Raw genomic sequence first — 57,215 nt, 5'->3', positions numbered from 1 at the left:
TGGACCATACCCTCCAACTTAACGAACGCTAGATACAGACAACAGCTGGATAGTCTGCAGAGGTCATCGCCGACCGGTTCGGGCGCCTTCCGCGCGCCGGTCGGGATCCCCTCCGGTTTTCGCCGGCTTTCCCCTCCAGGAGCGTCCATGTACCCCGGTGTCCACGCCGCGCAGTTCCCCGACAAGCCCGCCGTCGTGGTGGCGGGCGGCGAGGTGCTCACGTACGGGCAGCTGGAAGAGCGTTCGGCCCGGCTCGCGCGCTACCTGCACGGCGCGGGCCTGCGCCGTGGTGACCACGTCGCGCTGCTTTCGGGAAATGACCCGAAAGTGTTCGAGGTCTACTGGGCGGCGCTGCGCTCGGGGCTCTACATCACAGCCGTGAACCGGCACCTGTCGCCGGCCGAGGTCGCCTACGTCGTCGACGACTGCGGGGCCGGGGCGCTGATCGTGTCCGCCGGGCTGGCCGAGGTGGCCGAAGCCGTGGTCGCCGACACGCCGAAGGTCTCGATCCGGCTGGCGTACCGGGGGTCCGTGCCCGGGTACGAGTCCTATGAGGACGCTCTGGCGAGCGTCTCGGCCGAGCCGCTGCCCGAGCAGCCGCGGGGCGCGGACATGCTGTACTCGTCAGGCACCACCGGCCGGCCGAAGGGCATCAAGGCGCCGCTGCCCGAGCGTGAGGTCCACGAGCCCGGTGACCTCTACACCGCGATCTTCGTGCCCATGTACGGCTTCTCGGCCGACACCGTGTACCTCTCGCCCGCGCCGATCTACCACGCGGCGCCGCTGCGCTTCGGTGGCGTGGTGCAGGCGGTCGGCGGCACCGTGGTGATGATGGAGCGGTTCGACGCCGAGCAGGCGCTGGCCGCGATCGAGCGGTACGGCGTGACGCACAGCCAGTGGGTACCGACGATGTTCGTGCGCATGCTGAAGCTGCCCGAAGAAACGCGCGCGAAGTACGACCTGTCGAGCCAGCGCGTGGCGATCCACGCCGCCGCGCCGTGCCCGGTCGAGGTCAAGCAGGCCATGATCGACTGGTGGGGCCCGATCCTGCACGAGTACTACTCGTCCACCGAAGGCCCCGGGGCCACCTTCATCGACAGCGAGCAGTGGCTGCGCAAACCCGGTTCGGTCGGCAAGTCGGGGCTCGGGGTCATCCGGATCTGCGGAGACGACGGCGAAGAGCTGCCGGTCGGCGAGATCGGCACTGTCTACTTCGAACGCGAAGTGCTGCCGTTCGCCTACCACAACGACCCGGGCAAGACGGCCGAGGCGCAGCACCGGGCGCACCCCACGTGGACCACGACCGGCGACATCGGTTACGTCGACGAGGACGGGTTCCTGTTCCTCACCGACCGCAAGGCGTTCATGATCATCTCCGGCGGGGTGAACATCTACCCGCAGGAGATCGAGAACGCCCTGACGCTGCACCCGAAGGTGCTCGACGTCGCCGTGGTCGGCGTGCCCGACCCGGAGATGGGCGAGGCGGTGCAGGCGTTCGTCGAGTCCGCCGGCGAGGCCTCGCCCGGCCTCGCTGACGAGCTGCGCGAGTACCTGCGCGAGCGCATCGCGCACTACAAGGTTCCGCGCGGGTTCACGTTCGTGGACCGGCTGCCCCGCACCCCGACCGGGAAGCTCGTCAAGGGCGAGCTCACCCGCTGACCGACCACCATCCACACTGGACTCACCGAGGAGACCGGACATGCAGATCAAGGCCGCGGTGCTGCGTGCCGCCGATGGGCCCTACCGGATCGAGGACGTCGAGCTGCCCGCCCCGGGCCCGGGTCAGGTGCTGGTGCGCATCGTGGGCGCCGGGCTCTGCCACACGGACCTGCTGCCGCGCGCGCCGGGCTTCCTGGCCGCGCCGCCGATCATCACCGGCCACGAGGGCTCGGGGGTCGTCGAGTCCGTGGGCGCCGGCGTCACGAGCCTGGCGCCGGGCGATCACGTGGTGCTGTCGTTCGACTTCTGCGGCCACTGCGCCAACTGCCTCGCCGGGCACCCGTCCTACTGCGAGACGTTCATGCTGCGCAACCTCACCGGCCACGACCCGGACGGTGAGCCGGCCGTGCTCGACGCCGCCGGCGAGGCCGTGGCCGCCCGCTGGTTCGGGCAGTCGTCGTTCGCCACGCACTCGGTGGTCGCCGCGCGCAACGCGGTGAAGGTCGACCCCGAGCTGCCACTGGAGCTGCTCGGCCCGCTCGGCTGCGGCATCCAGACCGGCGCGGCCTCGGTGTTCACCGCGCTGGACGTCCGGCCCGGCACGAGTTTCGTGGTGTTCGGCGCCGGGGGCGTGGGCCTGGCCGCGGTGATGGCCGCGCGGGTGGCCGGGGCCGCGCGGATCGTGGCCGTGGACCTCAACCCGCGCCGGCTGGAGCTGGCGAAGGAGCTCGGTGCCACGCACGCGATCGACGGCGCGGCCGAGAACCTCGCGGAGCAGATCCTCGCGGCGACCGGCGGGGCCCAGTACACGTTGGACACCACGGGCGTGCCCTCGGTGATCACCACCGCGATCGCCGTGCTGAGGCCGACCGGCACGTGCGGCCTGGTCGGGGTGCAGCAGGGCGACCTGGTCATCGACCCGACCGCGCTCGCGGTGGGGCGCAACGTGATGGGCATCCTCGAAGGCGACGCCGTGCCGCAGGTGATGATCCCGCGGCTGATCGAGCTGTGGCGTCAGGGCCGCTTCCCGTTCGACCGGCTGGTGGAGACGTTCCCGTTCGAGGAGATCAACGAAGCCGAGCAGGCGAGTCTCAAGGGCGAAGTCGTGAAGCCCGTGCTGGTTCCCGCCGGCCGGAAGGAGTGAGCACGTGAAGATCGTGGTGGACCGGGCGCGCTGCACCGGGCTGGGCATCTGCGAGTCGTTCGCGCCCGAGGTGTTCGAGGTGGACGACAACGGTGACCTGGTCCTGTCGGCCGAGACCGTGCCCGACGGCCTGGAGTCCGAAGTGGAGCAAGCGGTGACGGGCTGCCCGACCGAGGCGTTGAGGCTGCTGCCGTGACGCGGCTCGTGGTGGTCGGTGCGTCCCTGGCCGGGCTGCGTGCCGTGGAAGGCGCGCGCAAGGCCGGGTTCACCGAGTCCGTCACACTGGTCGGCGCCGAAGAGCACCTGCCCTACGACCGGCCGCCGCTGTCGAAGGCGTTCCTCGACGGCCCGCTCGCCGCGCCGGTGTTCCGCGAGGAGTCCGTGCTGCGCGACGAGCTGGGTGTGGAGCTGGTGCTCGGCACGCGGGCGCACGCTCTCGACGCCGGGCAGCGGGTGGTGCACGCGGGCGACCGCGAGATCCCCTACGACGGCCTGGTGATCGCCACCGGCGCCACCGCCCGGGTGCTGCCCGGCACGAGCCACCTGGCCGGCGTGCACACATTGCGCACCCTCGACGACGCGCTCTCCGTGCGCGCGGCGCTCGACGCGGGCGCGCGCACGGTGGTGATCGGCGCCGGGTTCATCGGCTCGGAGGTCGCGTCGGCCGCCCGCAAACGCGGCCTGCCGGTGACCGTGGTCGAAGCCGCGCCGACGCCGCTGACGCGCGCGATCGGGGCGATGGGCGAACCGTGCTCGGCGCTGCACCGCGCCCACGGCACCGATCTGCGCTGCGGGATCGCGGTGACCGGCGTCGAGGGCACCGGCCGCGTCGAGCGCGTGCGGCTGGCCGACGGCACGGTGCTCGACGCCGACCTGGTCGTGGTCGGCGCCGGTGCGGTCCCGGCCACCGGCTGGCTCGCGGGCAGCGGCCTCACGCTCGACGACGGCGTGGTGTGCGACGAGACGCTCGCCACCGGCCTGCCCGGCGTGTACGCCGCCGGGGACGTCGCCCGCTGGGCCAACCCGCTGTTCGGCCGGGCGATGCGCCTGGAGCACTGGAGCAGCGCGGCGGAACAGGGCGCCGCGGCCGGTGCGGCGGCAGTGGTGCCGGGGGCGGCCAAGCCGTACGAGACGGTGCCGTACTTCTGGTCCGACTGGTACGACACCCGCATCCAGTTCGCGGGTGTGCCCGACGCCGATGAGATCCGGGTGGTGCTCGGCGATCCGGAGGAGGGCCGGTTCGTGGCGCTCTACCGCACCGGCGGGCGCCTCACCGGCGTGCTCGCGGTCAACAAGCACCGGGAGATCATGAAGTTCCGCGCCCTCATCGCGCGCCGCACCGGCTGGTCCGGCGCGCTCGACTTCGCCGCTCGGCGGCGGGAACCCGTGTCCGAAGGAGTGCGCTGATGCACGACCACGAATCCCTCTACCTCGACGGCGCGTGGGTGCGCCCGGCCGGCGGTGCCACGCTGGCCGTGGTCTCACCCGACACCGAGGAACGCATCGGCACGGTGCCGCTGGCCGGCGAGTCCGAAGTGGACGCCGCGGTCGCCGCCGCGGGCCGCGCGCTGCGGGCGCCGGAGTGGGCCGGGCTCAGTCCCGAACGACGCAGTGGCCTGCTGCTCGGGTTCGCCGCCGAGCTGGAGAAGAACGCGGCCGAGCGAGCCGCGCTCACCACGATCCAGAACGGCATGCCGATCACCATCGCCACCGCGGCGGAGGGCGCGGGTCCGGTCGGGATCCTGCAGTACTTCGCGATGCTGGGCGCCCAGCCCGCCGAGGAGCGGCGCACGCGGCCCGACGGGCGCGGGGTCACCGTGGTGCGCAAGGAACCCGTGGGTGTGGTCGCGCTCGTGGTGCCGTGGAACTTCCCGCAGGCGCTCACGATGTTCAAGCTCGCGCCCGCCCTGGCGGCCGGGTGCACCGTGGTGCTCAAGCCCTCGCCCGAGACCACCCTGGACGCGTTGGAGCTCGCGGCCACGGCCGAGCGCGCGGGCCTGCCGCCGGGCGTGCTCAACGTCGTGACCGGTGGCGCGGACATCGGCGCCTACCTCGTGGCGCACCCCGGCGTGCAGAAGGTCGCGTTCACCGGCTCCACCGCCGCGGGCCGGCAGATCGGCGAGGTGTGCGGACGGCTGCTGCGTCCCGTCACGCTGGAGCTGGGCGGCAAGTCCGCGGCGATCGTGCTCGACGACGCCGACCTCGCCACCACCGTGCAGGGCCTGGCCACGAGCAGCCTCCTGAACACGGGCCAAACCTGCTACCTCTCCACCCGCATTCTCGTGCCGCGCGCCCGCCACGACGAGGTGCTCGGGGCGGTCGCCGCGCTGGCCGGGTCGCTCACGATCGGCGACCCGCTCGACCCCGCCACGCACCTCGGCCCGCTCGTGAGCGACCGGCAGCGGCAGAAGGTGGAGCAGTACGTGGCCCTGGGCAAGGAATCCGGTGCCACGTTGGCGGCCGGCGGCGGCCGTCCCGAGCGTGACCGCGGCTGGTACGTGCAGCCGACCGTGTTCGGTGGCGTCGACAACGGCAGCCGGATCGCGCGCGAGGAGATCTTCGGGCCGGTCCTGGCGGTGATCCCGTACGACGGGGTCGACGAAGCCGTCGCGCTCGCCAACGACTCCGACTACGGCCTCGGCGGCACCATCTGGACCACCGACGTCGAGAAGGGCCTCGATGTGGCTCGACGCGTTGAGAGCGGCAGCGTCGGCGTGAACTTCTACGACCTCGACGTGAACGCGCCGTTCGGCGGCGTGAAGGCCAGCGGCCTCGGCCGCGAGCTGGGCCCCGAGGGCCTGGCCGCCTACCAGCAGCTGAAGTCCATCTACCTGGGACAGGAGACCTCCGCATGACCGCCATCGTGAGCCCGAAGCGTGAGTACGACGAGATCGACCTGTCGTCGCGGGCCTTCTGGGCGACCCGCGCCGCCGACCGCGAACGCAGCTTCGCCGCGTTGCGCCGCGATCGGCCCGTGTCCTGGCACCGGCCGGTGGAGGACGCGCTGATGGAGGACCCCGAGGACCCGGGGTACTGGGCCGTGGTCCGCCACGCCGACATCGTGGACGTGAGCCGGCGCAGCGACGTGTTCGTGTCGGGCCAGGGCGTGATGTTCGAGAACATCCCCGAGGAGATGCTCGAGGCGTCGCAGTCGTTCCTGGCGATGGACGCGCCGCGGCACACGAAGATCCGCAAGCTCGTGAGCGCCGCGTTCACCCCGAAGCAGGTGCGGCGCATCGAGGAGCAGATCAAGGCCAACGCGGCCGACATCGTGCGCGAGCTGGCCGAGGCGGGCAGCGGTGCCGACTTCGTGCGCCAGTGCTCGGGGCAGCTGCCCATCCGCACGTTGTCCGACATGGTCGGCATCCCCGAGTCCCACCGCGAGAGCGTGGCCCACGCCGCCGACGCGTCGGTGTCCTGGGCCGACCCGGTGTACCTCGACGGCCGCGACCCGATCGACATGATCTTCGAGGCCCAGATGACGCTGCACGGCGTGGCGTTCGAGATGGCCGAGCACCGCCGCACGCACCCGGGCGACGACCTGATGACCAACCTCGTGCAGGCCGAAGTGGACGGTGAGCGCCTCACCGACGAGGAGATCGCCGCGTTTTTCGTGCTGCTGTCCGTGGCGGGCAACGACACCACGCGCCAGACGACGAGCCACACCCTGAAAGCGCTCTCCGACTTCCCCGAGCAGCGCGAGTGGCTGATGGCCGACTTCGACGGGCGCATCGGCGGCGCGATCGACGAGTTCGTGCGCTGGGCCTCGCCGGTGATGACGTTCCGCCGCACGGCCGTGGCCGACTTCGAGCTCGGCGGGCAGCGGATCGGCGTCGGGGACAAGGTGGTGATGTTCTACGCGTCCGGCAACTTCGACGCGGAGGTGTTCGACGAGCCGGGCCGCTTCGACCTGAGCCGCAGCCCCAACCCGCACGTGAGCTTCGGCGGCGGTGGCGCGCACTTCTGCCTGGGCAACCAGGTCGCGAAGGCCCAGCTGCGCGCGTTGTTCGGCGAGCTGCTGCGCACGCTGCCGACCATCACCGCCGGCGAACCCGACTACCTGGCCGGCAACTTCGTGCACGCCGTGCGCGCCATGCCCTGCTACTTCTGACCGAACGGAGACCAGCGATGCCCGCGTTCAGCAAGCCCGAAGAGATCTACACCTACATCGGCGGCATCTTCGAAACCGCCTTCGCCGACACCGACCTCGCCGACAAGCTCGCCGGCACGGGCCTGGTGCTCAAGATGGTGTGCACCAATCCCACCTCGGCCCTGCTCATCGACACGCAGAACCGCCGCGTGACCGGCGACGCGTTCGACGCGCCGGCCGACGCGACCATGACGATGGACAGCGAGGTCGCCAACGGTTACTGGCAGGGCAAGGTGAACCTCACGTTCGCCATGGCCCGCGGCAAGGTCAAAGTGGACGGCCCGGTGTCGAAGCTGATCAAGCTTGCGCCGCTGTCGAAGAAGCTCTTCCCCGTGTACGTCGAAAAGCTGCGCGCCGACGGGCGCGAGGACCTGATCGTCGGCTGAGCCGGGAAACGCGAGCACAACGGTGGGTGCGGAAGTCGTCGTCGAGGGCCTGACGAAGTCGTTCGGGCGCCAGACGATCTGGCGGGACGTGACCCTCACCCTGCCCCCGGGTGAGGTGTCCGTCCTGCTGGGTCCTTCGGGAACCGGGAAGTCGGTGTTCCTCAAGTCGCTGATCGGGCTGCTCAAGCCCGACCGCGGCCGGTGCGTGGTCGACGGTGTCGACGTGGTCACGTGCTCGGAGCAGCGGCTGTACGAGGTGCGCAAGCTGTTCGGGGTGCTGTTCCAGGACGGTGCCCTGTTCGGCTCGATGACCTTGTTCGACAACATCGCGTTCCCGCTGCGCGAGCACACGCGCAAGTCGGAGACCGAGATCCGGCGGATCGTGCACGAGAAGCTGGAGCTCACGGGCCTCGCGGGCGCCGATCGCAAGCTGCCCGGCGAGATCTCCGGCGGCATGCGCAAACGCGCCGGGCTGGCCCGCGCGCTCGTGCTCGACCCGGAGATCGTGCTCGTCGACGAACCCGACTCCGGCCTCGACCCGGTGCGCACCACCTACATCTCGCAGCTGTTCCTCGACGTCAACGCCCAGAGCGACGCGACGTTCCTCATCGTCACGCACAACATCAACCTCGCGCGCACCGTGCCCGACAACCTCGGCATGCTCTTCCGCCGCGAACTCGTGGTGTTCGGCCCGCGCGAGGTGCTGCTGACCAGCGACGAGCCCGTGGTGCGGCAGTTCCTGGGCGGCCGCATGGACGGTCCGATCGGCATGAGCGAGGAGAAGGACTCGGCGACGCTGGCCGCCGAACGCGCCAAGTTCGCCGCGGGCCACCACGCGGGCGGCGTCGAAGAGGTCGACGGCATCCCGCCGCAGATGCAGCCCGCGCCCGGGTTGCCCGCGCGGCCGGGGGAGGCGCGGCGCAAGGAACGCGTGCTGCGGCTCCTGCCGACCCTGGCGGAACCGGCGCAGGACGGGATCCTCGCGTCGCTCACGCCCGAGGAGCGCCGGCACCACGACGTGGACCGCGGCCGCCACCGCGTCGAGGAGGTTTCGTGAGCACCGCCTGGAGCTTCCCGGGTTCCCGGGCGTTCGGCCACACCCGCCGGATGTTCGCCCTCGGCCTCGACGTGCTGCGGCTCGCCCCGCGCCGGCCGTTCCAGACGCGTGAGTTCCTCGGCCAGTTCTGGTTCATCGCCGGCGTGTCCATCCTGCCGAGCGCTTTGGTGGCCATTCCGTTCGGCGCGGTGATCGCGTTGCAGCTGGGCTCGCTGACCGAACAGCTGGGCGCGCAGTCGTTCACGGGTGCCGCGGGTGTGCTGGCCACCGTGCAGCAGGCCGCGGATTGCCCTGGCCGGCGAGCTCACTTCTGCCTCGGGCGAGGCTGTCTCAGCCTCGGCGAGTTCCCCCGCGATTGCCCTGGCCGGCGAGCCCGCGTCTGGGTCTGCCTCTTCGGTCGCCGAGCCCGACTCCGGCTCCGCTGCCGAGACCTCCGGGGCATCGAACAAGCCGTCGTCCACCGCCCGCCGCAGGCGGGCGACCATCGGCTTGGCCGCGCTCACCGCCGTCCTCCTGGCCGCAGCCGGCTGGTTCGCCGTGCAGGCCCACCAGACCACCACCTCGGGCCCGGCCACCAACACGGCCTTCTCCGACACCGCCGCCACCTCCGCCCTCACCGGCCAGCTCAGCGCGGCCTGCGAAGCGGTCTTCTCCCTGGACTACCAGGACGTCGCCAGAACCGAACGCGCCGCGAACCAGTACTTGACCGGCAACGCCGTCACCCAATACCGGCAGCTGCTCGCGGCCGTTCAACAGCAGGCCGTGCCCAACCACCTCACGCTCACCAGCCGCGTCCGCACCATCGGCATCAAGGACATCACCGGCAGCACCGCCCACGTCCTCGTCTTCGCCGACCAGACGACCTCCAGCGCCTCCACCCCGGCCACCTCCAGCGGCGGCGCGCAGGTCCGCCTCACCGCCACCGAAACCGACGGCCACGGGCAGATCCGCGACATCACCGTGCTCTGACCGGATCGCACCTTCCGCCGCAGTCCAACCCGACCTTGCGGCACCAAACAAAACCGGGCCACCCGACAATCGGGCGGCCCGGCGCAAAACTCAACTCACCAACCGCGAGAACGCCACTCCGCCAACTTCGGCCGCTCAGCACCCAACGTCGAATCGTCCCCGTGCCCCGGGTAAAACCACGTCTCATCGGGCAGTGAATCGAAGATCCGCGCCGAAACGTCGTCCAGCAGCGACGCGAAATCCTCCGGCGACGAGGTCTTCCCCACCCCACCCGGGAACAACGAGTCACCCGTGAACAGGTGCGGATGCCCCGCCGGGTCCCGGTACAGCAGCGCGATCGACCCCGGCGTGTGTCCCCGCAGGTGGATCACCTCGAGGGTGACCTGCCCCACGCGCAACGTGTCCCCGTGCTCGACCAGGAAATCGGGCGGCACGGGGAGCGGGCCGGCGTCCAGGGGGTGCGCGGCGGTGTTCGAGCCGTTGGCGCCCGCCACGGCGCCCAGGGCCTGCCAGTGGTCCTGGTGCTGGTGCGTCGTCACGACAGTGCGCAGCGCGGGCCGGTCGGGGCCGTGGCCGATGAGGTCGGAGATGCGCTCGGGGTCATTGGCGGCGTCGATCAGCAGCGCCTCGTTCTCGGCGCGGCAGACGAGCAGGTACGCGTTGTTGTCCATCGGCCCCACGGAGAGCTTGGTGATGGTCAGCGCGGCCAGGGTGCGGCGGGCGGCGTCGCCGCCCGGTTCGACGTGCCCGGTGTAGGTGTCGGCGATGTTCACGACCACACGGTAGCCGGGGGGAGGCCGTCTGTCCCACCCCCACACGTAGGCTCGGGCGCGACCAGCCGGGCGACCCCAGGGAACCAGTGCCGAACACCACGACACCGCACCGCAGCACCCGACGGATCAGCTGGGATCTCCTGAGAGTCATCGCGATCGTCTCGGTCGTGCTCGGCCACGTCACGCACCAGGGTGCGCTGCTGCACGGCGAGCTGACCGGTTACCCCTTCCGCGTGCCCGCGCAGTTCGGAGCCGCGGGGTTGATGGTGATCTCCGCCTACTTCGTGTGCGTGAGCGTCCGCAAGCACGACACCGCCCCATGGCTCTGGAGCCGCGTGGCTCGGCTCGTGCCCGCGTACCTGGTCGTGGTGGTCGTCACCTACGTCGTCACGCGGTACGCAGCCATCCGCTTCAGCGGGCTGCCGATGCCGCACGGCGTCGGCGGCTTCCTGTTCGGCGTGCCGCAGGGCCCGCCGACGGACCCGTTCCCCTGGTACATCCCCACCTGGCAGGACCTGCTCACGAACCTCGGGATGATCCAGGCGTGGGACTACTACGGGTTCCACTACCTCGACGGTTCGTGGTGGACGTTGCCGGTCCAGCTGTTCGCGTTCGCCGCCGCCGCGTGGATGTTCCCGCGGCGGTGGCGCACCGATCGGGTGATGAAGTGGCTCGTGTGGGTGTTGATGGTCGCTCCCGCGGTGGTGCGCTTCGGGATCTTCGACCCCGGCGACACGCCGATCCAGGTCGTGAACGTGTTCTTCGGCCTGGGGCTGCAGCGCACGCACCTGTTCGCGATGGGCATCGCGCTGTGGCTCTGGCACCGCGAACGGCTGAAGTCGTGGCACCTGGGGCTGCTCGTCGCGACCTGTATCGTGGTACAGGACCTGCACGTCTTCCCGTTCCACCGGGCGATGGCCCAGGACCCCGCGCGCTGGCCCTCCACGATCGGCTTCGCCGTGCTGCTGCTGGTGATCTGTCTCGCGGCACGCGGTCCCGACTGGCGGTTCCCGGGCCTCGCGCGGGTCGCCCCGGCGATCACCTGGCTCGCCGGGATCTCGTATGGTCTCTACCTGGTGCACCAGGAACTGGGTTACGTCCTGGCGCGCGCCCTGCTGGACATCGGTGTTCCCGGCTGGCTGCGGCTCCCCGCGGTGCTGGCCGCCGCCGTGCTGGCCGGCTGGGCGATCACCGCGTGGGTGGAACGGCCGCTGCACCGGCGCCTGACCGCCCACCGAACCGGCCAGGAACCCGCAAAAGCCCAGGTCGCAGAGCCGGATCCCGTTTCTGTCGGTGGCCCGTCCTAGCATGGACGCGGCCGCCCGTGCAGCACTTCCGGGCCGGCCTCCGAGCCGAAGAGTTGAGTTGAAGGGACGTGGGCGTGGCTGATCGCCTCGTTGTTCGCGGGGCCCGCGAGCACAATCTCCGCGGAGTCGACCTCGATCTGCCCCGCGACAGCCTGATCGTGTTCACGGGACTGTCCGGGTCGGGCAAGTCGAGCCTCGCTTTCGACACCATTTTCGCCGAGGGGCAGCGCCGTTACGTCGAGTCGTTGTCGGCCTACGCGCGGCAGTTCCTCGGGCAGATGGACAAGCCCGACGTCGACTTCATCGAGGGCCTCTCGCCCGCGGTGTCGATCGACCAGAAGTCCACCTCGCGCAACCCGCGCTCCACGGTGGGCACGATCACCGAGGTCTACGACTACCTGCGGCTGCTCTACGCCCGCGCGGGCAAGGCGCACTGCCCCCAGTGCGGTGAGCTGATCAGCAAGCAGACGCCGCAGCAGATCGTCGACCAGGTGCTCGACATGGACGAGGGCACGCGGTTCCAGGTGCTCGCGCCGGTCGTGCGCGGGCGCAAAGGCGAGTACCTCGACCTGTTCCAGAACCTGCAGCAGCAGGGCTACGCGCGCGTGGTCGTCGACGGAAAGGTGCACCCGCTCACCGACCCGCCGAAGCTGAAGAAGCAGGAGAAGCACCAGATCGGTGTGGTCATCGACCGCCTGAGCGTGAAGACGAGCTCGCGCCAGCGCCTCACCGACTCGGTGGAGACGGCGCTGCGGCTGGCCGACGGGCTGGTCGAGCTGGAGTTCGTCGACCTGCCGGACAACGATCCGAACCGCGTGCGCGGGTTCTCCGAGAACCTGGCGTGCCCCAACGGCCACCCGCTGGCGATCGAGGACCTCGAGCCGCGCTCGTTCTCGTTCAACTCGCCCTACGGCGCGTGCCCCGTGTGCACCGGCATCGGCATCCGCAAGGAGGTCGACCCCGAGCTGGTGGTGCCCGACGACGAGCTGTCGCTGGGCGAGGGCGCCATCGCGCCGTGGGCCGGCGGGCAGAGCGCCGACTACTTCATCCGGCTGCTCGAGTCGCTGTCGGAAGCCATCGGGTTCCGCATGGACACGCCGTGGCGCCAGCTGCCGGCGAAGGTCCAGAAGGCGGTGCTGCACGGCGTCGACGAGCAGGTGCACGTGCGCTACCGCAACCGCTACGGCCGGCAGCGCTCGTACTACGCCAACTTCGAGGGCGTGATCCCGTTCCTCGAGCGGCGCCAGGAGCAGACCGAGTCCGAGTACATGCGCGAGCGGTACGAGGGCTACATGCGCGAGGTGCCGTGCCCCACGTGCCAGGGCACGCGGCTCAAGCCCGAGATCCTCGCGGTCACCCTCGAGCACGCCACGCAGGGTGACCGCTCGATCGCCGAGGTTTGCTCCCTGTCGATCGACGAGGCGTCGAAGTTCCTCGACGAGCTGGTGCTCGGGCAGCGCGAGGCGATGATCGCCGGCGCGGTGCTCAAGGAGATCCAGGCGCGCCTGCGCTTCCTGCTCGACGTCGGCCTGACCTACCTTTCGCTCGACCGCGCGTCGGGCACGCTCTCGGGCGGCGAGGCGCAGCGCATCCGGCTGGCCACGCAGATCGGCTCGGGCCTCGTGGGTGTGCTCTACGTGCTCGACGAGCCGTCGATCGGCCTGCACCAGCGCGACAACCACCGCCTGATCGAGACGCTCACGCGGCTGCGCGACCTCGGCAACACGCTGATCGTGGTGGAGCACGACGAGGACACGATCCGCGCGAGCGACTGGGTCGTCGACATCGGCCCGGGCGCGGGCGAGCACGGTGGGCACATCGTCCACAGTGGACCGTACAAGAAGATGCTGAAGAGCAAGGAGTCGCTCACCGGCGCCTACCTGTCGGGCCGGCGCGCGATCGAGGTGCCGGCGATCCGGCGCCCGGTCGACAAGAAGCGGCAGCTCACGGTCGTGGGCGCGCGCGAGCACAACCTGCGCGGCATCGACGTGTCGTTCCCGCTCGGCTGCCTCGTGTCGGTCACGGGCGTGTCCGGCTCGGGCAAGTCCACGCTCGTCAACGACATCCTCGCTCAGGTGCTGGCCAACAAGCTCAACGGCGCGCGCCAGGTGCCGGGCCGCCACACGCGGGTCAACGGGCTGAACGCGGTCGACAAGCTGGTGCGCGTGGACCAGTCGCCGATCGGCCGCACCCCGCGGTCCAACCCGGCCACCTACACCGGCGTGTGGGACCACGTGCGCAAGCTGTTCGCAGCCACCACCGAGGCCAAGGTGCGCGGTTACCAGCAGGGCCGGTTCTCGTTCAACGTCAAGGGCGGCCGCTGCGAGGCGTGCGCCGGCGACGGCACGATCAAGATCGAGATGAACTTCCTGCCCGACGTCTACGTGCCGTGCGAGGTCTGCAAGGGCGCCCGCTACAACCGCGAGACGCTCGAGGTGCACTACAAGGGCAAGACCGTGTCCGACGTGCTGGACATGCCGATCGAGGAGGCGGCCGAGTTCTTCGAGCCGATCAAGGCGATCCACCGGCACCTGCAGACGCTGGTCGACGTCGGCCTCGGCTACGTGCGGCTCGGCCAGCCCGCGCCGACGCTCTCCGGTGGTGAGGCGCAGCGCGTGAAGCTCGCGAGCGAGCTGCAGAAGCGCTCGACCGGCAAGACCGTGTACATCCTCGACGAGCCGACCACGGGCCTGCACTTCGAGGACATCAGCAAGCTGATCGGCGTGATCAACGGGCTGGTGGACAAGGGCAACACGGTGATCGTGATCGAGCACAACCTCGACGTGATCAAGACGTCCGACTGGATCATCGACATGGGTCCCGAGGGTGGTTCCGGCGGCGGCATGGTCGTCGCGGAGGGCACCCCGGAGCACATCGTGTCGGTGCCCGAGAGCTACACGGGCGAGTTCCTGAGCCAGGTCCTCAACCCGGCCTGACCGCCGCGCTCGGCGCGGTGGTCCGATTCAGGGCCACCGCACCGGGGAGGTCAGTCCGTGCCGGTCGTGCGGGTCACGACCGGGGAGAGTGGTCCGTAGTACAGCGCCTGTACGCGCAACGCGGCGTCCACCTCCTCGGGCAGCAACGAGAGCGCGCACTGCGTCGTGTCCCGGGAGGTACCGCAGCGCCGTCCACGGTCCGTCGGCGGCATTCGCGTAGTCGAGCACCCGAGAGCGCGAGGCGAGTTTTCAGCGGCACAGGGCGCAGCGAAGCCTCCGGAATCGGTCCAGGCGGCGGCGCCGGGCCGGCTTGGGAGCCGCCGCCGGTGATCGACAACCCGGGTCCCGGTGACCGGGACGACCCATCCGCCGAGCGTCCGGTGCCGAACTCCGCCGATGAAGTTTCCGAATTCGTGGTGAACCGCACGGCGCCGGCATCCGTGTCAGGAGTGTCGGGGACTCTCACCACGGACCCGGCGACCCGGTGACGACGCGGAAAGGGGGCGATCTCCCGGTGGACACGGCGGCGGTGCTGGGCGTGTGGCGACGACCGGCGTTCACGCCGTGGTTTGCAGTAACGTCCTCGCCTACCCAGAACACCGTCGGGAGGTCGAGGGTGGCGATCGGACGCGGGCGGCCGAAACGGGCCGCCGCCGAGCGGCTCGTGGAGCAGCTCTACGAGGAACACGGCCGGAGCCTGGTGGCGTACGCGACCAGGCTGACGGGCGACCGCACGGCAGCCGAGGACGTGGTGCAGGAAACGCTCGTGCGCGCGTGGAAGCACGCCGACGACCTGACCGGCGACCACCAGGGGTCCGTGCGCGGCTGGCTGCTCACCGTGGTGCGCAACCTCGTCACGGACCGGGCGCGGGCGCGCGCCTCGCGGCCGACGGAGGTCGCCGAGGGGCCCGAGACGCTCGCGGCGCCGGTGGAGCGCGACCACGCCCAGGGAGTGGTCGACTCGATGACGGTGCTGGGTGCCCTCGAAGGGCTGTCGCAAGAGCACCGCGACGTGCTCGTGGAGATCTACTATCGAGGGAGATCGGTGGCGGAGGCGGCCGAACTGCTGGGGGTGGCGCCCGGCACCGTGAAATCCCGCTCGTACTACGCGTTGCGCGCCTTGCGCGCGGCGATGGTGAGCGGCGGAACGGAGGCAGTGAGATGAGCGCGGTCGAACAGGAACACGCGCAGCTCGGCGCCTACGTCCTCGGTGCGCTGGACCCGGCCGAGGTGGCCGAGTTCGAACGCCACCTGGAAACGTGCGCACAGTGCCGCTTCGAGCTCAAGGACTTCGGTGCCCTGCGCGAAGCACTCGACGAGGTGCCGCCCGAGGCCTTCCTCGACGGTCCGCCCGAGGGCGGCGACCTGCTGCTGCAGCGCACGCTGCGCCGCATCCGGGCCGAGGAGGAGCACGCCGAGCCCGCCGAGGAACCGAGCCGCGGCACGGGACAGCGCCGCGGCCTGTGGCTGGTGGCCGCGGCGGCCGTCGCCGTGGTCGCGCTCGGCGGCGGTGTGGTCATCGGCCGCCAGACGGCTCCTGAAGCGGCGCAGCAGGTCGGCGTGCCCGGCACCCGCGACGTGGGCGCCACCAACTCGGCGACGGGCGCGAGCCTCACCGCGTCGGTTATCCCCGCGGCCGGCTGGGTGAAGGTCCACGTGGCCGTGAAGGGCATCCCCGCGGGTGAGAAGTGCAAGCTCGTGGTCACGGACAAGACCGGCGCGAAGTGGGACGCCGGCAGCTGGCTCGTGTCGGAGAAGTGGAGCACGCAGGGCTTCGGCCTCGACGGTTCGGCACTGGTCGCGCCGGGCGACGTCGCGTCGGTCGGCATCGTCACCCTCGACGGCCGGGACCTGGTCTCGGCGCGGGTGTAGGCGGATGGCGGGGGCGGAGTACCAGTTCTCCAGCACCTGGTGGCTCCCGGCCGCCCCGGCCCGCCGGGTCTTCGACGCCGTCGTGGACCTCGAGGCGTACCCGCTCTGGTGGCCCGACGTGCGCTCGGTCAGCCGCGTCGACGACGACACCGCGGAGGTCGTCTGCCGCTCGCGGCTGCCGTACCGGCTGGTGATCGCCATGCACCGGGAGGAACAGGACCTGGCGACGGGCCACCTGCGCGTGGGCCTGAGCGGCGACCTCGAAGGGTTCCTCGCCGGGGCGCTGCACGTCGTCGGCGCGGGCACGCGGCTGGAGATCACGCAGCACGTGCGGGCGCGCAAACCGTTGCTGCGCAAGCTGGACGCGGTGGCCCGGCCGTTCTTCCGCGCGAACCACGCGTGGATGATGAGCCGGGGCCACCGCGGCCTGCTCACCTACCTCGCCTGACCCGCCCCGCACAGCTCGCAGGAAAAATGTGTGTGCCGTGGTCGTGAGCACGGGGGACGCTCACGACCACGGCACACGGGGGTGTTCGCACCCCGGCGGGGGAGGGGTTGGGGTGCGAACGGCTCAATTGCCCGCGGAGGCGCCCACCGGTTCGCCCTTTGCCGCGGGCGGTTCGGCGGCGGGGGCGTCGTCGAGCAGGGTGGCTTCGTCGAACGGTGCGGACCCCGCGAAGACCTGGCGGGACTTGTCGCGGTCGAACTCCTTCATCCACGATCCGATGAGGACGGTCGCCACGGCGTTGCCGGCGAAGTTGGTCAGTGCGCGGGCCTCGGACATGAACCGGTCGATGCCGAGGATGAACCCGACGCCGTCGACCAGCTCCGGGCGGTGCGACTGCAGGCCGCTCGCCAGGGTCGCGATGCCGGCGCCGCTGACGCCCGCCGCGCCCTTCGAGGCGAGGATCATGAACAGCAGTAACCCGATCTGCTCGCCGAGCGCCAGCGGCTGGTCCTGCGCGGTGGCGATGAACAGCGTCGCCATGGTCAGGTAGATCGCCGTGCCGTCGAGGTTGAACGAGTAGCCGGTGGGCACGGTGATGCCGACGACCGGCTTGCTGACCCCGAGGTGCTCCATCTTCGCGATCAGCCGCGGCAGCGCCGATTCCGACGACGAGGTGGACAGGATCAGCAGGAACTCGCGGCCCAGGTACTTGAGCAGCTGGAAGATGTTGATCCGCGCACCCAGCCACAGCACCGCGCCGAGGACGCCGAAGACGAAGATCAGGCAGGTGACGTAGAAGCCGAGCATGATCACCAGCAGGCTGCGCAGCGCGCCCCAGCCCGTGGCGCCGACCACCGCCGCGATCGCGCCGAACGCGCCGACGGGGGCGGCCCACATGATCATCGCCAGGACGCGGAACACCAGGCGCTGCACGTGCTCGATGCCGCGCAGGATCGGCTCGCCGCGCTTGCCGAGCTTCTGCAGCGCGAAGCCGGTCAGCAGCGCGATGAGCAGCGTCTGCAGGGTCTGGCCCTCGGTGAACGCCGAGACGAACGACGTCGGGATGATCCCGAGCACGAAGTCGACGCCGCCCTCGGCGCCCTTGGCCTGTTGCTGCACCTTGGACACGTCGGCCGGGTTGAGGTGCAGACCACTGCCCGGGTGCAGGATGTTGCCGACGATGAGACCGATCGCGAGCGCGAACGTGGACATCACGACGAAGTAGACCAGCGCGGTGATGCCGACCTTGCCGACCTTCGCCGCCTTCGCGACCGAGCCGATGCCCAGCACGATGGTGCAGAAAATGATCGGCGCGATCATCATCTTGATCAGGTTGACGAAACCGGTGCCCAGCGGCGCGAGTTCCTTGCCGACCGACGGCCAGATCAAGCCGATCGCGGCTCCGAGCACCACCGCGACGATCACGGCCAGGTAAAGGTACCGCGTGCGATCGCGCTTGGGCGCGGCCGCTTCGGGGGTCGGTGTGGGCACCGTTGCCTCCATCAGGTGAATGGGTGGAACGCCGGTCACTATGCGGGCAGGATATGACCAGCGTCACCGTTGTGTTCATTGAGTTCGTACGAGATGTCCGGTCCGGTTCGGACGGTGGTACGAGCGGGTCATTGCGCCACCCGGGTGTTGCCGCGAGCCTCGGTGTGCTGGTATGTGCACGTGCCTGCCCCCACCCGGACCCGGTCCAGCCGCTGGAGTCTTGCCCGCCAGCTGCTGGTGCTGCAGCTGGCGGTGCTGCTCGTGCTCGTGGCCGGCGGGATCACGATCGCCTACCTCGACGCCGGCCGCACGACGATCGACCGGGCGCGTGAGCAGTCGCTGGCCGTGGCCCACGCCATCGCCGACGCGCCGAGCGTGCTCGCGGCGGTGTCCACACCGGACCCCACGGCCGTGCTTCAGCCCTACGCGGTACGGGTCCAGACCGACGCCGACGTGGACTTCGTGACGATCATGAACCCGCGGGGGATCCGCTACACCCACCCGAACCCGACGTTGATCGGGCAGCCGTTCCTCGGCCACATCGCCGCGGCCCAGCGGGGCGGTCTGGTGACCGAGACGTACACGGGCTCGCTGGGGCCGTCGGTGCGCGCGGTGGTGCCGGTGTTCGACGCGAACCACCGCGTGGTCGCCCTCGTGGCGGTGGGGATCACGATCGCCGCGATCTCCGCCGAGCTGCGCGACCGCGTATGGCCGCTGGCCGGGGTCGCAGCGGCGGTGCTGCTCGTCGGCGCGTGCGGCGGCTCGCTGGTGAGCGCTCGGCTCAAACGGCAGACGCGCGGGATCGCGCCCGGCGAGCTCAGCAACCTGTTCGAGTACCACGAAGCCGTGCTGCATTCCGTGCGCGAAGGCGTGCTGCTGGTCGGGCGCGACGGGCGCGTCGGCCTCTGCAACGACGGAGCGCGCACCCTGCTGGGCCTCACCGCCGATCCGGTCGGGCTGCCGGTGGCCGAGCTGGGGCTGCCGCCGGAGCTGGTGGCGGCGTTCGTGTCCGCTGAGACCCGCACCGAGGAACTGCACCTCACCGACACGCGCGTGCTGGTGGTCGGGACCACTGCGGTGCGGTCGGGCGGGCGGGCGCAGGGCACCGTGGTGATCCTGCGCGACCACACGGAGCTGCAGGCGCTGACGGGCGAGCTCACGACCGCGCGCAGCCTCTCGGAAGCACTGCGGTCGCAGGCGCACGAGGCGGCGAACCGGCTGCACACCGTCGTTTCCCTGGTCGAGCTCGGCCGGCCCGAGGACGCGGTGGAGTTCGCGACGGCCGAGCTCGTGCTGGCGCAGGAGCTCACGGACCGCGTGATGAGCGCGGTGTCCGAACCGGTGCTCGCCGCGCTGCTGCTCGGCAAGGCCGCCGAGGCCAGCGAACGCGGCGTCGACTTCACGATCACCCCCGACACGGTCATCGAGGACCTCGGTGGCGACATCGCCGGGCGCGACCTCGTGACGATCCTCGGCAACCTCGTCGACAACGGCATCGACGCCGCCGCGCGCGGGGGCAGCGAACGGCCCGGCGTGGTCGTCACCGCGCTGACCGACGACGAGGGGCTGCTGCTGAGGGTCGCCGACAACGGTCCGGGCGTACCGGAGGAAGCTGTGGCGGACATGTTCCGCCGGGGCTGGTCCACCAAGGCGGCCGAGGGCCACGGGCTCGGTCTCGCGCTGGTGGCGCAGGCCGTGCGGCGCTACGGCGGCACCGTGACCGTCGGGCGCGACCGCGGAGCGGTGCTCACCGTCCGGTTGCCGAGGCAGGAGGCGCTGCGGTGATCCGCGTGCTGGTGGTGGAAGACGAGCCCGTGGCCGCCGAGGCCCACCGGCTCTACGTGGAACGCGTGGGCGGCTTCACCGTCGCCGGCGTCGTCCACTCCGGCGGCGACGCCCTGCGCTTCTGCGAACGTGAACCCGTCGACCTCGTCCTGCTCGACTTCTACCTGCCCGACACCCACGGCTTGGCGGTCTGCCGCTCACTGCGCGCGGCCGGCCTGCCCATCGACGTGATCGCCGTGACCTCCGCGCGCGACCTCGCCCTGGTGAAGGCCGCGGTTTCGGTGGGCGTGGTGCAGTACCTGTTGAAGCCGTTCACTTTCGCTTCGCTGCGGGAAAAGCTCGAGCGTTATGCCTCGTTCCACGAGGCGTCCGGCGAGGTCTCGGGCCAGGCCGAGATCGACCGCGCCCTGGCGGCCCTGCGGACCAGCGAGCAGCCCGCCCTGCCGAAGGGGATGAGCGCCGAAACACTGGACGCGATCACCTCCGCTCTGGCCGCCGCCTCCGAGGGTTTGTCGGCCGCCGCGGCGGCAAGCGCGATCGGGGCTTCGCGGGTTACGGCCCGCCGGTACCTGGAGTACTTGGCGGACAACGGGCTGGCCCATCGGGAGCCGCGGTACGGGCAGGTCGGGCGTCCGGAGGTCTGGTACCGGCACGGACCGGCGTAGCTGCGGGTGCGCGGGACCCGATTCTGTCGGCGGGCGGGGTTTAGGTTTCGGGCTCATGGCAGAGATCCGGTATGTGACCGGCGACGCGACGGTCCCCTTGGCCGACGGGCCCAGATCATCACCCACCTCTGCGACGACCGGAGCAGCTGGGCAAAGGGTTCTACTGGCAGCTCACGGCGTTGGCCGGAGCCCGAAGCCGCCTACCGGCTCTGGTACCGCGACCGGTCCGGCAACGACTTCGGACTCGGCGCGGCACCTGAAGAACCGGCCGATCGCGTATAACGGCCTACACGGCCGGGCGAACGCGACCTGCCCAAGGAACGACAGGGCAACCGCCCCAACACTCTGATCACTGCAATGCGACACCGTCCATACCCGCGGGCTCAACGCCAACGATTCCGAACAACGCCCATTCTCCAGAACGAACGCAACTGGACTCGAAAAGGCGAGAATCCGACCAGTCCCCGCCCAGCACCTCGATCCCCGCCTTCTCCGCGATCCAGACTGTGGTGACGATCAAGGGTCGGGGTGCGTTCTCGATATCTGGGGGCGGCAATGTTGCGCTTTAGCGCGACGAGCCGTGACGGAACCGCAAAACGACCGCCTCGATGCGCTAGCGCGCATCATTGCGCCCGATAACCCTTTCTGCACCCCGAATCCGATTATGGTAACGACGGTCTGGATCAGCTTGTCAAGGCGGGAAAGAGTACCTTGACAAGCTGATCCAGACCGCGTGAAGGCTGCGGATCGAGGTGCAGGGCGGGGACTGGTTGCAGCGGGATTTGGTCCGTCCCGTTGCGTTCGCGAGGGGACTGAGGTGGCGGTAGTCGAGGTGCTGGTGGGGGCTGGTTGCAGCGGGATTTGGTCCGTCCCGTTGCGTTCGCGAGGCGACTGCGGTGACGGTAGTCGAGGTGCTGGTGGGGGACTGTTCGCAGCAGGACCCGGTCCGTCCCGTTGCGTCCGCGAGGGAGCCAAGGCGGCGGTAGCCGACGTGCCGGTAGGGGCGCTCGGCTGCAGGCGGCGACCTGACTAGCGCCATTCAGCACCAATCACCCCACCACCTCCCCGAGGAGTACCGTTCCACTCCAATCCACCCTCACCGTGGGAGCCCCGTGGATCTACACCTGCGTCACCTCTCGGACGAACGAAGCACCCAGCGCCCCGAACACCTCTCCCCACTCACCGTCCACCGCCCCGAAACCGGCTTCTCCTCCACCACAACCCGATGCAACTGGTGCGGCACCGAAGTCGAACTCCGCATCGCCTCCTCCGAGCGACTACGGCAAACACGGCGCCAATGGGCCCTGGGCTTCGCAGCAGCAATCCTGACCCTGACAGCCGGCGCACTCCTGGTCGTGACCACAACCCTCACCGCACCCGCTGCAGTGCTCCTCATCGGCGGCTTCCTCACCACCACCTTCACCGCATTCGGCTGGTCATCCGCGATCGGTGTCCGCGCGATCCGCACATCGGCGGACGACAAACCCGGCCCCCACATCGTCCGTCGGGACAACAAACGCCGCTGAGTTCAACGAGGCCGCCCCGGCACACCAGGCCGGGTCTGCCACGGGTGCGGCCCTTCGAGCGGCCGGTACTCCACCCCCAACGCATCCAGCCGCGGCAGGTGATGATCCCGCAGCCGGGCCAGGAACTCGGCGAAGTCAAGACGCCCCGGAGACCAAGCGACCTCCGCGAAGGCACTCAGCCGCGGGAACGCCGCATAATCCACGCGTCGCGCCGTGTCGAGGTGTTCAGACCAGACCTGGGCCTGCACACCGAGCAGATGAGGACCGGCCAGAGCAGGCTCGTAGCCGTACACGTCCTGCAACGTGTGCAGGTACCCGACGGGGATGGGCTCGTCCGGATGATCCGACTGCCGGTGATCGAGGTACACCCGCTCTTCCGGACACAGCACCACGTCGTGCCCAGCGGACGCGGCGAGCGCGCCGCGAGCCTCCGACTGCCACGCCCCGATCACCATGGGCGGCAGGCCGGGGACCTCCAGCACCTCGTCCCAGCCCAACGGCCGCCGGCCGCGGGACACCAGATGAGCGGCGAGGTCCCGCACGAAACCCCCGTGGGCCTCGGTCGCGCCCGGGACCTCGTCGCCGCCGAGGCCGATCACCGGTGAGGGGAAGACGTCGAGCACGTGGTCGAAAACCGCGCGGAAGAAATCCGAAGTGGACGGAGAAGGGGCCAGCAGCGAGGTGCTGATGCCCCACGACGTCCAGACTTCCCACCGCGCCGTCGGATCCGGGCCGAGCTCCGGGTAGGCGGCGATGGCCGCCCGGGCGTGGCCCGGCACGTCGATCTCCGGCACCACCGTCACCGCGCGAGAAGCGGCGTACGCGACGATCTCCCGAAGGTCGTCGGTGGTGTAGAAGCCGCCGTGGGGGCGGTCGTCGCGTTCGGGGCCGTCGTGGCGGCCGACCATGGACGAGCGGCGCCAGCCGCCGACCGACGTGAGGCGGGGGAAGCGCGGCACCTCGATCCGCCAGCCCTGGTCGTCGGTGAGGTGCAGGTTCAGCACGTTGAGCTTGTGCGCCGCCAGCTGGTCGACGAACCGCAGCACCTCGGCCTTCGTGCGGAAGTGCCGGGCGACGTCGAGCAGGCAGCCGCGCCAGCCGAAGCGCGGGTGGTCCTCCACGACACCGCACGGCAGCGTGAGCCCGGAGCGGATCGACGCGGCGCGGAACGCGTCGGGCCCGGCGAGCTGACGCACCGTTTCCCGGCCGTACACCTCGCCCGCCGCGTCGGCGACCGCCAGCGTCACGCCGCGCGGGGTGATCGTCAGCCGGTAGCCCTCGGCGGGCAGATCCGGCGCCGAGAGCACGGTCACCGGCGCCGGCCACGGGCACACGCCCGGCGCGGCGGTCACCGACACGAGACGGGGGAGCAGGGTCTCGAACCCGGGCATGATCAGCCTTTCACCGCGCCGGACATCCCGGACACCAGCCGGCGCTGCACCAACACGAAGAACACCAGCACCGGGATCGTCATGAGAGTCGACGACGCCATAACCGCGCCCCAATCGGTGTCCTCCGGTTTGAAGAACACCAGGATGGCCTGCGGCAGCGTCTGGTTCTCGGTTTTGGAGATGATGAACGTCTTCGCGAACAGGAAGTCGTTCCACGCGTGGATGAACGCCAGCACGCTCACCGCTACCAGCCCCGGTGCCACGAGCGGGAACAGGATCTGCCACGTGAACCGCATCCGCGAAGCCCCATCCAGCTTCGCCGCTTCCTCCAGCTCCACCGGCACCGCCGCGACGAACCCGCGCAGCATCCAGATCGCGAACGGCAGGCTGAACGCCAGGTGCACCAGCACGAGTGAGCCCAGCTCGTTGAGGCCGAACGCCGGCGCGACCGCGCCGATCTGGCGCATCAGGAAGAACAGCGGGATCGTCAGCGCCTCCACCGGCACCATTTGCGCCACGAGGATCATCACCAGCAGCACCGTGCGGCCGCGGAAGCGGAACCGCGTGAGCGCCACCGCCGAGAGGAACGACAGCAGCAGCGACAGCACCACCACGGCCAGGGCGACCAGCAGGCTGTTCACGAAGAACCGGCCGAAGCCCGACACCGTGAGCACACGCTGGAAGCTCTCGAGCGAAGGCGCGAGCGTCCACGGTTTCGGGTTCGCCGTCTGGATCTCACCCGCCGGCTTGAACGCCGAGAGCACCATCCAGTACAGCGGGAACGCCACCAGCCCGGCGACCACGACCGTCACGATCTCGGCCACGAGCCGGCCCGGCCGGCGCACGCGGCGAGTGCGGGGCTTCACCGTGATCACAGCCATGCCGTGCTCCGGCGCTGCGACCGGACGTACAGCCCGGTGATCGACAGGAGCAGCAGCGTCATCACGACTCCGATCGCCGAGCCGAGGCCGTACTCCTGCCCGGCGAAGGCCTGCTGGTAGGCGTAGACGTTGAGCACGAGGTTGCGCCCGGCCACGCCACCGCCGTTGGTCATCACGTAGATCTGGGTGAACACCTTGAAGTCCCAGATGATCGACTGGATCGTCGCGATCATCAGCAGTGGCCGCACCATCGGCAGCACGATCGTCCGCGTGCTGCGCCACGTCGACGCGCCGTCGAGTGAAGCGGCTTCGAGGACCTCCTCGGGAACCGCCTTGATCCCGGCGTACATCGTGACCAGCACGAAGGGGAACGAGCACCAGATCACCTCGGCGGCCACGAGCCCGAACGCGCCGAAGGTGCCGAACGTCCACGAGTGGTGCGCCATGCCGGTGAAGCCGATGCCCGAGAGCACCTCGTTCACGAGGCCGAAGTCGGTGTCGAAGAGGAACAGCCACACGTACGAGCCGGCGATCGCGGGTGTCGACCACGCGCCGAGCGCGGCGAGGAACAGCAGCGTCCGCGGCACCGCCCGCACGCGAGAGGCCAGCACCGCCAGCGCGGTGCCGACCACGAGACTGCCGACCACACAGGCGGCCGCGAACCCGACGGTCTTCGCGAGCACGTCCCAGAACTGCACGTCCTGCAGCAGCGTCGCGTAGTTGTCGAGGCCGAGGAACACCAGCGGTGCGGCACCCGCGGCCTGGGGCTGGCCGTAGTCGTAGAACGAGATCAGCACCAGCTGGTAGATCGGGTACACCAGCAGGGCCGCCAGCAGGATGCCCGCGGGCAGCAAGTAGAACATTGCCGCCCGGCCGTCCCGCCGTCGCCGGCGCGCACGGGGCGCGGGCGGGGCCGGCACGGCGACGGGCAGCCGCGACGTGACCATCAGCCGAAGTTCTTGTTCATCGCCGCGGTGGCGTCGGCGAGTGCGGCGTCGACGTCCTTGCCGCCGGTCGCGATCTGCTGCACGGCGGTGGGCAGCACGTTCTGGCTGTCGATCTTCGACCAGCCGGGTGTGCTCGGCACGAACTTCGTGCCGGCGGCGAGGGTGTCCACGAAGGGCTTGAGCGTGGGGTCGCTCGCCGCGAGCTTCTCCTGCACGCTCTTCAGCGTGGGCAGGTTGCCCATCGCGTTGTACATCTTCTCCTGGTACTTCGCCCCGGCCAGCAGCTCGGCGAACTGCACGGCGAGCCCGTGGCGCTTGCTCGCGCCGAACACGCCCAGCAGGTTGCCGCCCGCGAACGCGGGGGCGACCGAACCCGGGGTGGTGCCCGGCAGCGGCACCACGGCGTACTTGCCCTTCACCGCGCCCTGCTCGACGGCCTTGCGGTTGAAGTCACCGCCGATCGTCATGCCGGCCTTGCCGCCGGCGAACGCCGTCACGCTCTGCGTGCCGGTGAGGTTCGCGCACGCGGCGGGCGGGCAGATGTCGTCCTTGAGCAGGTTCGCGTATGCCGTGATCCCGGCCTTGGTCTGCGGCGACTCCACAGTGGACGTCCACTTGCCACCATCCGACTCGGCCACGTCACCGCCGTTGGCCCAGACGAACGGCAGGAGCGCGTAGGTGTACTTGCCGCCGGTGGAGATGCCGTAGAGGTCGGGCTTCGCGGCGCGGATCTTGCGGGCGTCGTCGGTCAGCTCCGCGAGCGTGGTGGGCGGCTTGAGACCCAGCTCGGTGAACACGTCGGTGCGGTAGTAGAGGGCGCGGATGCCGGTGTACCAGGGCAGGCCGTAGGTCTTGCCGCCCGATTTCGCCGTGTCGAGCACCGTGGGCAGGAGATCCTTGCCCTCGCTCCACGACGAGATGTCGCCCGTGAGGTCGCTCAGCGCGCCGGTCTGCGCGTAGCTCGCGACGTCGGTGTTGCCGAACTCGGCCACATCCGGGGCGTTCGAGGGATCGTTGAACGCGCCCGAGAACTTGTCGGCGCGGCCCTCGACCGGCACCCACTGCACGTCGACGTCCACGCCGGCGTGCGCGGCCTTGAACTCGGTGATGGCCTCCTTCACGGCCGCTTCCTTGGGTGCGCGGCTGGCCTCGTCGAACAGCCACACCCGCAGGGTGCCGGTCTGGTCGTCACCGCCGGCCGCGGCGGGCGCGGACTGGGTGGGGGCGCAGCCGGCCAGCAGGGCCAGCGCGGCGAACGCGGTGATGCTGCGACGGATTCTCATCGTTGAGCTCCCAGAGGGTAGGGCTCGCCACGCGGCGGACCGGTCGGTCTGCCGCGCCACGAGCGACGCCGGGTCAGGCGAAGAAAACTGAGTTGACCGAGGGCACGGCGAGCGAGCCGGCGACCGCGCCGGGCCGGCCCGTGGCCGGGTCGCGGGGCAGCCAGGTGACGGTGCCCGAACGCTGGTTGGACACGTAGAACCAGCGTTCGTCGGGCGAGAGCGCGAGGTGACGCGGCCAGTTGCCCCCGGTGTCCACACTGGACACCAGCTTCAAGGTGGTGCCGCCGCCGGACACCGCGAACGTGGCGATCGTGTTCGGGCCGCGCACGGTGGCGTGGACGAACCTCGCGTCCTTCGAGACGGTGATCTCGCCCGGGAACAGGTCGCCGGTGCTCCCGGTGGGCACGGCCGGGACGACCGCCAGCGGTGTGAGCCGGCCCGCCGCCGCGTCCCAGGACAGCACGGTGATCTCCGGCCGCAGCTCCTGTGCGAGGTAGGCGTAGCGGCCGTTCGGGTGGAACGCCAGGTGCCGCGGCCCGGCGCCGGACGGGAGCGTGACCTGCTGGTGCAGCGCGAGTTTCCCGCTGCCGATGTCGAGCGAGTACACGTAGACCGAGTCGGCGCCGAGGTCCACGGACAGCACCCACCGGCCGGTCGGGTCGTTGACCACCTGGTGGGCGTGCGCGTCGCGCTCGGCGCCGGTGTGCTGCTGCAGATCCGTGGCCTGGCCGAGCTCGCCGCCCGCGAGGATCGGCAGCACGACCACGCTGCCCGAGCCGTAGTTGGCCGCCAGCACGAACTTCTGGCTGCTGTGCACGCACAGGTGCGTCGGCGCGCTGCCGTGCGACGACACGGAGCCGAGCAGCTTCGGGTTGGTGGCCGTGGTGACGTCGAGGGCGGAGATCGCGCCGTTCGGGTCACCCTCGTTGGTCACGTACAGCGTGCGGCCGTCGCGGCTGCGGTCGAACCACGACGCGTCGGGCACTCCGGCCACGGTGCGCACCGGGGCGAGCGCGGAACCCGAACGGCTCACCACGTCGAGACCGTGCCCGGCGGGTGGCGTGCTGGTGTAGCTGCCGACGTACGCCGTGGTTGCGTCGGCTCGCGGGCAGCCGAGCGGTGCCGCGTTCGCGAGCTGCGCGCCGAGCACGGTGCCGAGGCCGGCGGCGCCGGTGGCACCGAGGAACGTGCGACGGGAAAGTCCTGCCATCGTGGTTTCTCCCGAGAGGTGAGGGGACCGGTCAGGTGGATCAGGCAGCTGGGGGTTCAGTTGGTTCGATCTATGGTTCAGACCACTGCCATGATCAATGCTGCCACGGCGAAGCCGCTCACGGAAAGGACTGTTTCGAGCGCGGTCCACGTTTTCAGCGTCTGGGGCACGGAAAGGCCGAAGTAGCGCGACACGATCCAGAACCCGCCGTCGTTCACGTGGGAGGCGATGATCGAGCCCGCGGAGATCGCGATCACGATCAGGGCCAGCTGCGGCTGGGAGTAGTGCAGCTCCACCACCGTCGGTGCGACGATGCCGCTGGTGGTCACGATCGCGACCGTCGCCGAGCCCTGCGCGATGCGCATGCCGCAGCTGATGATGTAGGCGGCGAGGATCACCGGCAAGCCCGCGTCGCCGAGTGAACCCGCCACGGCCTTGCCGATGCCGGTCGCGGAGAGCACGGCCCCGAAGAAGGAACCGGCGCCGACCACCAGCAGGATCATCGCGACCGGCCGCAGCGCGTTCGTCGACAGCTGCGCGAGGTCCGCCCCGGTCATGCCGCGGCGGCGGCCCAGCAGCCAAGACGCGAGCAGCGTCGCGATCGTCAGCGCGATGGCCGGGGTGCCCAGGAAGGCCGCAACCGCGGCGGTACCGGAGTTCTTGGGCAGCACGATGCTGCCGAACGTGCCCACGAGGATCAGCACCAGCGGAATCGCGATGATGCCGCTGACCAGCCCCAGCGACGGCGGGTCGGTCACCTCTTCGTCGTCGTCGCCTGCGAGCTTCGCGAACTCCTCCGCGAGCGGCACGTTCACGCGCTTGCCGATCCACGTCGAGTACAGGATGCCGCCGACGAACCAAGCGGGGATGCCGCAGAGGGCACCCATCAGGATGAGCCAGCCGAGGTCCACGTGCAGCAGCCCGGCGGCCGCGACCGGCCCGGGATGCGGCGGGATGAACGCGTGGGTGATCGACAGACCCGCCAGCAGCGGCATGGCGTACAGCACGATCGAGCGGCCGCCCTGCTTGGCCGCGGCGTAGACCAGGGGCGCGAGCACGAAGATGCCGATGTCGAAGAACACCGGGATGCCGAAGATCAGACCGGACAGGCCCATCGCGAGCGGTGCGCGTTTCTCGCCGAACGCTCGCAGCAGTGCCGAGGTGAGCACGCGGGCGCCGCCGGAGCGTTCGAGAATCGACCCGAGCAGCGTGCCGAGGCCGATGATCGCCGTGATGTGCCCCAGGATGCTGCCGAACCCCTTTTCCAGCAAGGAGTCCGACGTCTTCTGCGCGGTGCCCACCAGCGTGCCGACCGGCAGCCCGGCGGCCAGCGCGGTCAGCACGCCCACCACGATCAGCGCGATGAACGGTTCGACCTTGACCTTGATGATGAGCACGAGCAGAACGGCGATGGACACCGCCGCGAGCGTGAGCAGACCGCCGGTCGTGGTCTGCAGCCAGTGGATCATCGGCCCCTCCCGGGGTGACGAAGGGAATGGCCGGCGAGGGCGCCGGTGGGGTGGGTGTCCTCGATCGCGGCGACGCCGTTCACGAAGACGTGGGAGATTCCCGTGGCGGGCTGCCGCGGGTTGTCGAACGTCGCGGTGTCGGTGATCGTGGCGGGATCGAACAACACCAGATCGGCCGCGTACCCGGGGCGGACGAAGCCCCGGTCGGCGAGCCGCAGCCGCCGCGCCGCGCGCCCGGTGAGGTGCGCGACGCAGTCGGCCAGCCCGAGCACGCCCAGTTCACGGACGTAGCGGGCGAGATAGCGGGGGAACGTGCCCCAGGCCCGCGGGTGCGGCCGGTTGCCGACGAGCAGACCGTCGGAGCCGCCGGTGTGCGTGCGGTGGCGCATGATGGCCTGCACGTTCTCCTCGTGCCCGATGTGCATGAGGCATGAAGTGCCGAGCCGCTCGTCGACCAACGTGGCGAAGTACAGCTCGCTGGGCGCTTTGCCTTGCCGACGCGCGGATTCGGCGACGCTGTGGCCCACCAGCCCGGCGTTCTCGGGGCGGCGCACGCCGTTGATCTCGATGCCGGACCAGTCGATGGGCACGCCGTGGGCGCCGTCCGAACCGGTCTCCTCGATCTCCACGCGCATGCGTTCGCGGGTGTCCGCATCGGACAGTCGTGCGAGTGTCGCGTCGAGCCCGCCCTCGGTGGCCCAGCTCGGCAGCAGTGCCGACAGGTAGGTGGCGCCCGGCAGGTACGGGTAGGTGTCGAGCGTGATGTCCCCGCCCGCGTCGAGCGCGTCGTCGAGCAGCTTCAGCAGCTCGGGCGCCTTGCCCTTGTTCAAGGAGAAGTTCATCGTTGCGTGCGCCAGGTGCAGCGGGCAGTCGGCGCGGCGCGATACGTCGACCATCTCGGAGAACGCCTCCAGGGCGCCTTTGCCGTAGCTGCGGTGGTGGGGGCTGTAGTACCCGCCGTGCTCGCCGACCACGCGGCACAGCTGGACGAGCTCGGCCGTGTCCGCGTACATGCCCGGCGTGTAGGTGAGCCCCGACGACAGCCCGAAAGCACCTTCTTCGAGGCCGGTCGCGATCAGCTGCTTCATCCGGTTCAGCTCGGTCTCGGTCGCCGGCCGGTTATCCCAGCCGACGGCCAGCATGCGCACCGTGCCCTGCGGCACGAGGTAGGCGGCGTTCACGGCGATGCCCCGGTCGAGGCGGTCGAGGTACTCGCCGACCGAGCGCCAGCTCCAGTCGAAGCCGGCCGGATCGTCGTTCCAGCCGGCGAGCTGCCGGCGCAAGGCCTCGAGCACGGCGTCGTCGACGGGTGCGTACGAGAGGCCGTCCTGCCCGAGCACCTCCGTGGTCACGCCCTGCGACACCTTCGCCAGGTGATCGGGCTGGGTGAGCAGCTGCAGGTCGGAGTGCGAGTGCATGTCGACGAAGCCGGGCGCGAGCACGAGCCCGTCGGCGTCGAGCACGCGCTTTCCCGTGAGCGAGCCGGGTTCGGTGATCTCGGCGATGCGGTCGCCGGTGATCCCGACGTCGTGGCGGGTGATCGGGCCGCCGGTCCCGTCCGCGACCTCGGCGCCGCGGAAGACCAGATCCATCAGAACCACGTCCGCACGAAGTCGACGACCGTCTCGCCGTCGGTGTCCACCAGCGGCAGCAGCGGCCACTTGTCGAACGTCGTGCACGGGTGCGAAAGCCCGAGCCGCACCCAGTCGCCGATCTCGACCGGCGAACCGGCGGGCAACGCGAGGAATGCGTGCTGGTCGTTGAGCTTCGTGACGGTGTGCCCGCGCAGCTCGGTGACGACGCCGTCCTTGCGCAGCAGCTGGGGTTCCGGCATGCCCTCGTCGTAGGGGAGGTCGCGCTTGCCCGCGGTGAGCAGGGCCAGCTCGTCGGTGGGCTTCGAGGTGACCTGCGCCCAGGCGTGCAGCGCGGCGTGGAACGGTTCGACGCCGGTCAGGCGCGGGTGGACGCCGAGTGGCGAGATCTCGCGGTAGAAGCCGTCGTCGTGGGTCACGTACGCGCCGCTGCGCAGGATCGGCAGCACGTCCATCCCGGCCGGCCACGGTTTCGTGAGCTCCTGGGCCACGCGGTCGAAGTACGCGCTACCGCCGGCCGTCACGTACACCTGACCTTCGGCGAGCAGGCCCTTTTCCGTGAACGCGATCGCCGAGTCGCGCAGGGTGTCCACATAGGAACTGATCTTCGCGAGCGCGGCGTCATCGGTGTCGTGCGACAGCGCGCCTTCGTAGCCGCCGGTGCCGCGCAACCGCAGCGCCGGGCTCTTCGCGATGGCCTCGGCCACCGCCAGGGCCGTCTCCGGATCGCGCACGCCCGTGCGTCCGCCGGCGCCGCCGAGCTCGACGAGCACGTCGACCGGCCGCGCGGACCCGGCCAGTGCCTCGGTCATCAGCTCGACACCGCGCACGGAGTCGGCCCAGCACACGAACTCGAACGTCGGGTCCGCCGCCAGCTCGGCGGCGAGCCAGCGCAGGCCCGCGGGGTCCACGAGCTGGTTGGCCAGCAGGATCCGCGACACCCCGAACGCGCGGTAGATCCGCAGGTGCCCGGCGTTGGCTGCGGTCACGCCCCACGCGCCGTGGGTCAGCTGGCGGGCGAACAGCTCGGGCGCCATCGTGGTCTTGCCGTGCGGCGCCAGGGCGATCCCGTGCCGGGCGCACCACGCGGCCATGGTGGCGAGGTTGTGCTCCACCGCCGCGGCGTCGAGCACCACGAACGGGCCGAAGAAGCCGTCGGCGAACAAGTTCGCGCGCCGGGCCGCGGCCTCGTCGAGGGTGAGCCCGGCCAGCGCGGGCGTGATCGAGCGGAAGCGCCAGTCGATCTTCTCGTTCCGGCCCGCGCGGACGGCGGCGGTCAAGGCGGTGTGCTCGGAGCTGTTCATCGATTCAGACCTCGTGGGTCGCGGGAGATTGCGTATGTTGCAACGGACGTTGCGCAAAATGCGCGCAATAGGTGTAGCATCCGGTCCGCCACAGGTCAACGGGGTGACGGAACGGGGAGAAAGTCAGTGACCAGCCCGCCCGAAGTGCTCTGCATCGGGGAGTCGATGGCCCTGTTCGTGCCGGCCGAACCCGGCCCGCCCGAAGGGGTGCGCAGCTGGCTGCGCACCTTCGGGGGCGCCGAGTCGAACGTCGCGTGCCACCTGCCGGCGCTCGGGGTGCCGAGCGCTTGGGTCAGCGCGGTAGGCGACGACCCGTTCGGTCGCGCGCTGGTGCGGGAGATCGCCTCGGCCGGCGTGGACGTGAGCGGTGTCGAGACGGATCCGGCGCGGCCGACGGGCTTGTACGTCAAGGAAAGTGGTGCGCAGGGCAGCCCGGTGCGTTATTACCGCACCGGTTCGGCCGCGTCCGCGCTCGGTCCGGACCTGGCCGTGCGGCTGCGGCTGGACGGCGTGCGCGTGCTGCACCTGTCCGGGATCACGCCCGCGCTGTCGGAGAGCTGCCTGGCGCTCGTGCGCGCGTTGCTCGCCTCCCCGCGTGGCGATCGGCTGGTGTCCTTCGACGTGAACCACCGGCCCGCGCTGGGGCAGGACGTCGCCGTGCTCGGGGAGCTGGCGGGGCTCGCCGACCTCGTGCTGACCGGCGACGACGAGGCCGAACGCGTGTGGGGGACCGGTGACCCCGCGCGGCTGCGCGAGCTGCTGCCGGGCCCGCGCACGCTGGTGGTGAAACACGGCGAACGCGGCGCGACGCTCGTCGAGGGCGACGCCGCGCCGGTGTTCGAACCCGCGCTGCGCGTGGACGTCGTCGAGCCGGTCGGTGCGGGCGACGCGTTCGCGGCCGGCTTCCTCGCCGCCACCCTGCGTGGCGCGGATCCCACGACCCGGCTGCGCCGCGGCCACCTCCAGGCCGCCGCGACCCTGCTGACCCAGGACGACGTCGGCGCGCCCTTGCCCGCGGCCGTGGTGGACACGCTGCTGCGCGCGGACGCCGAGCAGTGGTGCGCGGCCCGCCTGACGGGAGAGGGTGTGGTGGTGAGGTGAGCCAGAGCCTGGACCGGGCGCTGACCGTGCTGACCGGGCTCGCCCGTGGCGCGAAGACGCTCGACGAGCTCGCCGAGGAGATCGGCGTGCACAAGACGACGGTGCTGCGCCTGTTGCGCACGCTCGAGTCGCACCACTTCGTGCGCCGCGAGGGGGCCCGGCACTACCGGCTCGGCAGCGCGCTGTTCGACCTCGCCAACCAGGCGCTGGAGGGGCTCGACGTGCGGCGCAGCTCTCACGACGCGCTCGCCGCGCTGAACACTCGCACCGGCCACACCGTGCACCTCGCGTCCTATGAGGACGGTGAGGTCGTGTACATCGACAAGTTCGAGGGCCACCACTCCGTGCGGATGTACTCGCGCATCGGCAAACGCGCGCCCCTGCACTGCACCGCCGTCGGCAAGGTGCTCGTGGCCGCGATGCCGGTGGCGCGGCGCGAGGAGATCGCGCGGTCGCTGGACTACGTGGTGCTCACGCCGAACACGATCACCTCGCCCGAGGCGTACCTGACCGAGCTGGCGCACGTCGCCGAACGCGGCTACGCCGTGGACAACGCCGAGCACGAGGACTTCATCCACTGCATCGCGGCGCCGGTGCGCGGCGCGGGCGGCGAAGTGCTGGCCGCGGCGTCGATGTCGGTGCCGAAGGTACTGCTGGACTACGAGGGCCTGCTCGCGCTCGTGCCCGAGCTGCTGGCCGCCACCGGGGAGGCTTCCGTCCACAGTGGATGGACGGGGAACGGAAAGGGGATCTGATGGGCAAGACGGCGATCACGACCGAGAAGGCGCCGAAGCCGCCGGCGAAGTTCTCGCAGGCCGTCCGCAAGGGCAACCTGCTGCAGGTCGCGGGCACGGTCGCGTTCGACCCGGCCACCGGCGCGATCGTCGGCGACGACATCGCGACGCAGACCCGGCAGGTGTTCGCGAACATCGAGGCCCTGCTCGCCGAGGCCGGTTCGAGCTGGGCCGACGCGGTGATGGTGCGCGTGTACCTCACCGACACGAGCCACTTCGCGCCGTTCAACGAGGTCTACAACGAGCTGATCGGCGAAGGTCCGCACTCGGCCCGCACCACCGTCTACGTCGGGCTGCCCGGCGGTCTCCTCGTGGAGATCGACGTGCTCTGCGTGCTGGACTGACGCCGTACGCCTGGGCTCGTCGCACTGGCGGGCCCAGGCGTTGTCGGGTCAGCCCAGCACGCTCGTGTAGGCGTTGATCGCCGGCTGGCCGCCGAGGTGCGCGTAGAGCACGTTCGACGCACCCGGGATCTCGCCGCGGCGCACCAGATCGATGAGGCCGGCCATGGACTTCCCCTCGTACACGGGGTCGGTGATCATGCCCTCGAGCCGCGCCGCCGTGCGGATCGCGTCCAGGGTGGGCTCGTCGGGGATGCCGTAGACGCCGGCGTGGTAGCGCTCGTCGAGCAGCACTTCGTCGATGCCCGGCGCGCCGATGAGCTCGGCGGTGTTCTTCGCGATGCGCGTGATCTGGTCGCGGGTCTCGGCGGGCTTCGCCGACGCGTCGATGCCGAGGATCCGCCGCGGCCGCTCGCCGAGCGCGGCGCCCGCGACCATGCCGGCCTGCGTGCTGCCGGTGACCGAGCAGACCACCACGGTGTCGAAGAAGACGCCGAGCGCGCGTTCCTGCTCTTCGAGCTCCGCGATCCAGCCGGCGAACCCGAGCCCGCCGAGCCGGTGGTCCGACGCGCCGGCCGGGATCGCGTACGGCTTCCCGCCCGCCGCGGTGACCTCCTCGAGCGCCTGCTCCCAGCTCTCCTTGAACCCGATGCCGAACCCGGCGTCGACGAGCCGCACGTCGGCACCGAGGATCCGCGACAGCTGGATGTTGCCGACCTTGTCGTGCAGCGGATCGTGCCAGTCGACCCAGCTTTCCTGCACCAGCACGGCTTTCAGCCCCGAGCGCGCCGCCGCGGCGGCGACCTGGCGCGTGTGGTTGGACTGCACGCCGCCGATGGACACGAGCGTGTCGGCACCTTGGGCGATCGCGTCGGCCACGAGGTACTCGAGCTTGCGGGTCTTGTTGCCGCCGTAGGCGAGCCCGGAGTTGAGGTCTTCGCGCTTGGCCCACACCGTCGCGCCGCCGAGGTGCTCGGTGAGGCGGTCGAGGCGGTGGACCGGCGACGGGCCGATCAGCAGCGGGAAACGCGGGAAGTCAGCGAGGCTCACAGGGTCTCCAGGGTGGCTTCGAGGTCGGACCAGATGGTGGCGGTGAGAGCGGCGGCGGTCTCGGCGTCGCCGGCTTCGATCGCGGCGATCAGTTCGGTGTGCCGCCGCACGGAGCGTTGTGCGGGCAGGGAGCTGAAGCGCGCGTACTCGAGCCGGCGCAGCAGCGGGGTGTAGCGGTCGAGCGTCGCGGCCACGGCGCGGTTGCCGCACGCGCGCACGGGCACGTCGTGCAGCTCGTCGTCGGCCGCGATCGCCGTGGCCGCGTCCCCTTCGGCCACCGCAGCGGCGAAGCGTTCGTTGGCCGCACGCATCTCGGCGACCTGCCGCGCGCCGAGCCGGGGGAGGGCCTGGCGGACGGCGAACTCGTGCAGCGCGCGCACCAGCTGCACGGCGTCGCGCACCTCGTCGCTCGCGAGGGCGGCCACCCGCGTGTAGCTCTGGGGCTTGGACTCGACGAGCCCGTCGCCGGCCAGGCGCAGCAATGCCTGGCGCACGGGGGCCCGCGACAGACCGAGCTCTTCGGCAAGGTCGGCGTCGCGCAGCGGGGTGCCCGGCGCCAGGCTGCCGTCGATGATGGCCTGGCGGATGCGGTCGTAGGCCTCGTCGCGCAGCAGCGGGCGGGTGACCTTGGGGAGCGGACTCACATCTAACATGTTAGATGTCTCGTGGACTCCGCGGCAAGGACCCCGGAACGGTGAAGGCCCGTCCGCGAGTGGGCGGACGGGCGTGAAGAAGGCGAACGGTCAGTGGACCGGGCCGGTGTACTTCTCACCCGGGCCCTGGCCCGGCGCGTCGGGGACGGCCGAGGCTTCGCGGAACGCCCTCTGCAGCGACTGCAGTCCGTCGCGCAACGGGCCGGCGTGCAGGCCCAGGTACTCTACGGACGACGTGACGAGCCCGGCCAGCGCCGTGATGAGCCGGCGGGCCTCGTCGAGGTCGCGGTGGGGCGAGGTGTCCGGGTCGGCGTCCGCCAGGCCCAGGCGTTCGGCCGCGGCCGACATCAGCATCACGGCCGCGCGGCTGATCACCTCGACGCTCGGGATGTCCTCCAGGTCGCGGACGTCCGGGGAATAGGGGGGCTGTTCGGAAGGTTGTTCTGACACGTCTGGTACCCTTCCACGAGCGACCAGCCCTCGAGGAATCGGGGGCGGCAAGTGGAGCCCCGCTCCCACCCGCGTCACCGCCTCAGGTGTCCGGGTCCGGTCTCGCCGAAGTGGTGGATGTCGGTACATCCTTCACCGCGGCGAAGTGTTCGATCCTTCGTGATCGGGCACGATCGGAGACAGAGCGGGCCCCGTGAACCGGTTGGATGCCGGTGACGGGGCCTGAGTCATTGTGGGCACCAGGTCGAGAAGAGAAGTAGTCACTCGGACCAAGGAGGCCCCATCAGCTCCGAGACACGCATCAACGAACGTATCCGGGTGCCGGAAGTCCGGCTCGTCGGACCCAACGGCGAGCAGGTCGGCATCGTCCGGATCGAAGATGCGCTGCGGCTGGCACAGGAGAACGATCTCGACCTCGTCGAGGTCGCGCCTCAGGCCCGCCCGCCCGTATGCAAGCTCATGGACTTCGGCAAGTTCAAGTACGAGAGCGCGCAGAAGGCCCGCGAGTCCCGCCGCAACCAGCAGTTGACCGTCATCAAGGAACAGAAGCTGCGTCCGAAGATCGACCAGCACGACTACGAGACCAAGAAGGGTCACGTGTCGCGGTTCCTGGCGGCCGGCAACAAGGTCAAGGTCACGATCATGTTCCGTGGGCGCGAGCAGTCCCGGCCGGAGCTCGGTTTCCGGCTGCTGCAGAAGCTGGCCGACGACGTGACCGAGCTGGGCTTCGTGGAGTCGTCGCCCAAGCAGGACGGTCGCAACATGATCATGGTGCTGGCCCCGCACAAGAACGTGAAGCCGAAGGTCGTGAAGGCCGAACCGGAACCGGTTCCCGAAGCCTGACGCCTCCCTCAGCGCCCAGCACAGTCAGCGGCACACCGGGGCACCGGTGTGCCGCCGCACGGAAGAGGACAGAACAACCATGCCGAAGATGAAGACGCACAGCGGTACGTCCAAGCGGATCCGCGTCACGGGCACGGGCAAGCTTCGCCGCCAGAAGGCCGGCCGTCGCCATCTGATGGAGAAGAAGTCCAACCGCCTCACCCGGCGCCTCGAGGGCACCACGGAGCTCGCCAAGACCGAAGCCGGCCGCGTCAAGCGCCTGCTCGGTATCTGAGCCCGCACTCTTTCTCACTCACCCCCGGGGTCACCTCGCCCCCCGAACCGACAGGATGGACCAGTGGCACGCGTCAAGCGGGCGGTCAACGCCCAGAAGAAGCGTCGCGCAACTCTCGAACTGGCCAGCGGCTACCGCGGCCAGCGTTCGCGGTTGTACCGCAAGGCCAAGGAGCAGACGCTTCACTCGCTCAACTACGCCTACCGCGACCGCCGTGCGCGCAAGGGTGACTTCCGCCAGCTGTGGATCACCCGCATCAACGCGGCCGCTCGTGCCAACGGCGTGACCTACAACCGGTTCATCCAGGGCCTCAAGGTCGCCGGTGTCGAGGTCGACCGCAAGATCCTCGCTGACCTCGCGGTCAACGACGCCGCCGCCTTCACCGCGCTCGCCGAGCTCGCCAAGGCGAACGTCAACACCGGCGAAGCGAAGTCGGCCTGACCGGCAGCTTTCCGCGACCCGGGGCGGATCCGTTCACCGAACGGACCCCCCGGGTCGTTGCTGCGCGCAAGCTCACGAGGCGCGCGGAACGTGAGAAAACCGGCCGTTTCCTGGCCGAAGGCGTCAACGCCGTGGAGGCCGCGCTGGCCCACGGCACCGTGTACGAACTGTTCGTCACGGAGCGCGCGGCCGCCGCGCACGCGAAGCTCGTCGCTTCGGCCGGCGTCCCCGTCTCGCTGGTGACCGACCGCGCGGCCGCGGGTCTGTCGGAAACCGTGACCCCGCAGGGGATCGTGGCGGTCTGCGCCCTGGTCGACCGTCCGGTGGAGACGGTGCTCACCGAAGCCCGTCTCGTGGTCGTCCTCGTGGACGTCGCCGAACCCGGCAACGCGGGCACCGTGATCCGCGTGGCCGACGCCGCGGGCGCCGACGCGGTGATCCTGGCCGGCGACACCGTCGATCCGCACAACGGCAAGAGCGTGCGCGCCGCCGCGGGTTCGACCTTCCACGTGCCCCTGGCGCGTGTCCGCGACGTTCCGTCGGTCCTGTCCTCGCTGCGCGCCGCCGGGCTGCGCACGCTCGCGGCCCACGGGTACGCGTCGGTTTCCCTCGAAGCGGTGACGTTCGGCGAGCCCACCGCGTGGATCTTCGGCAACGAGGCCCACGGCCTGTCCGAGCCGGTGCTGTCCTCTGTGGACGAGGCCGTGCGAATTCCCCTGTACGGCAGGGCGGAGAGCCTCAACCTGGCCACTGCCGCCGCCGTCTGCGTGTACACCTCCGCGATGGCCGCGCACCGCGGCCCCTAGTCGGCGCCGGCCTCGTTTTCCGGACGTGCTCGATCCTGCCGATCTACGCCTCCGGCCCGCCATGCCGGCCGCACTTGGCCTCGACGGCCCCGGCTTCACCAATGTCGGCGACGCGTCCATCGGTCTGCAGGTGCGTGCCACCGCGGTCGGGGTCGGCACGTCGGTGAGCCGCGTCGGCGCCGCCGTGGGCACCGTCCTGACCCCGATCCTGCTCTACCGGATCCCCGGCGAACCGCGGGCCGGGTGGTGGCAGCCGGAGCGGGCCGCCTACGCCAACCTGCACGGCATGCAGCTGCCCCGCCGGCGAGATCCCGCCTGAGTCCGGGGGCGGCCGGCGCGGGCGGGTCGCAAGCGGAGGGTGAGCGGCCGGGGCCGGTGGCCGATCCCCTAGACTGGGCTGCCCGATGTGCACGTGCGGCTGCCTGCCCGTGCGCTGCCGCCCAACCCGTCCCAGCGGACGCCGAGGAGTCATGTCCGGAGCCACAGAACAGCCGGTCGACGTGCTCGCACCGGAAACCCTGCGCGCGGCGATCAAGGCGGCCGAAGAGGCCTTCGCGGGTGCCACCGACCTGGAGGCGCTCGCCGCCGTCAAGCCGGCGCACCTCGGGGACCAGGCGCCGCTGCTGCTCGCCCGCCGGGCGATCGGCGCGCTGAGCAAGCAGGAGAAGGCCGAAGCCGGCAAGCGCGTCAACGAGGCCCGCCAGGCCGCGCAGGCCGCATTCGACGAGCGTCGCGCGGTGCTGGAAGCCGAGCGCGACGAGCACGTGCTGCGCGAAGAGGCCGTCGACGTCACGCTGCCGTGGGACCAGGTCCCGCGCGGGGCGCGCCACCCGATCGCCACCATCTCCGAGCGCGTCGCCGACGCGTTCGTCGCGATGGGGTACGAGGTCGCGGAGGGCCCCGAGCTCGAGGCCGAGTGGTTCAACTTCGACGCGCTGAACTTCGGCAAGGACCACCCGGCGCGCCAGCTGCAGGACACGTTCTACGTGGGCGAAGAGGACTCCGGGCTGGTGCTGCGCACGCACACCTCGCCCGTGCAGGCCCGCAGCCTGCTGCACCGCGAGTTGCCGGTCTACGTCGTGTGCCCGGGGCGCACCTACCGCACCGACGAGCTCGACTCCACGCACACGCCGGTGTTCACGCAGGTCGAGGGCCTGGCTGTGGACAAGGGCATCACCATGGCCCACCTCAAGGGCACGCTCGACGCCTTCGCGCGCGCGATGTTCGGCGAGAGCTCCAAGACGCGGCTGCGCCCGCACTTCTTCCCCTTCACCGAGCCGTCCGCCGAGGTGGACGTGTGGTTCGAGGAGAAGAAGGGCGGCCCCGGCTGGGTCGAGTGGGGTGGTTGCGGCATGGTCAACCCCAACGTGCTGCGCGCGTGCGGCGTCGATCCCGAGGTGTACTCGGGTTTCGCGTTCGGCATGGGCATCGAGCGCACCCTGCAGTTCCGCAACGGCATCCCGGACATGCGCGACATGGTCGAAGGCGACGTCCGGTTCACCCTTCCCTTCGGAACGGAGGCGTAGTGCGAGTCCCGGTGAGCTGGCTGACCGAGCACCTCGACGTGGGTGACGAGGTCACGCCCCAGGACCTGGCCGACGCCTTCGTGCGGATCGGGATCGAGGTCGACGAGCTGAGCGAGCTCGGCCCGGTGACCGGCCCGCTCGTGGTCGGGCGCGTCGCCGAGATCGAGGAGCTCACGGGTTTCAAGAAGCCCGTGCGGTTCTGCCGCGTCGAGGTCGGCGAGGAGCCGGAGTCCGAAGAGGACACCGCCGCGGCGGGCTCCGACGACGAGGACGAGGACGACGACGAGGGCCCGATCGAGAACGAGGGCCCCCACGGCATCAAGACCCGCGGTATCGTCTGCGGCGCGAGCAACTTCGCCGAGGGCGACCTCGTCGTCGTGGCGCTGCCGGGCGTCGTGCTGCCCGGCGATTTCTCGATCGCCGCGCGCAAGACGTACGGCAAGGTCAGCGACGGCATGATCTGCTCCGCAAAGGAGCTCGGCCTCGGCGACGACCACACCGGCATCCTCGTGCTGCCGCCAGGCACCGCCAGCCCGGGCGACGACGCGATCGCGCTGCTGGGCCTGACCGACACCGTCATCGAGGTCACGCCGACCCCCGACCGTGGCTACGCGCTGTCGATCCGCGGCCTCGCGCGCGAGCTGTCCAACGCCCTCGACGTGCCCTTCGGCGACCCGGCGATGCTGGAGGTCCCGGAGGCCGAGGGCGACGCGTGGCCGGTGCGGGTCGAGGACCCGGAGGGCTGCCCGCGGTTCGTGCTGCGGCGGGTGACCGGCCTCGACGCCACGGCGCCGTCGCCGTGGTGGATGCGCCGCCGGCTCATGCTGGCGGGGATCCGCTCGATCTCGCTGGCCGTCGACGTCACCAACTACGTGATGCTCGAGCTCGGCCACCCGCTCCACGCGTTCGCGACCACCGCCATCCAGGGCGACCTGGTGGTGCGGCGCGCCGAGGCGGGGGAGAAGCTGACCACTTTGGACGACGTCGTGCGCACGCTCGACGCCGACGACATCGTGATCGCCGACGACTCCGGCGTGATCTCGCTCGCGGGCACCATGGGTGGCGCGAGCACGGAGATCACCCCGGAAAGCACCGACGTGCTCCTCGAAGCGGCGCACTGGAACCCCGCGTCGATCAGCCGCACCGCGCGCCGGCACAAGCTGTTCTCCGAGGCGGCGAAGCGGTTCGAGCGCTTCACCGACCCGGCGCTGTGCGCGGCCGCGGTCGAGCTGGCCGCGCGGCTGCTGCGCCAGTACGGCGAGGGCGCGATCCAGCCCGGCCGCACCGACGAGGGTGGCGTCACCCCGCTCGCGCCGGTCACCATGCCGATCAACCTGCCGGACCAGGTGGCGGGCGTGCGCTACGAGCGCGGCGTCACCGTCCGGCGGCTCACGCAGATCGGCTGCAAGGTCCAGGTCAGCACCAGCGACGCCGGGATCTCGTCGGTCACCGCGACCCCGCCCAGCTGGCGCGCCGACCTCGTGCAGCCCGCCGACCTCGTCGAAGAGGTCCTGCGGCTCGAGGGCTACGAGAGCATCCCGTCGGTTCTGCCGGCGGCGCCCGCGGGCCGCGGCCTCACCGAGGAGCAGAAGCGCCGCCGCGGCGTGGCCCGCGCCCTGGCCGAGGCCGGCCACGTCGAGGTCCTGCCCTTCCCGTTCGTCGGCGACTCGGTGTGGGACGACTTCGGCCTGCCCGAAGACGACGTGCGCCGCAAGACCGTCCGCGTGCGCAACCCGCTCGAAGCCGACCGCGACCGCATGTCGACCACCCTCCTGCCCGGCCTGCTCGACACGCTGCAGCGCAACGTGTCCCGCGGCATGAAGGACGTGTCGCTCTTCCACATCGGCCAGGTCGTGCTGCCGAAGCCGCACCAGCTGAAGGTGCCGGACCTCGGCGTCGACCACCGGCCGAGCGACGAGGAGCTCGCCGTGCTGGAGGCCGCCGTGCCCGCCCAGCCCGTGCACGTCGCCGTCGTGCTCACCGGCCAGCGCCGCCGCGCCGGCTGGTGGGGCAAGGGCGAACCGGCCGGCTGGGCCGACGCCGTGGAGGCCGCCCGCCTGGTCGCCGAGGCCGCCGGCGTGGAGCTCACGGTCCAGGCCGCGGACCTGCCGCCGTGGCACCCGGGCCGCTGCGCCCAGCTGCGCGTGGGCGACTGGCCGATCGGCCACGCGGGCGAGCTGCATCCCAAGGTCGTCGAGGCACTGGGGCTGCCACCCCGCACGGTCGCCATGGAGCTCGACCTGGACGCCATCCCGCTCCCGGACTCCCGCCCGGCGCCGAGCGTCTCGGCCTACCCGCCGGTCCTGCTGGACGTCGCCCTGGTCGCCTCGGCCGACGTCCCCTCGGCCGACCTCGCCGACGTCCTGCGCACCGCCGCCGGCGACCTCCTCGAAGACATCACCCTCTTCGACGCCTACACCGGCACCCAAGTCGGCGAAGGCAACCGTTCCCTGGCCTACAAGCTCCGCTTCCGGGCCCCGGACCGCACCCTGACCGTCGACGAGGCCACCCAGGCCCGCGACACCGCCGTCGCCGCCGCTGGCGCCCGCTTCGGCGCCACGCTGCGCGCCTGACCCCGCACGGCACCTGACGGACCTCGGTCCCGTGGGCCGGAGACACCGCCTCACCGCGGAGTTTCCGGCCCATTGCCGTTTCTCCGTAGTCGGCGTTTCCCCTCGGTGCCCGCTCCGAGCGCCCACCTGGGCGCTTCTGCTCCGTCGCTGTTCTCCCTTCGTTCAGCCGATCGCGGTCAAGTCAGGTTCTTCAAGGCCTCCCGTGTGGACAGTGGTGACAGACCGGGATGGTCACGCACGAACGTACGCACCCAGTCCGGGTCTGTTTTCGCGTGGTCACGCAGCGCCCAGCCGATCCCCTTCCGCAGGAAGAAATCCGGATCGGCGACGTTGGCCTCGATCGCCGTCGTCAGCAGTGCGCGGTCGACGTCCGCCTTCGCCGACACTTGGCAGATGACGGCAGCGCGGCGGCGCCAGCGGTCGGGGTCGGCGGCCCACCGCAGCAGTACGGGCGTGACGTCGGCGCGGTACTGCCGCAGGATCGGGCCGACGCGGCGGATCGCGACCTCGTCGACGAAATCCCACCACGCACCGTCCACGATCAGTTCGTCGTAGAGGTCCAGCAGGGCCGGGTCCTGCCACCGCCGGTACGCGCGGTGGCCCGACAGGTCGATCGCCGCGTAGCGCTCCTCGCGGAATTCGGCGGTGCGCCAGAGGACCAGCACCGTCCTTGAAAAACTCACCCGATCGGGCAGCACGTGGGTGGTGAGAACGGCCTTCATCAGCGCGGCACGATCGGGTTTGGCCACGCCGCGAAACGGCATCGCCGATTTCATGTACGCCTGCATGGCCGGCGCTTTCGCCGGGTCCGCGAGGTCGGCGAGTCCTGTTCGGACGGCCGAGATCAACGCCGTGTCCACACCCATCCGCGGTCACCTCCAGCGCGCCGGCCACCGCCGGATGACGGCTGGCGCAACTCGTGTCGTGCGAGGAGATTGTGGCGGGTTGTCGGCAGCTTCCACCAATTCGGGTAACTCGCGAACGAAGAGGACCACCGTGAAGAAAATCCTTGCCGTACTGGCCGCCGCGGGTGTCGCGGTCGGGACGATGGCCGCCGCACCGGCTGCCACGGCCGCGCAGGGGGCGGCTGAGCCGGGCTACACCCCTCCGGCGATCAGCTGGGGGCCGTGCCAGACCGCGAGCCTGATCAAGGCCGGCGCCGAATGCGGTTTCCTCGTGGTCCCGATGGACTACGACAAACCCTCCGGCGCCAAGGTGCAGGTAGCCGTGTCGCGGATCAAGCACAAGTCCGCGCAGTACCAGGGCGCGATGCTGGTGAACCCGGGTGGCCCCGGCGGTTCCGGCCTCGGCCTGTCGGTGCTCGGCCAGTACGTGCCGAACGGTGCCGGGCAAAGCTACGACTGGATCGGCTTCGACCCGCGCGGCGTCGGCTCCAGCAAGCCCGCGGTGAGGTGCGACGGCGGCTACTTCTCCTACGACCGCCCGCCGTACGTGCCCACGACTCCGCAGCTCGAGCGCACCTGGCTCGCCAAGACCGAGGGCTACGCGAAAGCGTGCGCGAAGAATGGTGCGATCCTGGGCCACATCAAGACCACCGACGTCGCGCAGGACATGGACAGCCTCCGCGTGGCGCTGGGGGAGAAGCAGATCAACTACTACGGCTTCTCGTACGGCACCTACCTCGGCCAGGTCTACAGCACGCGATACCCGAAGAACGTGCGCCGCATGGTGCTCGACGGCAACGTGGACCCCGGCAAGGTCTGGTACCAGGCGAACCTCGACCAGGACGTGGCGTTCGACCGCAACATCAAGATCTACTTCGGCTGGCTCGCGAAGTACGACAACGTGTACCACCTCGGCAAGACAGCCACCGCCGTCGAAGCGCTCTGGTACGACCAGCAGAAGAAGCTCGACCGCTCCGCCGCGGGCGGCGTGATCGGCGGCGACGAGTGGACCGACGTCTTCCTCCAGGCCGGCTACTACGTGTTCGGCTGGGCGGACCTGGCGAAGGCGTTCGACGGCTGGGTGCACCGCGGCGACTGGCAGACGCTCAAGAACCTCTACGACAACTCCAACCCGCCCGGCGACGACAACGGGTACGCCGTGTACAGCGCCGTGCAGTGCACCGACGTGCAGTGGCCGGCCAGCTGGAACCGCTGGCGCCTCGACAACTGGACGACCTACTTCCGCGCGCCGTTCGAGACGTGGGGCAACGCCTGGTTCAACGCGCCCTGCGTCGACTGGCCCGCGAAAGCCGGCAAGCCGGTGAAGGTCGACGGCAGCAAGGTCGCCGGTGTGCTGCTCATCAGTGAGGAGCTCGACGCGGCCACGCCGTATGAGGGCAGCCTCGCGGTCCGGAAGCTGTTCCCGAAGTCGAGCCTGATCAGCGCCCCCGGCGGCACCACGCACGCCGGCTCGCTGTCCGGAGTCGCCTGCGTGGACGACAAGGTCGCGGACTACCTCGCGACCGGCGCGCTGCCGAAACGCACGGCGGGCAACCACTCCGACGCCCAGTGCGAGGCGGTGCCGCCGCCGGTGCCCTCGGCCGCCGGCGCAGACCAGGAACAGCAGAAGACCGACATACCCGCCCCGGCTCACGCCGGTTCGCTGCTGCACTTCTGATCCCTTCCTCCCGGTGCCCCGGTCTGGTCCGCCAAGCCGGGGCACCGGCTGTCTGTGTTCTCCGTGGCGTCTGTGTCCGCGCTGTCCGTGCCTTCGCATCAGGCCCCCTCGATCGCTCTTCGGGTCGACCGGAGACGCTATGACAGGGGTCCGACAATTTCGGAGCGCAGCCGCCCGGGCACGAACCGTGAGCGGATTCTGTCGGGGGTGGGCGCTACCTTCCCGGCATGACGATCATCGAAGAGCACCGGACCGAGGTCAGGGCCGGAAACGTCCAGTACCGGATCGCCGTCGTCGCCCGCCCGGGCGACGCGGCCGAACAGAGCCGCGTCACGGTCACCGTGGGCGGCGAAGGGCCCGATGGCGAGTCGGTCGCGCACGGCAAGCTCGACCTCGACACCGCCGTGGTCCCCGCGGTGGCCGACCTCCTGGCCGGCAGCCTCCACGCGTTCGCCGGCGGGCCGCGCCGAAGATCGGGCGAACGGCCCGCGCAGCAAGGAAAACCGTGGAGCGCCGAGCTGGAGTCGGCGTGGCTCGCGGGCGACACGGTCGCCGACCTGGCTCGCCGGTTCGAACGCACGGCGGGTGGCATCCGCTCGCGGTTGCCCCGGGTCGGCTGCGATCCGGAGCGGCCGGGGCACCACCTGCCCGTGCCGCCGAGCCTGCGCGAGCCCGCCGCGGGGGAAGAGTGATCAGCCGTGCCCGCGGCGCTCGTGGCCGCGGGCACGGCGCAGGCCGGACCACCCGATCGGCTGGCCTGCGGGCAGGGTGCCTGCCGCGGTACCGGGAGCTGATGCGGCGGTCGGGCCGATCACGGTGGCAGATGCCGGCGGGGCTGGCTCGGGCTCGTGCGGCGCCTGCCCGGACGGCCGGGCTTGCGCGGGTGCGTCACGGGGCCCGTCGCCGGAACCACTCGATCGGGCGAACCGGGAGTTGGCTCGGTCATCGCGGCGCCGAGAGCTGCGGCAACAGCCTCCGGCGCAGGCGATGGCGAGCGCGGCCCCGGCCCGGCATGGCCGGAAACACACCTGGCGCAGCGGAATCCTGTTTGTTTGAGATTGCATGGTCGTGCATAATCATGCGTATGACGGTGAAGATCGCGGTGGCCGGCGCGAGCGGCTACGCGGGCGGTGAACTGCTCCGCCTGTTGCTGACCCATCCCGAGGTCGAGATCGGTGCGCTGACGGCGGCGAGCAGCGCGGGGACGATGCTGGGCGCGCACCAGCCGCACCTCGCGCCGCTGGCCGGGCGCGTGCTGGCCGAGACCACGGCGGAGACGCTGGCCGGCCACGACGTCGTGTTCCTGGCGCTGCCCCACGGCCACTCGGCCGAGGTCGCGGCTCAGCTCGGACCCGACGTGCTGGTGGTCGACCTCGCCGCCGACCACCGCTTGGCCGACCAGGCCGACTGGCAGCGCTGGTACGGCGGCGAGCACGCCGGGCAGTGGCCCTACGGCCTGCCCGAGCTGCCCGGCGCGCGCGAGAAGCTCGTGGGCACCAAGCGGATCGCGGTCCCCGGCTGCTTCCCGACCGGCGGATCGCTCGCGCTCGCCCCGGCCCTGGCGGCAGGTCTGATCGAGCCGGACGTCACGGTCGTGGCGGTCACCGGCACCTCCGGCGCGGGCAAGAGCCTCAAGCCGAACCTGCTCGGGTCCGAGGTCATGGGGTCGGCCAGCGCGTACGGCGTCGGGGGCAAGCACCGCCACACGCCCGAGTTCGCGCAGAACCTCTCCGGCGTGGCCGGAAAGCCGGTCACGGTGTCGTTCACGCCCGTGCTCGCCCCGATGCCGCGCGGCATCCTCACCACCGCGAGCGCGCCGCTCGTCGGCGACGTCGACGAGACCACCGCGCGCGAGGTCTACGAGAAGGCCTACGACGCCGAACCGTTCGTGCAGCTGCTGCCCGCCGGCCAGTGGCCCGCGACGGCCTCGACGCTCGGGTCGAACAACGTCCAGCTCCAGGTGGGCGTCGACGTCGACGCGGGCAGGCTCGTCGTGATCTGCTCGATTGACAACCTCACCAAGGGCACCGCCGGCGGTGCCGTCCAGTCGATGAACCTGGCGCTCGGATTCCCCGAGACCATCGGACTTTCCACCGTGGGAGTGGCACCGTGACCGTCACCGGACCGAAGGGTTTCCGTGCCGCCGGCGTCGCCGCGGGCATCAAGGCCTCCGGCGCGCTCGACCTCACGCTGGTCGTGAACGACGGCCCGCTCGACGTGGCTGCTGGAGTGTTCACGCGCAACGTGATCAAGGCCGCGCCCGTGCTGTGGTCGCAGGAAGTCCTGAAGCAGCAGAAGCTCAAAGCGGTCGTGCTCAACTCAGGCGGCGCCAACGCGGCGACCGGCCCGGGCGGGTTCCAGGACACCCACGCCACCGCCGAAAAAGTCGCCGAGGTCCTCGACGTCGGTGCGATCGAGGTCGCCGTGTGCTCCACCGGCCTCATCGGCGAGCGGCTCCCGATGGCCGCCGTGCTGTCCGGTGTGGACAGTGCCGTGAAGGCGCTCGACGCGAGTCCCGAGGCGAGCCTGAACGCGGCGTCCGGCGTGATGACCACCGACACCTTGCCGAAGCAAGCGTTTGCGAAGCACGACGCAGGCTGGAGTGTCGGCGGCTTCGCGAAGGGCGCCGGCATGCTCGCGCCGAACCTCGCCACGATGCTGTCGGTCCTCACCACGGATGCCGTGGTGGACAAGGAAGTTCTCGACCGCGCGCTGCGTGCCGCCACTCGCGTCACCTACGACCGGCTCGACGTCGACGGTGGCACGTCGACCAACGACACGGTGCTGGTCCTGGCCTCCGGTGCGAGCGGGGTCGAGCCGACCGAGGCCGAGCTCACCGACGTGCTGACCGCGGTCGCCCACGACCTCGTGCTGCAGTTGCGCGCCGACTCCGAAGGCGCGACGAAGGACGTGGATATCACGGTGCGGGGGGCCGCTTCCGAGGACGATGCCGTGGTGGTCGCACGCACGATCGCCGAGGACAACCTCGTGAAGACGGCGCTGTTCGGTTCCGACCCCAACTGGGGCCGCATCGCGATGGCGCTCGGCCGCGCGCCCGCGCACATCGACCCGGAAACGGTGTCGATCACGATCAACGGCGTCACGCTGTTCGCGTCGGGCACCACCGCGGCCGACCGCTCGGCGGCGGACCTGTCGGGCCGCGCCATCGAGGTCGTGGTCGACCTCGGCGTGGGCGGCGCCGAGGCCACGATCTACACCACCGATCTGTCCCACGGCTACGTCGAAGAGAACAGCGCCTACTCCTCATGACCGGCACGGAGGACCTGATTTCCGCGGACGACAGGCTCGGGACAGCGGCCGAGAAGGCCGAAGTGCTCATCGAGGCGCTGCCGTGGCTGCAGCGGTTCCACGGCGCCACAGTGGTGGTGAAGTACGGCGGCAACGCGATGATCGACGACACCCTCAAGGCGGCGTTCGCGCAGGACATGGTGTTCCTGCGCCTCGTCGGCCTGCATCCTGTGGTGGTGCACGGCGGGGGACCGCAGATCACGGCGATGCTCACCCGGCTCGGTGTCGCGGGCGAGTTCAAGGGCGGCCTGCGCGTGACCACGCCGGAGACGATGGACATCGTCCGCATGGTGCTGGTGGGGCAGGTCAGCCGTGAGCTGGTGGGCCTGATCAACGCCCACGGCCCGTACGCCGTCGGCATCTCGGGCGAGGACGCGCGGCTGTTCACCGCCGAGCGCAAACAGGCTACTGTGGACGGTGAGCAGGTCGACATCGGCCTCGTCGGCGAGGTCGCCGCGGTGAACCCCGACGCGGTGCTCGACATCGTGAACGCCGGCCGCATCCCCGTGGTGTCCACGGTGGCGCCGGACGTCGACGGCGTCGTGCACAACGTCAACGCCGACACCGCCGCCGGTGCGCTGGCCGCGGCGCTGGGCGCGGAGAAGCTCGTGGTGCTCACCGACGTGGAGGGCCTCTACGCCAGCTGGCCCGACCGCTCGTCGCTGATCGACCGCATCCAGGTCGACCGGCTCGAGAAGATGCTGCCGGAGCTCGCCAGCGGCATGATCCCGAAAATGGAGGCCTGCGTGCGCGCGGTCCGCGGCGGCGTTCGCCGCGCCCACGTGATCGACGGGCGCCTCGCCCACTCCGTGTTGCTGGAGGTCTTCACCTCCCGCGGCATCGGCACGATGGTCTATCCGGAAACCACAGGAACGGAGCTCCCGTGACCACCCCCACCTCGAACGAGGCGAGCCGGCAGCACTGGCAGTCGGCCCTGATGGACAACTACGGCACCCCCGGCCTGACGCTTGTCCGCGGCGAGGGCGCGAAGGTGTGGGACGCCGAGGGCACGGAGTACGTCGACCTCGTCGGCGGCATCGCCGTCAACGCGCTCGGCCACGCCCACCCGGAGATCGTGCGCGCCGTCTCCGAGCAGATCGCGACGCTGGGCCACACGTCGAACCTGTACGTGAACCCGGTCGCGGTCGAGCTCGCCGAGGCGCTGCTCGACGTCGCGGGCCTCACCGGACAGGCCAAGATCCTGTTCGCCAACTCCGGCGCCGAAGCCAATGAGGCCGCGCTGAAGATCAGCCGCATCACCGGCCGCACCAAGGTCGTCGCGGCCGAGGGCGCGTTCCACGGCCGCACCATGGGGTCGCTTTCGCTCACCGGTCAGCCCGGCAAGCGGGAACCGTTCACCCCGCTGGTGCCGGGGGTCACGCACGTGCCCTACGGCGACGTCGAAGCGCTGCGCGCGGCCGTCGACACCGACACCGCGGCCGTGTTCCTCGAGCCGGTGCTGGGCGAAGCGGGTGTGATCCCGGCCCCCGCTGGCTATCTGCAAGCCGCGCGCGAGATCACCAAGGCCACCGGAACGCTGCTCGTGCTCGACGAGGTCCAGACCGGCATCGGCCGGCTCGGCTCCTGGTTCGCCTTCCAGCAGGCGGGTGTCCTCCCCGACGTCATCACGCTCGCGAAGGGCCTCGGCGGCGGGCTGCCGCTCGGCGCCGTGATCGGCATCGGCGCGGCGGGTGAATTGCTGAAGCCGGGCCAGCACGGCACCACCTTCGGCGGGAACCCGGTCTGCTGCGCGGCCGGGCTGGCCGTGCTGCGCACCATCGCGCGCGACAACCTGCTCGACCACGTTTCGGCGCTGGGCAAGGACATCGCGGCCGGTGTCGAGGCGATCGGGCACCCGCTCGTCTCCGGCGTGCGCGGCGCCGGCCTGCTGCTCGGCATCACCTTGCGGGAGCCGGTGTCCGCCGCGGTCGCGCAGGCCGCGCAGAACGCCGGGTACCTCGTCAACCCCGTCGCGGCGGACACCATCCGGCTGGCCCCGCCACTGGTGCTCGAAGCCGACCAGGCCCACGGCTTCCTGTCCGCACTCCCGGCCGCGCTCGACTCCACCACCACGAAGGACTCGAACTGATGCCTCGCCACTTCCTCCGCGACGACGACGTCAGCCACGCCGAGCAGGCCGCGCTCCTCGACCTGGCCGACGCACTCAAGGCCGACCCGCTCGGCACCAAGGCCCTGGCCGGCAAGACGGTCGCGGCGATCTTCGAGAAGAACTCCACCCGCACCCGGTTCTCGTTCGAGGTCGGCATCAGCCAGCTCGGCGGGCACCCGGTGATCGTCGACGGCCGCTCGATGCAGCTGGGCCGCGAGGAGACCATCGAGGACACCTCGCGCGTGCTGTCGCGCTACGTCGACGCAGTGGTGTGGCGCACCTTCGCGCAGAAGCGCATCGACGCCATGGCCGCGGGCGCGTCGATCCCGATCGTCAACGCCCTCACCGACGAGTTCCACCCGTGCCAGGTCCTCACCGACCTCATGACCATCCGCGAGCGCAAGGGCAAGCTCGCTGGGCTCACGCTGGTGTACCTCGGCGACGGCGCCAACAACATGGCCCACTCGCTGCTGCTCGGCGGCGTGACCGCCGGCATGCACGTGCGGGTCGTGTCGCCCGAGGGCTTCCAGCCCGACCAGCAGGTGATGCTCGACGCGAAGCTGCGCGGCACCGAGACCGGAGGCAGCTCGGTCGTCGTGACCGATCCGTACGACGCGGTGGCGGGCGCCGACGTGCTGGTCACCGACACCTGGACGTCGATGGGCCAGGAGAACGACGGCCTCGACCGAGTGGGTCCGTTCCGCGCGCTGCAGGTCAACGCCGAGCTGCTCAAGCGCGCGGCCGACGAGGCCATCGTGCTGCACTGCCTGCCCGCGCACCGCGGCTGGGAGATCACCGACGAGGTGCTCGACGGCCCGGCCAGCGCGGTGTGGGACGAGGCCGAGAACCGCCTGCACGCGCAGAAGGCGCTCCTCGTCTGGTTGTTCGAGCAGAGCGGTCGATGACCGGCAGCCGGGTCGGGCGCCAGGCTCGCATCACGGAGCTGGTGTCCACGATGGCCATCCGCAGCCAGACCGAGCTGGCCAAGCTGCTCGCCGCCGAGGGCATCGAGGTCACGCAGGCGACGTTGTCCCGCGACCTCGACGAGCTGGGTGCCGTGAAGCTGCGCGGCGCCGATTCGGGGGCGCCGGTGTACGTGATCCCCGAGGACGGCAGCCCGGTGCGTGGTGTGCAGGGCGGCACGTCGAGGTTGTCCCGGCTGCTCGCGGAACTGCTCGTCTCGGCCGACGCGTCGGGCAACCTCACGGTGCTGCGCACGCCGCCCGGCGCCGCGCAGTTCCTCGCGAGCGCCATCGACCGCGCCGCGCTCGAGGAGGTCGTGGGCTCCATCGCCGGCGACGACACGGTCGCGGTGATCGCCCGGGAACCGTTGAGCGGCAGGGACCTCGCCGAACGGTTCACCGCGCTCGCGCGCGGCTCGGCCGAGGAGGAACCGTGACCACCCGGGCCGTGCTCGCCTCCGCGAGCGGGTCCGCGGTCTCGCGGCTCGCGGCGGCCGGCGACGTGCTCGCCGTCCTGGTCGACCTCGGTGGCGGTGACGCCGCCGCGATCCGGCGGCGAGCGCTGGCGTACGGGGCGGCCGAGGTGATCGTGGTCGACGCGCGCGACGAGTTCGCGGCCGGGTTCTGCCTCCCGGCCGTCCAGTCCAACGCGTTGCTCGTCGACGCCGCACTCGCGCGGTCGGTTCTGGAGCGCCATCTCGTCGTGGTGGCCGAAGCGCACCACGCCGAGCCCGTGTTCGCCGCCGCCCGGCCCGGTCGCACGCTCTGGAGCCACGCGGCCGAGGCTCCGGCGGACCCGTGGTGCGCCCCGGGTGATGCGTTCACCTACACCGAGGACCCCGCCGTGAACCGCGAGGCGCCGGACGAGGTCGTGGTCACCTTCGACCGCGGTGTTCCCGTCGCGGTGGACGGGGAGACGGTCAGCGTGCGCGAAGCCGTGCAGATGCTGAACCACCGCGCCGGTGCGCACGGCATCGGCCGGATCGACCGGATGACCGACCGCCGGGAGCTGCACGAGGCCCCGGGTGCCACCGTGCTGGTCACGGCGCACCGGGAGCTGGAGCGGATGACGCTCGAGCGCGAGCTGGCCCGGTTCAAGGAGAACGTCGACCGGCGCTGGGCCGAGCTCGTCCAGGACGGGCTGTGGTCCTCGCCGCTGCGCGAACCACTCGACGCGTTCGTGCGGCACACCCAGGAGTACGTGTGTGGCGACATCCGGTTGCTGCTGCACGGTGGCACGGCGGTCGTGACCGGGCGGCGCGGTGCGGACCTCACCCGCGGCCGGCACCTGCGTCCCGTCGGGCGGCGGTACCGTCCCCTGACCGGGCAGGAGCACCCGGACCACCCGAACCACCGGGCGTCGTGAGAGGCCCGAGGCAGAAAGGCAGCACGTGAGCGCGAAAGACCAGCCGGTGGCCCTGTGGGGCGGCCGGTTCGCCAGCGGACCGGCCGAGGCGATGGCGGCGCTGAGCGCCTCCACCCACTTCGACTGGCGCCTGGCGCCCTACGACATCGCCGGCTCGCGGGCCCACGCCCGGGTGCTGCGCAAGGCGGGGCTGCTCACCGACGCGGAGCTGGCCGGCATGATCGAGGCTCTCGACACGCTTGCGCAGGACGTCGCCTCCGGCGCGTTCACGCCGACGGTGGCCGACGAGGACGTGCACACCGCCCTCGAACGCGGCCTGCTGGAGCGCGCGGGCACCGAGCTGGGCGGCAAGCTGCGCGCCGGCCGCTCGCGTAACGACCAGGTGGCCACCCTCTTCCGCATGTGGCTGCGCGACGCCGCGCGCCGCGTGGTCGCGGGCACCCTCGACGTGGTCGACGCGCTCGTCTCTCAGGCGCGGCGCCACCCCGAGGTGATCCTGCCCGGCCGTACCCACCTGCAGCACGCGCAACCGGTGCTGTTGGCCCACCACCTGCTGGCGCACGGCCAGGCGCTGCTGCGCGACGTCTCCCGCCTGCGCGACTGGTACGCCCGCACCGCCGAGTCGCCGTACGGCTCGGGTGCGCTGGCCGGTTCGTCGCTGGGGCTCGACCCCGAGGCCGTGGCCACGGAGCTGGGCTTCGACACGAGTGTCGAGAACTCGATCGACGGCACCGCCTCGCGTGACTTCGTGGCGGAGTTCGCGTTCGCGGTCGCGATGCTCTCGGTGAACCTGTCGCGGATCGCCGAAGAGGTGATCATCTGGAACACCGCCGAGTTCGGCTACGTGACCCTCGACGACGCGTGGGCCACCGGCAGCTCGATCATGCCGCAGAAGAAGAACCCCGACGTCGCCGAGCTCACGCGCGGCAAGGCCGGCCGGCTCATCGGCAACCTCACCGGCCTGCTGGCGACTCTGAAGGCGCAACCGCTCGCGTACAACCGCGACCTGCAGGAGGACAAGGAACCGGTGTTCGACTCGGTCGAGCAGCTGGAGCTCCTGTTCCCGGCGATCGCGGGCATGCTCGCCACGCTGACCTTCCACACCGAGCGTCTCGCCGCGCTGGCCCCGGCCGGCTTCACGCTCGCCACGGACATCGCGGAGTGGCTGGTGCGCCAGGGCGTGCCGTTCCGCGTGGCCCACGAGGCGGCGGGGGAGAGCGTGCGCGTGGCCGAGGGGCGTGGCGTCGGGCTCGACGAGCTGAGCGACGAGGAGTTCCAGGCCATCAATCCGGCGCTCACGCCGGCGGTGCGCGAGGTGTTGACAGTCGAGGGCTCGGTGCGCTCGCGCAATGCCCGCGGCGGCACCGCGCCCGACCGCGTCGCCGAGCAGCTCGAGCGGCTGGTGGACCGGGTGACGACCGTGCGGCGGTGGCTGAAGTAGGCGAATGGCCCGGCCGGGAGCGCACGCGTCCGGCCGGGCACGGCGGAGCACCCGGTTAGGCTGAGGCGGACGAGGGGAGCACGTGTGGACCGGTTGTTCCGGCGCGAGGAACTGGCACTGGACCCGGTCGAACTGGGACCCCTGCTGCTCGGCGCGATCCTGGAGGCGGACGCGCCCGACGGCACCGTCGGCGTGCGGCTGGTCGAGGTCGAGGCCTACCGAGGCCTCGACGATCCCGCCTCGCACAGCTTTCGCGGAAAGACCCCGCGCAATTCCCTCATGTGGGGCCCGGCGGGCTACCTGTACGTGTACTTCGTCTACGGCATGCACTTCTGCGCCAACGTGATCAGCGGCAACGAGGACCAGCCCGGCGGGGTGCTCCTGCGGGCGGGCGAAGTGGTGCAGGGCGCCGACATCGTGCGCGCCCGCCGACCGCACGCCCGTGGCGACGGCGAGGTCGCGAAGGGCCCCGCCGTCCTCACGTCGGCGCTGCGCGTCGACCTGACGCAGAACGGCGTGGACCTCACCGACCCGTCGTCACCGGTCCGGCTGCGCGTGGGAGACCGCGTGCCGCCCGAGCAGATCCGCAGCGGCCCGCGCGTCGGCGTCGCGTCGGCGATGGATACGCCGTGGCGGTTCTGGGTCGACGGCTCGCCCGCCGTCTCGGCCTACCGGCGCGGTGGCAAACGGCGGCAGGTGCGCCCCGCGGGTTAGTCGCTTGACCTGGTGCGGGAGGATCTACAGGTGTGAGTGAGCACATCCTTGACGAGCTGTCCTGGCGCGGCCTGATCGCGCAGTCCACCGACATCGACGCACTGCGGCGAGACCTCGACCAGGGACCGCTCACCCTCTATTGCGGCTTCGACCCGACCGCGCCCAGCCTGCACGCCGGCAACCTCGTCCCGCTGCTGATGCTCAAGCGCTTCCAGCGCGCGGGGCACCGGCCCATCGTGCTGGCCGGCGGCGCCACCGGCATGATCGGCGACCCGCGGGACACGGGGGAGCGCACGCTCAACACCCTCGACGTCGTCGCCGAGTGGGCGGGGCGCATCCGCGGGCAGCTGGAGCGGTTCGTGGAGTTCGACGAGTCGCCGACGGGCGCCGTGGTCGAGAACAACCTGAACTGGACCGGCCAGCAGAACGTGCTGGAGTTCCTGCGCGACGTCGGCAAGCACTTCTCCGTGAACGTGATGCTCAACCGGGAGACGGTGAAGCGCCGGCTCGAGTCCGACGGCATGTCCTACACGGAGTTCAGCTACCTGCTGCTGCAGTCGCAGGACTACCTGCAGCTCTACCGGCAGTACGGCTGCAAGCTGCAGGTCGGCGGCTCCGACCAGTGGGGCAATCTCGTCGGCGGGGTCGACCTGATCCGGCGCGTCGAGAGCGGCTCGGCCCACGCGCTGACCGCGCCGCTGGTCACCGATGCCGAGGGCCGCAAGTTCGGCAAGTCCACCGGTGGCGGCAACCTGTGGCTCGACCCGGAGATGACCTCGCCGTATGCCTGGTACCAGTACTTCGTGAACGTCGGGGACGCCGACGTGATGCGGTACCTGAGGATGTTCACCTTCCTCGACCGGGAGGAGATCGACGCGCTGGCCGAGGACACCGAACAGCGGCCCCACCTGCGTGCGGCGCAGAAGCGCCTCGCTCAGGAGTTCACGGACCTGGTGCACGGCGAGGACCAGACGCGGCAGGTCATCGCGGCCAGTCAGGCGCTGTTCGGGCGCGGTGAGCTGGGTGAGCTCGACGCGAAGACGCTCGACGCGGCGATGGCCGAGGTCCCGACCGGCAAGGCGGGCGACGACTCGACGATCGTCGACCTGCTGCTCGCCGGGGGACTGGTGGACAGCAAGAGCGCCGCGCGCCGCACCGTGAAGGAGGGCGGCGCGTACGTGAACAACGTGAAGATCTCCGACGAGGAGTGGAAGCCGGCCGCGTCCGACGCCCTCCACGGGCGCTGGCTCGTGGTGCGGAAGGGCAAGCGGAACATCGCCGGCGTCAGCCTCGGCGTCTGATCGCGGCTAGCGCGGCCCGAAACAGGGCTCTGACCTGCGGGAACGCGGTTAAGGTACCCCCCTGTTTCGGGCCCTTTCGGGGCGTGTAAAGTTCTCCAAGTCGCCAGGGAAACCGGGCGGCCACCGGGACCACGAACCAAGCTCTCGCCTCAGGCGATTGAGTGGGTGGCCCACCAAAACTGCTAGGAATGACTGCTTCGGTTGAGGCTGGCCCTGATGGGGTTCGGGTTTGATCGGGGTGTGTTGCTTGAGAACTCAACAGTGTGCTAGTGAACTAAGCCAGTAGAGCTTATATGAAACCCCCTCGTCGGGGTTTCCTTTGAGAATCTAGA

The 57,215-nt window shown here is 70.9% G+C and carries 54 protein-coding genes and 1 pseudogene; 40 read left to right on the top strand and 15 right to left on the bottom strand.

Going from position 1 to position 57,215, the window contains the following annotated elements; translation table 11 throughout:
* The first annotated feature begins 147 nt into the window (after positions 1–147).
* The 10 genes and pseudogenes from ACWEOE_RS36265 (at position 148) to ACWEOE_RS36220 (ending at position 9,365) form a co-directional block, all read left to right on the top strand.
* Positions 148–1,659 (top strand): acyl-CoA synthetase, encoded by a 1,512-nt coding sequence (locus ACWEOE_RS36265; RefSeq protein WP_452017336.1) that lies wholly within the window; start codon positions 148–150, stop codon positions 1,657–1,659.
* Between the two features lie 40 nt (positions 1,660–1,699).
* On the top strand, positions 1,700–2,803 hold the full coding sequence (locus ACWEOE_RS36260; RefSeq protein WP_452017334.1) for an NAD(P)-dependent alcohol dehydrogenase: 1,104 nt from the start codon (positions 1,700–1,702) through the stop codon (positions 2,801–2,803).
* A 4-nt stretch (positions 2,804–2,807) separates the two neighbouring features.
* Complete coding sequence (locus tag ACWEOE_RS36255) at positions 2,808–2,999, top strand: ferredoxin (RefSeq protein ID WP_452017332.1); 192 nt, start codon at positions 2,808–2,810, stop codon at positions 2,997–2,999.
* Positions 2,996–4,210, top strand: coding sequence for an NAD(P)/FAD-dependent oxidoreductase (locus tag ACWEOE_RS36250; protein WP_452017330.1), 1,215 nt, complete (start codon positions 2,996–2,998; stop codon positions 4,208–4,210). Before ACWEOE_RS36255 ends, ACWEOE_RS36250 begins: the two co-directional genes overlap by 4 nt.
* Positions 4,210–5,658 carry an aldehyde dehydrogenase gene (locus tag ACWEOE_RS36245; protein ID WP_452017328.1) on the top strand — a complete coding sequence of 483 codons (1,449 nt, stop codon included), beginning with the start codon at positions 4,210–4,212 and terminating at the stop codon, positions 5,656–5,658. Before ACWEOE_RS36250 ends, ACWEOE_RS36245 begins: the two co-directional genes overlap by 1 nt.
* Positions 5,655–6,914, top strand: a complete 1,260-nt coding sequence (locus ACWEOE_RS36240; protein ID WP_452017326.1) for a cytochrome P450 — start codon at positions 5,655–5,657, stop codon at positions 6,912–6,914. Before ACWEOE_RS36245 ends, ACWEOE_RS36240 begins: the two co-directional genes overlap by 4 nt.
* Positions 6,915–6,931: 17 nt before the next feature.
* The gene (locus ACWEOE_RS36235) at positions 6,932–7,339 is read left to right on the top strand and encodes an SCP2 sterol-binding domain-containing protein (protein ID WP_452017324.1); all 408 of its coding nucleotides are present in this window, start codon (positions 6,932–6,934) and stop codon (positions 7,337–7,339) included.
* A gap of 22 nt (positions 7,340–7,361) precedes the next feature.
* The gene (locus ACWEOE_RS36230) at positions 7,362–8,396 is read left to right on the top strand and encodes an ABC transporter ATP-binding protein (RefSeq protein WP_452017322.1); all 1,035 of its coding nucleotides are present in this window, start codon (positions 7,362–7,364) and stop codon (positions 8,394–8,396) included.
* Between the two features lie 50 nt (positions 8,397–8,446).
* Positions 8,447–8,753: pseudogene (locus tag ACWEOE_RS36225) on the top strand (ABC transporter permease); the annotation flags it as partial.
* 132 nt (positions 8,754–8,885) lie between these two features.
* On the top strand, positions 8,886–9,365 hold the full coding sequence (locus ACWEOE_RS36220) for a hypothetical protein (protein ID WP_452017366.1): 480 nt from the start codon (positions 8,886–8,888) through the stop codon (positions 9,363–9,365).
* Positions 9,366–9,460: 95 nt separating this feature from the next.
* On the opposite strand, the gene ACWEOE_RS36215 is transcribed toward ACWEOE_RS36220, so the two are convergent.
* Positions 9,461–10,138, bottom strand: coding sequence for an MBL fold metallo-hydrolase (locus ACWEOE_RS36215; protein WP_452017320.1), 678 nt, complete (start codon positions 10,136–10,138; stop codon positions 9,461–9,463).
* Between the two features lie 86 nt (positions 10,139–10,224).
* Here ACWEOE_RS36215 and ACWEOE_RS36210 point away from each other — a divergent pair, with 86 nt between their 5' ends.
* Both ACWEOE_RS36210 and uvrA read left to right on the top strand, forming a co-directional pair.
* Entirely contained in the window at positions 10,225–11,445 is a 1,221-nt protein-coding gene (locus ACWEOE_RS36210) for an acyltransferase family protein (RefSeq protein ID WP_452017318.1), read from the top strand.
* 74 nt (positions 11,446–11,519) lie between these two features.
* Positions 11,520–14,381 (top strand): excinuclease ABC subunit UvrA, encoded by a 2,862-nt coding sequence (gene uvrA, locus ACWEOE_RS36205; RefSeq protein WP_452017316.1) that lies wholly within the window; start codon positions 11,520–11,522, stop codon positions 14,379–14,381.
* Between the two features lie 50 nt (positions 14,382–14,431).
* Here the strand turns inward: uvrA and ACWEOE_RS36200 are convergent, their stop codons facing one another.
* A complete protein-coding gene (locus ACWEOE_RS36200; RefSeq protein WP_452017314.1) occupies positions 14,432–14,593 on the bottom strand; it encodes a hypothetical protein in 162 nt (53 codons plus the stop codon).
* Between the two features lie 404 nt (positions 14,594–14,997).
* Here ACWEOE_RS36200 and ACWEOE_RS36195 point away from each other — a divergent pair, with 404 nt between their 5' ends.
* From ACWEOE_RS36195 to ACWEOE_RS36185, 3 genes are read left to right on the top strand one after another with little or no spacing between them, the layout of a single operon-like run.
* A complete protein-coding gene (locus ACWEOE_RS36195) occupies positions 14,998–15,546 on the top strand; it encodes a sigma-70 family RNA polymerase sigma factor (RefSeq protein ID WP_452017312.1) in 549 nt (182 codons plus the stop codon).
* Positions 15,543–16,253 (top strand): anti-sigma factor family protein, encoded by a 711-nt coding sequence (locus ACWEOE_RS36190; protein WP_452017310.1) that lies wholly within the window; start codon positions 15,543–15,545, stop codon positions 16,251–16,253. The genes ACWEOE_RS36195 and ACWEOE_RS36190 overlap by 4 nt, the downstream gene beginning before the upstream one ends.
* Before the next feature lie 4 nt (positions 16,254–16,257).
* On the top strand, positions 16,258–16,701 hold the full coding sequence (locus tag ACWEOE_RS36185; RefSeq protein WP_452017308.1) for an SRPBCC family protein: 444 nt from the start codon (positions 16,258–16,260) through the stop codon (positions 16,699–16,701).
* 123 nt (positions 16,702–16,824) lie between these two features.
* On the opposite strand, the gene ACWEOE_RS36180 is transcribed toward ACWEOE_RS36185, so the two are convergent.
* The gene (locus tag ACWEOE_RS36180; RefSeq protein ID WP_452017306.1) at positions 16,825–18,192 is read right to left on the bottom strand and encodes a cation:dicarboxylate symporter family transporter; all 1,368 of its coding nucleotides are present in this window, start codon (positions 18,190–18,192) and stop codon (positions 16,825–16,827) included.
* A 180-nt stretch (positions 18,193–18,372) separates the two neighbouring features.
* Between ACWEOE_RS36180 and ACWEOE_RS36175 the strand changes: the two genes are divergently transcribed.
* From ACWEOE_RS36175 to ACWEOE_RS36165, 3 genes are all read left to right on the top strand, one after another.
* Positions 18,373–19,977, top strand: coding sequence for a sensor histidine kinase (locus ACWEOE_RS36175; RefSeq protein WP_452017304.1), 1,605 nt, complete (start codon positions 18,373–18,375; stop codon positions 19,975–19,977).
* Entirely contained in the window at positions 19,974–20,642 is a 669-nt protein-coding gene (locus tag ACWEOE_RS36170; protein ID WP_452017302.1) for a response regulator, read from the top strand. The genes ACWEOE_RS36175 and ACWEOE_RS36170 overlap by 4 nt, the downstream gene beginning before the upstream one ends.
* A gap of 1,112 nt (positions 20,643–21,754) precedes the next feature.
* Positions 21,755–22,168 (top strand): hypothetical protein, encoded by a 414-nt coding sequence (locus ACWEOE_RS36165; protein WP_452017300.1) that lies wholly within the window; start codon positions 21,755–21,757, stop codon positions 22,166–22,168.
* Between the two features lie 2 nt (positions 22,169–22,170).
* Here the strand turns inward: ACWEOE_RS36165 and ACWEOE_RS36160 are convergent, their stop codons facing one another.
* The 8 genes from ACWEOE_RS36160 to ACWEOE_RS36125 all read right to left on the bottom strand — a co-directional run bounded on the left by ACWEOE_RS36160 (position 22,171) and on the right by ACWEOE_RS36125 (position 32,245).
* Entirely contained in the window at positions 22,171–23,559 is a 1,389-nt protein-coding gene (locus tag ACWEOE_RS36160; RefSeq protein WP_452017298.1) for a beta-N-acetylhexosaminidase, read from the bottom strand.
* 2 nt (positions 23,560–23,561) lie between these two features.
* On the bottom strand, positions 23,562–24,440 hold the full coding sequence (locus tag ACWEOE_RS36155; protein ID WP_452017296.1) for a carbohydrate ABC transporter permease: 879 nt from the start codon (positions 24,438–24,440) through the stop codon (positions 23,562–23,564).
* Entirely contained in the window at positions 24,431–25,387 is a 957-nt protein-coding gene (locus ACWEOE_RS36150) for a carbohydrate ABC transporter permease (protein WP_452017294.1), read from the bottom strand. The genes ACWEOE_RS36155 and ACWEOE_RS36150 overlap by 10 nt, the downstream gene beginning before the upstream one ends.
* On the bottom strand, positions 25,387–26,670 hold the full coding sequence (locus tag ACWEOE_RS36145; RefSeq protein WP_452017292.1) for an extracellular solute-binding protein: 1,284 nt from the start codon (positions 26,668–26,670) through the stop codon (positions 25,387–25,389). The genes ACWEOE_RS36150 and ACWEOE_RS36145 overlap by 1 nt, the downstream gene beginning before the upstream one ends.
* A 73-nt stretch (positions 26,671–26,743) precedes the next feature.
* On the bottom strand, positions 26,744–27,880 hold the full coding sequence (locus ACWEOE_RS36140) for a lactonase family protein (protein WP_452017290.1): 1,137 nt from the start codon (positions 27,878–27,880) through the stop codon (positions 26,744–26,746).
* A 77-nt stretch (positions 27,881–27,957) separates the two neighbouring features.
* Positions 27,958–29,349: a GntP family permease gene (locus tag ACWEOE_RS36135; protein ID WP_452017288.1), complete on the bottom strand. Its 1,392-nt coding sequence runs from the start codon at positions 29,347–29,349 to the stop codon at positions 27,958–27,960.
* The gene (locus tag ACWEOE_RS36130) at positions 29,346–30,941 is read right to left on the bottom strand and encodes an N-acyl-D-amino-acid deacylase family protein (protein WP_452017287.1); all 1,596 of its coding nucleotides are present in this window, start codon (positions 30,939–30,941) and stop codon (positions 29,346–29,348) included. Before ACWEOE_RS36130 ends, ACWEOE_RS36135 begins: the two co-directional genes overlap by 4 nt.
* Positions 30,941–32,245, bottom strand: a complete 1,305-nt coding sequence (locus tag ACWEOE_RS36125) for an amino acid deaminase (RefSeq protein ID WP_452017285.1) — start codon at positions 32,243–32,245, stop codon at positions 30,941–30,943. Before ACWEOE_RS36125 ends, ACWEOE_RS36130 begins: the two co-directional genes overlap by 1 nt.
* Positions 32,246–32,371: 126 nt before the next feature.
* Here ACWEOE_RS36125 and ACWEOE_RS36120 point away from each other — a divergent pair, with 126 nt between their 5' ends.
* Genes ACWEOE_RS36120 through ACWEOE_RS36110 form a run of 3 tightly spaced genes read left to right on the top strand, consistent with a single transcriptional unit; the run spans position 32,372 to position 34,484 of the window.
* Positions 32,372–33,346, top strand: a complete 975-nt coding sequence (locus ACWEOE_RS36120; RefSeq protein ID WP_452017283.1) for a sugar kinase — start codon at positions 32,372–32,374, stop codon at positions 33,344–33,346.
* On the top strand, positions 33,343–34,101 hold the full coding sequence (locus ACWEOE_RS36115; RefSeq protein ID WP_452017281.1) for an IclR family transcriptional regulator: 759 nt from the start codon (positions 33,343–33,345) through the stop codon (positions 34,099–34,101). Before ACWEOE_RS36120 ends, ACWEOE_RS36115 begins: the two co-directional genes overlap by 4 nt.
* Positions 34,101–34,484, top strand: coding sequence for a RidA family protein (locus tag ACWEOE_RS36110; protein ID WP_452017279.1), 384 nt, complete (start codon positions 34,101–34,103; stop codon positions 34,482–34,484). The genes ACWEOE_RS36115 and ACWEOE_RS36110 overlap by 1 nt, the downstream gene beginning before the upstream one ends.
* A 48-nt stretch (positions 34,485–34,532) precedes the next feature.
* Here the strand turns inward: ACWEOE_RS36110 and ACWEOE_RS36105 are convergent, their stop codons facing one another.
* The 3 genes from ACWEOE_RS36105 to ACWEOE_RS36095 form a co-directional block, all read right to left on the bottom strand.
* Positions 34,533–35,531 (bottom strand): 1-aminocyclopropane-1-carboxylate deaminase, encoded by a 999-nt coding sequence (locus ACWEOE_RS36105; RefSeq protein ID WP_452017277.1) that lies wholly within the window; start codon positions 35,529–35,531, stop codon positions 34,533–34,535.
* Positions 35,528–36,175, bottom strand: a complete 648-nt coding sequence (locus ACWEOE_RS36100) for a GntR family transcriptional regulator (RefSeq protein WP_452017275.1) — start codon at positions 36,173–36,175, stop codon at positions 35,528–35,530. Before ACWEOE_RS36100 ends, ACWEOE_RS36105 begins: the two co-directional genes overlap by 4 nt.
* 99 nt (positions 36,176–36,274) lie before the next feature.
* Positions 36,275–36,634 carry a DUF1844 domain-containing protein gene (locus ACWEOE_RS36095; protein WP_452017273.1) on the bottom strand — a complete coding sequence of 120 codons (360 nt, stop codon included), beginning with the start codon at positions 36,632–36,634 and terminating at the stop codon, positions 36,275–36,277.
* A 222-nt stretch (positions 36,635–36,856) separates the two neighbouring features.
* Between ACWEOE_RS36095 and infC the strand changes: the two genes are divergently transcribed.
* From infC to pheT, 7 genes are all read left to right on the top strand, one after another.
* A complete protein-coding gene (infC, locus tag ACWEOE_RS36090; RefSeq protein ID WP_452017360.1) occupies positions 36,857–37,477 on the top strand; it encodes a translation initiation factor IF-3 in 621 nt (206 codons plus the stop codon).
* 79 nt (positions 37,478–37,556) lie between these two features.
* Positions 37,557–37,751: a 50S ribosomal protein L35 gene (gene rpmI / locus ACWEOE_RS36085; RefSeq protein ID WP_086672342.1), complete on the top strand. Its 195-nt coding sequence runs from the start codon at positions 37,557–37,559 to the stop codon at positions 37,749–37,751.
* A gap of 63 nt (positions 37,752–37,814) precedes the next feature.
* Positions 37,815–38,192, top strand: coding sequence for a 50S ribosomal protein L20 (rplT, locus tag ACWEOE_RS36080; RefSeq protein ID WP_220241958.1), 378 nt, complete (start codon positions 37,815–37,817; stop codon positions 38,190–38,192).
* Positions 38,189–38,998 carry a TrmH family RNA methyltransferase gene (locus ACWEOE_RS36075; RefSeq protein ID WP_452017358.1) on the top strand — a complete coding sequence of 270 codons (810 nt, stop codon included), beginning with the start codon at positions 38,189–38,191 and terminating at the stop codon, positions 38,996–38,998. The genes rplT and ACWEOE_RS36075 overlap by 4 nt, the downstream gene beginning before the upstream one ends.
* 61 nt (positions 38,999–39,059) lie before the next feature.
* Positions 39,060–39,317 (top strand): hypothetical protein, encoded by a 258-nt coding sequence (locus ACWEOE_RS36070; RefSeq protein WP_452017270.1) that lies wholly within the window; start codon positions 39,060–39,062, stop codon positions 39,315–39,317.
* Positions 39,318–39,468: 151 nt separating this feature from the next.
* On the top strand, positions 39,469–40,524 hold the full coding sequence (gene pheS, locus ACWEOE_RS36065; RefSeq protein ID WP_452017268.1) for a phenylalanine--tRNA ligase subunit alpha: 1,056 nt from the start codon (positions 39,469–39,471) through the stop codon (positions 40,522–40,524).
* Positions 40,524–43,097, top strand: a complete 2,574-nt coding sequence (gene pheT, locus ACWEOE_RS36060) for a phenylalanine--tRNA ligase subunit beta (protein WP_452017266.1) — start codon at positions 40,524–40,526, stop codon at positions 43,095–43,097. Before pheS ends, pheT begins: the two co-directional genes overlap by 1 nt.
* Positions 43,098–43,273: 176 nt before the next feature.
* Here pheT and ACWEOE_RS36055 read toward each other — a convergent pair whose 3' ends face one another.
* Positions 43,274–43,963 carry a DNA alkylation repair protein gene (locus tag ACWEOE_RS36055; RefSeq protein WP_452017264.1) on the bottom strand — a complete coding sequence of 230 codons (690 nt, stop codon included), beginning with the start codon at positions 43,961–43,963 and terminating at the stop codon, positions 43,274–43,276.
* Positions 43,964–44,093: 130 nt separating this feature from the next.
* On the opposite strand from ACWEOE_RS36055, the gene ACWEOE_RS36050 reads away from it, so the two are divergent.
* From ACWEOE_RS36050 to tyrS, 12 genes are all read left to right on the top strand, one after another.
* Entirely contained in the window at positions 44,094–45,680 is a 1,587-nt protein-coding gene (locus tag ACWEOE_RS36050) for an alpha/beta hydrolase (RefSeq protein WP_452017262.1), read from the top strand.
* A gap of 227 nt (positions 45,681–45,907) precedes the next feature.
* Positions 45,908–46,372: a helix-turn-helix domain containing protein gene (locus tag ACWEOE_RS36045; RefSeq protein ID WP_452017260.1), complete on the top strand. Its 465-nt coding sequence runs from the start codon at positions 45,908–45,910 to the stop codon at positions 46,370–46,372.
* Between the two features lie 392 nt (positions 46,373–46,764).
* Positions 46,765–47,793, top strand: coding sequence for an N-acetyl-gamma-glutamyl-phosphate reductase (argC, locus tag ACWEOE_RS36040; protein ID WP_452017258.1), 1,029 nt, complete (start codon positions 46,765–46,767; stop codon positions 47,791–47,793).
* Entirely contained in the window at positions 47,790–48,950 is a 1,161-nt protein-coding gene (gene argJ / locus ACWEOE_RS36035) for a bifunctional glutamate N-acetyltransferase/amino-acid acetyltransferase ArgJ (RefSeq protein ID WP_452017256.1), read from the top strand. Before argC ends, argJ begins: the two co-directional genes overlap by 4 nt.
* Complete coding sequence (gene argB / locus ACWEOE_RS36030) at positions 48,947–49,876, top strand: acetylglutamate kinase (RefSeq protein WP_452017254.1); 930 nt, start codon at positions 48,947–48,949, stop codon at positions 49,874–49,876. The genes argJ and argB overlap by 4 nt, the downstream gene beginning before the upstream one ends.
* Positions 49,873–51,078, top strand: a complete 1,206-nt coding sequence (locus ACWEOE_RS36025) for an acetylornithine transaminase (protein ID WP_452017253.1) — start codon at positions 49,873–49,875, stop codon at positions 51,076–51,078. Before argB ends, ACWEOE_RS36025 begins: the two co-directional genes overlap by 4 nt.
* Positions 51,078–52,004, top strand: coding sequence for an ornithine carbamoyltransferase (gene argF / locus ACWEOE_RS36020; RefSeq protein WP_452017252.1), 927 nt, complete (start codon positions 51,078–51,080; stop codon positions 52,002–52,004). The genes ACWEOE_RS36025 and argF overlap by 1 nt, the downstream gene beginning before the upstream one ends.
* On the top strand, positions 52,001–52,498 hold the full coding sequence (locus ACWEOE_RS36015; protein ID WP_452017250.1) for an arginine repressor: 498 nt from the start codon (positions 52,001–52,003) through the stop codon (positions 52,496–52,498). Before argF ends, ACWEOE_RS36015 begins: the two co-directional genes overlap by 4 nt.
* Positions 52,495–53,427 (top strand): argininosuccinate synthase domain-containing protein, encoded by a 933-nt coding sequence (locus ACWEOE_RS36010; protein WP_452017248.1) that lies wholly within the window; start codon positions 52,495–52,497, stop codon positions 53,425–53,427. The genes ACWEOE_RS36015 and ACWEOE_RS36010 overlap by 4 nt, the downstream gene beginning before the upstream one ends.
* A 25-nt stretch (positions 53,428–53,452) precedes the next feature.
* Positions 53,453–54,868 carry an argininosuccinate lyase gene (gene argH, locus ACWEOE_RS36005; protein WP_452017246.1) on the top strand — a complete coding sequence of 472 codons (1,416 nt, stop codon included), beginning with the start codon at positions 53,453–53,455 and terminating at the stop codon, positions 54,866–54,868.
* 84 nt (positions 54,869–54,952) lie between these two features.
* Positions 54,953–55,582 (top strand): DNA-3-methyladenine glycosylase, encoded by a 630-nt coding sequence (locus ACWEOE_RS36000; RefSeq protein WP_452017244.1) that lies wholly within the window; start codon positions 54,953–54,955, stop codon positions 55,580–55,582.
* A gap of 32 nt (positions 55,583–55,614) precedes the next feature.
* Positions 55,615–56,883 carry a tyrosine--tRNA ligase gene (gene tyrS, locus ACWEOE_RS35995; protein WP_452017242.1) on the top strand — a complete coding sequence of 423 codons (1,269 nt, stop codon included), beginning with the start codon at positions 55,615–55,617 and terminating at the stop codon, positions 56,881–56,883.
* Positions 56,884–57,215 lie beyond the last annotated feature (332 nt).

The organism is Amycolatopsis sp. NPDC004368 (assembly GCF_053602515.1).
This window is presented reverse-complemented; position numbering and strand designations above follow the sequence as displayed.

Excerpts from the sequence above, each read along its gene's own strand:
- ACWEOE_RS36155 (WP_452017296.1), bottom strand. The coding sequence starts at position 24,440 with ATGGCTGTGATCACGGTGAAGCCCCGCACTCGCCGCGTGCGCCGGCCG.
- argB (WP_452017254.1), top strand. The coding sequence starts at position 48,947 with ATGACCGGCACGGAGGACCTGATTTCCGCGGACGACAGGCTCGGGACA.
- ACWEOE_RS36145 (WP_452017292.1), bottom strand. The coding sequence starts at position 26,670 with ATGAGAATCCGTCGCAGCATCACCGCGTTCGCCGCGCTGGCCCTGCTG.
- ACWEOE_RS36200 (WP_452017314.1), bottom strand. The coding sequence starts at position 14,593 with ATGCCGCCGACGGACCGTGGACGGCGCTGCGGTACCTCCCGGGACACG.
- rpmI (WP_086672342.1), top strand. The coding sequence starts at position 37,557 with ATGCCGAAGATGAAGACGCACAGCGGTACGTCCAAGCGGATCCGCGTC.
- ACWEOE_RS36190 (WP_452017310.1), top strand. The coding sequence starts at position 15,543 with ATGAGCGCGGTCGAACAGGAACACGCGCAGCTCGGCGCCTACGTCCTC.
- ACWEOE_RS36260 (WP_452017334.1), top strand. The coding sequence starts at position 1,700 with ATGCAGATCAAGGCCGCGGTGCTGCGTGCCGCCGATGGGCCCTACCGG.
- ACWEOE_RS36055 (WP_452017264.1), bottom strand. The coding sequence starts at position 43,963 with ATGGGTGTGGACACGGCGTTGATCTCGGCCGTCCGAACAGGACTCGCC.
- ACWEOE_RS36045 (WP_452017260.1), top strand. The coding sequence starts at position 45,908 with ATGACGATCATCGAAGAGCACCGGACCGAGGTCAGGGCCGGAAACGTC.
- ACWEOE_RS36150 (WP_452017294.1), bottom strand. The coding sequence starts at position 25,387 with ATGGTCACGTCGCGGCTGCCCGTCGCCGTGCCGGCCCCGCCCGCGCCC.
- argF (WP_452017252.1), top strand. The coding sequence starts at position 51,078 with ATGCCTCGCCACTTCCTCCGCGACGACGACGTCAGCCACGCCGAGCAG.
- ACWEOE_RS36235 (WP_452017324.1), top strand. The coding sequence starts at position 6,932 with ATGCCCGCGTTCAGCAAGCCCGAAGAGATCTACACCTACATCGGCGGC.
- ACWEOE_RS36110 (WP_452017279.1), top strand. The coding sequence starts at position 34,101 with ATGGGCAAGACGGCGATCACGACCGAGAAGGCGCCGAAGCCGCCGGCG.
- ACWEOE_RS36185 (WP_452017308.1), top strand. The coding sequence starts at position 16,258 with ATGGCGGGGGCGGAGTACCAGTTCTCCAGCACCTGGTGGCTCCCGGCC.
- ACWEOE_RS36015 (WP_452017250.1), top strand. The coding sequence starts at position 52,001 with ATGACCGGCAGCCGGGTCGGGCGCCAGGCTCGCATCACGGAGCTGGTG.
- ACWEOE_RS36135 (WP_452017288.1), bottom strand. The coding sequence starts at position 29,349 with ATGATCCACTGGCTGCAGACCACGACCGGCGGTCTGCTCACGCTCGCG.
- ACWEOE_RS36240 (WP_452017326.1), top strand. The coding sequence starts at position 5,655 with ATGACCGCCATCGTGAGCCCGAAGCGTGAGTACGACGAGATCGACCTG.
- argC (WP_452017258.1), top strand. The coding sequence starts at position 46,765 with ATGACGGTGAAGATCGCGGTGGCCGGCGCGAGCGGCTACGCGGGCGGT.
- ACWEOE_RS36160 (WP_452017298.1), bottom strand. The coding sequence starts at position 23,559 with ATGCCCGGGTTCGAGACCCTGCTCCCCCGTCTCGTGTCGGTGACCGCC.
- ACWEOE_RS36070 (WP_452017270.1), top strand. The coding sequence starts at position 39,060 with ATGCCGGCCGCACTTGGCCTCGACGGCCCCGGCTTCACCAATGTCGGC.
- pheS (WP_452017268.1), top strand. The coding sequence starts at position 39,469 with ATGTCCGGAGCCACAGAACAGCCGGTCGACGTGCTCGCACCGGAAACC.
- ACWEOE_RS36265 (WP_452017336.1), top strand. The coding sequence starts at position 148 with ATGTACCCCGGTGTCCACGCCGCGCAGTTCCCCGACAAGCCCGCCGTC.
- ACWEOE_RS36140 (WP_452017290.1), bottom strand. The coding sequence starts at position 27,880 with ATGGCAGGACTTTCCCGTCGCACGTTCCTCGGTGCCACCGGCGCCGCC.
- ACWEOE_RS36130 (WP_452017287.1), bottom strand. The coding sequence starts at position 30,941 with ATGGATCTGGTCTTCCGCGGCGCCGAGGTCGCGGACGGGACCGGCGGC.
- ACWEOE_RS36245 (WP_452017328.1), top strand. The coding sequence starts at position 4,210 with ATGCACGACCACGAATCCCTCTACCTCGACGGCGCGTGGGTGCGCCCG.
- ACWEOE_RS36125 (WP_452017285.1), bottom strand. The coding sequence starts at position 32,245 with ATGAACAGCTCCGAGCACACCGCCTTGACCGCCGCCGTCCGCGCGGGC.